Origin of the sequence: Herbaspirillum sp. C7C2 (assembly GCF_022627865.1) — a bacterium.
GTDB lineage: Bacteria > Pseudomonadota > Gammaproteobacteria > Burkholderiales > Burkholderiaceae_D > Herbaspirillum > Herbaspirillum frisingense.
Genome location: NZ_JABXGI010000003.1, coordinates 1 through 56,001, shown reverse-complemented (window position 1 = coordinate 56,001; position 56,001 = coordinate 1). Strand labels below are relative to the sequence as shown.

The window sequence follows — 56,001 nt, the reverse complement described above, 5'->3', positions numbered from 1 at the left end:
TCGTGGACAGGCGAGTGCGGTCAATCGAAGGAGAGTCGTGTGAGTAGTGTCAGCAGTGTGAATATTGATGTGTATTCGGAGAAGGCCAGTTGCGAGCGCTTGTTGTCGGTTCATCGCTGGACCGACAAGTTGCTGAGCTTTCGCACCACGCGTCCGGCCGGTTACCGTTTCACGGCCGGCCAGTTTGCCCGTCTGGGGTTGGAGATCGATGGCCAGATCGTCTCGCGCGCCTATTCCATCACCTCGGCCGAGCAGGAGGACCAGCTGGAGTATTACGCCATCGTGGTCCCTGGCGGCCAGTTCACCACGCGCCTCGCAGCCTTGCAGCCAGGGGACCCGGTCTGGGTGGAAAAGCTCAGCTATGGCTTCATGACCGCCGACCGCTTCGTCGATGGCCGCCACTTGTGGATGCTGGCCACCGGCACCGGGCTGGGGCCGTATGTCTCCATCCTGCAGCAGCCCGATGTCTGGCAGCGCTTCGATGAACTGGTCATCGTGCATGGCGTTCGTCAGCGCGAGGAGCTGGCCTATGCCGACAAATTCGAACAGCTGCGTCAGCACGCCCGCCAGCTGGGCTGGCCGGCGCGATTGCAGCTACTGCGTTGCGTGACGCGTGATGATGCCCTGCCTGATGCCCCGGGCTGGCTGGCTGGTCGCATCACCACGCTGTTGAAGGAGGGGCAGCTGGAGCAGGCCGCCGGCCTGCCGCTGAGCGTGGAACAGACGCGCGTCATGGCCTGCGGCAATCCCGAGATGGTCACCGAGGTGCGCGAACTGCTGCGCGAGCGTGGCATGGGGCCATTGCGTCGCACTGGCGGTGGTCAGTTCGTGACCGAAGACTACTGGTGACTGTTGATTTCAGGCCGGCCGACGGCGCCACGCCGGTCGGCCATCATCGTCCCACCCTCTCAATTCTGCGCAATCTCGACATCCGTCGACGATAAGGGCCGATTGTTGTTGAAATCGCCATGGAAAGTGAAGTTGCCGCATTCTCCTGCTATTGACACCTCGTATAAATTCGATTTTCAGCCGCAATATCGCGATTTCCTTTCTATTTTCCCCAGAATTTGTCTATCTCCTACTGATGGAAGTTTTTCGATGCCGCCATGGTGTCGACAGACGAGGGGAGCCGACATCGATGAAAGGAAATCGAGGGCATCAAGCCACGGCACTTCATGGGAGAGCGATTTCGGGCGAAGGTCTGCGAAGTCGCCACCTGTCAGTTAATTGAACCATTTGGGGGTAGCATGAATTTGAAGAAGATCCTGCACGTAGCCATTGCCGACGACCATCCTATCGTGCTCGGCGCGCTCAGGAGCGAGCTGGCGCGCCTGCCGGAAATACGCATCGATCTGGAGGTGGATACGGGGGAGGCGCTGCTCGCGGCGCTCAAGCGCGCGCCATGCGAGATCGTCATCACCGATTTCGCCATGCCGGCCGACGACAGCGACGATTCCGACGGCTTTGCGCTGGTCAAGCGAATCAAGAACGAACATCCCTCGACCAAGCTGATCGTCTATACGGCGATGAACAATGGCGCCGTGATCCGGCGCCTGTACCGGATGGGCGTATTCGCCGTCATCAACAAGCGCGAAAAGACTGATGAACTGATCAACGCCTGCCTGGCCACGCAGAGCAGCAAGCAACTGTACTTCCCGGTGTCGCTGCGCGGCGAGCTGGAGATGAGCTGGGCCCAGGGGGAGGGCTTCGGACTGGTGCGCGAACTGACCCAGAGCGAGCTGGAGGTCGTCCGGCTGTTTGTGGAAGGTCAGTCGTTGGGCGAGATATGTGAACGTCTGTCACGCACGCCCAGTACCATCAGCACCCACAAGAACAATGCGATGCGCAAGCTGGGCCTGAGTACCGATGCCGACCTGATCAAGTATGCGTATTCGACCGGGATGATCAACTAGGCGGGCGCGGCCGGGTGTTCTTTCTCCCAAAACGGGTAGACGGACATCCGGCGGCAGACTTGAGGGTAGGAGGAATGCGGTGCGCCCGATGCAGGCGCGATGAAAAACAAAAAGCCCGGTCATCAGGACCGGGCTTTTTGCTTGAATACTTGGGGTGGCTGATGGGACTCGAACCCACGACGACAGGAATCACAATCCTGGACTCTACCAACTGAGCTACAGCCACCGTCGACTGTCAGACAGACTTGCGTCCGTCATCAAGTAAGCAAAAGATTATACAAACACTTGCGAGGAATGGCAACATAATTTCGATGCAAAAAGGAAAGTTCGCCGAACATTTCTTTTTTGCCCGCTTCAGGCGCCGTCTTGCGGTTGCAGGGCCTGTACCGGTGGCGCCAGCTGCAGCAGGCTGCGGAAGGCGTTTGCCAGCGTGGACTGGCTGGCCGTGGTGAAGCCGGCCAGCGAGCCGGTGGCGGCCTGCGCCAGCAATCCTTGTGTTTCCAGCAGGCGTGCCAGTTGCCGGGTGACGGCCTGCCCGGTATCGATGATGTCCGGCACTTCGCCCGCCAGACGCTTGCATACGCTCTCGATGGCCGGCCGCACGAAGGGGTAGTGGGTGCAGCCCAGTACCAGGGTATCGGCGCCCTGGTCCAACAAAGGCTGCAGGTAGCGCTCCAGTAATTGCACCGTGGCCGGCGAGTACAGTTCGCCTTTTTCGATCAGGTCCACCAGGCCGACGCAGGCCTGCGGCAGGAAGCGCACCCGGTACTGCTCCTCCATCTGCTGCTGCAGCAAGGCAAAGCGCTTGCTGGCCAGCGTGCTGCGGGTCGCCAATACGCCCACGGTGCCGCTGCGGGTCTCTTGGGCGGCCGGTTTCAGACCGGGTTCGATGCCGACCACCACCAGCCGCGGCCATTGCGCGCGAATGGCCTGGATGGCCGCGGCGGTGGCGGTATTGCAGGCCACCACCAGCGCCTTGACCTGCTGGCCGACAAAGAACGAGGCAATGGCCAGCGACCGTTCCACGATCTGGGCCTCGCTCTTGTCGCCGTAGGGGGCGTAGCCGGAGTCGGCGAAGTAGAGCAGCTTTTCGCGGGGCAGGGCGGCCTGGATGTGACGCAGCACCGACAAGCCGCCGACGCCCGAATCGAAAATGCCGACCGCGGCATCGGCTGCGGTCGGCATCGGGGTCGGGCTGGCAGATTGTCCTGCAGAAGGCGCGGCGGCTTGCTTGACTGCTTCATTCATGGTGCTGCGCGCGCTCCTGCGGATCGTCTGGCGTGGCTCAGGCGGTGGTGACGGGGATCTTGGACAGGGAGACGCTCTGGGCGATCTTTTCCTTCCACTCGGCCGGCCCGGTGTTGTGCACCGAGATACCGTTGGCGTCGACGGCCACGGTCACCGGCATGTCCTTGACGTCGAATTCGTAGATCGCTTCCATGCCCAGGTCGGCAAAGCCCAGCACCTTGGCCGACTTGATCGCCTTGGACACGAGGTAGGCCGAACCACCCACGGCCATCAGGTAGGCCGACTTGTGCTTCTTGATCGCCTCGATGGCGGCCGGGCCGCGCTCGGACTTGCCGATCATGGAGATCAGGCCGGTCTGTTCCAGCATCATGTCGGTGAACTTGTCCATGCGGGTGGCGGTGGTCGGACCCGCCGGGCCCACCACTTCGTCGCGCACCGGGTCGACCGGGCCGACGTAGTAGATCACGCGGTTGGTGAAGTCCACCGGCAGCTTCTCGCCCTTGGCCAGCATGTCCTGGATGCGCTTGTGGGCAGCATCGCGGCCGGTCAGCATCTTGCCGTTCAACAGCAGGGTCTGGCCCGGCTTCCAGGAGGCGACTTCTTCCTTGGTCAGGGTATCCAGGTTGACGCGCTTGGACTTTTCGGTGTCGGCCACCCAGTGCACTTCGGGCCAGTCCGACAGCGACGGCGGTTCCATGTAGGCCGGGCCGGAGCCGTCCAGCACGAAGTGGCCGTGACGGGTGGCGGCACAGTTGGGGATCATCGCCACCGGCTTGGAAGCCGCGTGGGTCGGGTGCATCATGATCTTCACATCCAGTACCGTGGTCAGGCCGCCCAGGCCCTGTGCGCCGATGCCCAGTGCGTTGACCTTCTCATAGAGCTCGATACGCAGCTCTTCGGTCTTGTTCTGCGGGCCGCGCTTCAAGAGCTCGTACATGTCGATGTCTTCCATCAACACTTCCTTGGCCATCAGCATGGCCTTCTCGGCGGTACCGCCGATGCCGATGCCCAGCATGCCCGGCGGGCACCAGCCGGCGCCCATGGTCGGCACGGTCTTCAGGACCCAGTCCACCAGGTTGTCGGAAGGGTTCAGCATGACGAACTTGGTCTTGTTTTCGGAGCCACCGCCCTTGGCGGCGATCTGGACGTCCACGGTGTTGCCCGGTACCAGTTCCATGTGGATCACGGCGGGGGTGTTGTCCTTGGTGTTCTTGCGCTCGAACTGCGGGTCGGCCACGATCGAGGCGCGCAGTACGTTGTCCGGGTGCGAGTAGCCGCGACGTACGCCTTCGTTGACGGCGTCGGCGATCGAGCCCGAGAAGCCCTCGAAGCGTACGCCCATGCCGATCTTCAGGAACACGTTGACGATGCCGGTGTCCTGGCAGATCGGACGCTTGCCCTCGGCGCACATGCGCGAGTTGGTCAGGATCTGCGCGATCGCATCCTTGGCTGCCGGGCTCTGCTCGGACTCATAGGCGCGGGCCAGGTGGGCGATGTAGTCGGCCGGATGGTAGTAGCTGATGTACTGCAGCGCGGCGGCTACGGATTCGATGAGATCGTCTTGCTTGATGATGGTCATGGCTGGTTCTCTCAGGTTTGGGTGATACGGGTTCAGTGCTTCTGGGATGGATCATCGCCATGTGCGCCGGGATGCACCATCAGGCGGTCGCAATAGGCAATGGCCATGGCCGAGAGCAGGAAGGCGATATGGATGCCGGTCTGCGCGATGAGCGTCTTGGCGTCATACAGGTTGGCGTTGATGAAGGTCTTCAACAGGTGGATCGAGGAAATACCGATGATGGCCGTGGCCAGCTTGACCTTGAGCACCGAGGCATTGACGTGCGACAGCCATTCCGGCTGGTCGGGATGGCCTTCCAGGTTCATGCGCGAGACGAAGGTCTCGTAGCCGCCCACGATCACCATGATCAGCAGGTTGGAAATCATCACCACGTCAATCAGGGCCAGTACCACCAGCATGATGGTCTGCTCGTTGAGCTTGTCGGGGCGGGTGGCGCCGGGGATGGCCACCGCATCCAGGATATGGTCCAGCGAGCTGGCACTGCCCATGGCCGCGCCGATCAGGTCCGACAGTTCGACCCAGAAGTGATAGACGTAGACGCATTGCGCCAGGATCAGGCCCAGGTACAGCGGCAGCTGCAGCCAGCGGCTCATGAAAATCAGGTTGGGCAGGATGCCGATCTTGCGGGGTGTCTTGGGCGACGGGCTGGTCATGGTGTCAGGAGTACGCTGGATGAATTCTGGCGATTGAGTGCGGTATCCGATTATGTCGCCGGGCGAACGCTACCCGCTCGGTCTCGGATTTGGGGCCGTATTCTACACGCCCTTGGGCAGAATCCGTCGCGACAGCTTCATCCCGGCCTGGATCAAATGTGAGCAGACAGGTGCCTGCGGGAAACACCGGCCTGTGCCAAAATGCACAAATGTTGTTCTGAACATAAGGGCAATATGAAGGTCTTCGTCATTGGAGGCCAGGACCGACATGCCTCGCCGGCACGCGCCGTTACCTGGCCAAGTGCCCGCGCAAGCGCCTGCGCGGCCCGCAAGACGTTGATGCAGGCGGGTTTGCGCGCCATGACGGCGCAGCATGTGTAAGGACTGAGTAAGTGAAACGGCCTATGTTTTGCGGAAAGCAAAAACAAACCTAGTGGAGACTACCGTGGCAGACATCGAAACTTTCAAGCAAGAAAACCGCGTATTCGCACCGCCGGCCGAGCTGGTCAAGCACGCCGCCATTTCCGGCATGGAGGCCTACCAGGCCCTGAACGCCGAATTCGCCAAGGATTACGAAGGCACCTGGGCCAGGCTGGCCAAGGACAACCTCAAGTGGCACAAGCCCTTCACCCAGACCCTGGATGAATCGAACGCACCGTTCTACAAATGGTTCGCCGATGGCCAGGTCAACGTCTCGTACAACTGCCTGGACGTGAACCTGGAGAACGGCAACGCCGACAAGACCGCCGTCATCTTCGAGTCCGACGATGGCAAGGTTACCCGCGTGTCCTACCGCGAGCTGCACCAGAAGGTCTGCCAGTTCGCCAATGGCCTGAAATCGCTGGGCATCAAGAAGGGTGACCGCGTGGTCATCTACATGCCGATGTCGGTGGAAGGCGTGGCCGCCATGCAGGCCTGCGCCCGCATCGGTGCCACCCACTCGGTGGTGTTCGGCGGCTTCTCCGCCAAGTCCCTGCACGAACGCGTGATCGATGCCGGCGCCGTGGCCGTGCTGACTGCCGACTACCAGGTCCGCGGCGGCAAGCAGCTGGCCCTCAAGTCCATCGTCGATGAAGCCCTGGCCATGGGTGGCTGCGATACGCTCAAGCACGTGGTCGTCTACAAGCGTGCCGGTGCCGAGATCAACTGGGTCGAAGGCCGTGACCTCTGGCTCTCCGACGTGCTGGCCAACCAGTCCGATGTCTGCGAGCCGGAATGGGTGGATGCCGAGCACCCCCTGTTCATCCTCTACACCTCCGGTTCCACCGGCAAGCCCAAGGGCGTGCAGCATGCTTCGGCTGGCTACCTGCTGTGGGCCGTGCTGACCATGAAGTGGACCTTCGACATCAAGCCCGACGATGTCTACTGGTGTACCGCCGACATCGGCTGGATCACCGGCCACACCTATATCGCCTATGGCCCGCTGGCCGTGGGCGCGACCCAGATCGTCTTCGAGGGTGTGCCGACCTATCCCAACGCCGGACGCTTCTGGGACATGGTGGCGCGCCACAAGGCCACCATCTTCTACACCGCACCCACCGCCATCCGCTCGCTGATCAAGGCCGCCGATGCCGACGAGAAGGTCCATCCCAGGCAGTATGACCTGTCGTCCCTGCGCATCCTGGGCTCGGTGGGCGAGCCCATCAACCCCGAAGCCTGGATGTGGTACTACAAGAACGTCGGCCAGGAGAAATGCCCCATCGTCGATACCTTCTGGCAGACCGAGACCGGTGGTCACATGATCTCGCCCCTGCCGGGCGCCACGCCGCAGGTACCGGGTTCGTGCACACTGCCGCTGCCGGGTATCACGGCAGCCATCGTCGACGAGACCGGCAATGACATCCCCAATGGCAATGGCGGCATCCTGGTCGTCAAGCGCCCATGGCCCTCGATGATCCGCACCATCTGGAACGACCCCGAGCGCTTCAAGAAGAGCTATTTCCCCGAGGAGCTGGGTGGCAACATCTACCTCGCCGGCGACGGCGCGGTGCGCAACAAGGAGACCGGCTACTTCACCATCACCGGCCGCATCGACGACGTGCTGAACGTCTCCGGTCACCGCATGGGCACCATGGAAATCGAATCGGCGCTGGTGGCCAACAGCATCGTGGCCGAGGCCGCCGTGGTGGGCAAGCCGGACGAAACCACCGGCGAATCGATCTGCGCCTTCGTGGTCCTGAAACGTCCGCGTCCCACCGGTGAGGAAGCCAAGCAGATCGCCAAGGAGCTGCGTGACTGGGTCGCCAAGGAAATCGGTCCGATCGCCAAGCCCAAGGAAATCCGTTTCGGCGACAACCTCCCCAAGACCCGCTCCGGCAAGATCATGCGCCGTCTGCTGCGCGTGCTGGCCAAGGGCGAAGCGATCACGCAGGACGTCTCCACGCTGGAAAACCCGGCCATCCTGGATCAGTTGAAGGAAGCGCAGTAAGCGACAACGGCACGGAAGGGCGGTCGCAAACGGCCGCCTGCAAGCCGGCAGGGCAGGGCGAGATGGATTCGGGCCCATGCCTGCCGGCTTTTTTATGGTCTTTTTGGAAAAATGTTTAGAAAAGACTTGGCTTCTTTCGGAAGCTTGCTATAATGCATGGCTTCGCTGAACGCGAACACAAATCCAGGAGAGGTGGATGAGTGGTTTAAGTCGCACGCCTGGAAAGCGTGTATAGGTTCATAGCCTATCGGGGGTTCGAATCCCCCCCTCTCCGCCAGGAATCAAGCAAAACGGGCCTTCGCGGCCCGTTTTTGCTTTTGATCCCACATACAAACGCTCACATACGAATTGGACGTTCCTTCGTTGAACGGGCTGCGCGGTTCCTCTGCGACATTTTTTGCTCGCAAATTTTATTTCCCCTCGCTCTGCTGCTCATATCGTCCGTTTCAACAGCTTGGCTCAGTTGCCGAAAACCTGCTGCAGGTATACCTCCCCCAATCCAGAGCGCTTAATTGCATTTGGCTGCTCCCGGACGGCGCAAACATTGAACCCCGAGCTTCGAATGGAGGCTGGGGGCTTTTTTCGCGGCTACGCTCTAGCGTTTTGATTCCCAGCATTTCAAATGAAATACAGGCAGCGGGATTTGAAACGAGTTGGAAGGCTTCTCTCGGCATGATGTCTACATGCCCAGCCGCAATACCGCGGTGGCACCCAACAGAAGAACACCATGATGAACCAGGTGATTAACAATATGCTCAGCGATATGGCTCATCCTTTCATCCATCTCGCCGGTAGTGCACACGGTATGCTCGAATATTTCGGACGCAGCGTCGGGGTCCTCTAAAGCTTATCCCATCAGGCTAAAGCTGCGTGTACCGAAAGCGATCCGAGGTCGGGTCTGGCCATTATGCAGAGGGCAGTGGCCTTACTCTGACTGCGGCAGCGACGCGGAACGCAGTCGCTTGGCCTCTCCAATAGCCTCTGCGAAGATCTCATGAATGTTTCGCGCCGTGAACGCCGGGAGCATGGATTCCGGCGCTGCAAAACCTCCCTGGCCCCCTAGACCCGGGACAAAATCGGAATATCTGATTTCAACATTTCCCTTTTCCTTCACGGCTTGAGCTATCTCCTTGAGTCGGTCCTGCGGATTAAGCGGCGCGTCACTCAGCCCAGGAATAGAGTTCTGTATCGACCCATAACCGCCCGCATCATTCACTTCTGCAAATAATTTGCCATTCACCAGGACCTGTCCCACGGTCTGGTATTGATGTGCGTTGGCATACTGCGAGTTAATCGCGTTGCGGGTAGCCTCCTCGCTAGCCCGGACCTTCATTTCGTTTATCAGGGCTTCCGGCATCTGGTAAGCGACAGGGGCTATGGAGCTTAATAGGGTAGCAGGGCCAGTCAGCCGATATGCACTTTCAACTTCATTACTCTGGGCTTCACTCTCGGCGGCTTTCTGCACAGCCTCGGAAGAAATGGCAACCTTGGCTGACTCTTCTACTGGGTTGTTGTCCGGCTTTGATGGGGTTTGAGGCGCAAAGGAATTTGGTTTGGATGCTACAAGTGCCGAGGCCTGGGCAGCCGTAATCATCATTGCAGTGACTCCTTGATAGGTTGGGTCAGTTCGCGGTGCAGTGCGTTACATGTACCACCGGCAGTATGAAAAGAAATCGTGTGCTTGAACTTGTAAATAAAAACGCATTTCACTCGCAATTCGGTAAATTCTCGCAAATTGAGAATTTTTGGGTGGGTTTTCGCCTCATTGGGCCTCGCATTCCCACGTCCCATGTCCCTTCGTTGCGTGTAGTCCTTTTGAGAGGATCGCCTCGGATGGCTTTGCGTGATGCCTGTAAGCTTGGTCATCGACGCGAGATCGCTTGTTACAATACCGCTGCAATCCTGAGACTCATCAAAATCGGTTTGCAAATCAGGATTTGATCCAACCAGTGGTAACCGTGCATCCTCGGGGATCTTCCGCGGGATAGCTCACTCAGCACCGATAATCAACAAGCATGGAATCAAATACAAGCCTCGAAGCAGTGGAGGATAGCCCGCCGTTTATCGAGCAAGTCTTCGATGTGCTTCTCTTCGACATTGCTTTCTGCAAGCTTGAGCCGGGCGAGAGAATTCGTCAGTCGGTATTGGCAAGCCAGCTCAAGGTTTCTCGCCAACCCATCAGTCATGCCTTGCAGCTACTCAAACATGAAGGCTTGCTGCAGGACTCTGGTCGTCAAGGGCTTCAGGTCACACCGATTGAACCGGAGTACATGCGCCTGCTATTTCAGGCGCGCAGACCGCTGGAGGCAAGCGCAGCGGCGCTCGCGGCCCAACGTGTTGCAGATCATCGTGCGGGTGACGAGGAGTGCGAATTCCTGCGGCGGATGCTTGTCGCCGGCCAGGATAAGGTGAGAGCACATGCGCCGGCGCCGGAGATTGCCATGGCGGAGTTCCAGTTTCATGTCGCGCTTTACAGGCTGTCCGGAAATACGGTGATCGAGCAGATGATGAATGGTCGTTGGGCTCACATCATGCGGGCCTTGATCACCATCCATGCCAGGGCGGATATCCTGGTTGCGTGGGAAGAGCATGCTGCCATCGCAGATTGTGTTTTGCGTGGTTCCGTTCTGGAGGCTTCGGAACTGGTATCGAGGCACGTGCAGCGGGGTGGCATTGCGCTGTGCAAGCACCTTGAAGAGGTTCTTGCACAGCCCTCTCATCTCTGAAAGTCTTGGTATTGGTCGCCTCAGGATGATTGTCCTGATCCCTGAAGATCGCGGAACCACGAACACAAATCTCGCCGCTTCCTGATGGATTGGGACGCTATTGGCTGTCCTCTGGATCCGCGATCTTCATCCGCGCCTGGTCGAGTTAGCCGAGCTTGCCGGAATAGGTCTCCAGGACCGCCCATGCTTCCGCGCCGAACTTCTTCTTCCACTCGGTGTAAAAGCCAGCCTCCGCGAGTTTTTTCCTGAAAGGTGCTGGATCGGGTTTATTGAATTTGAGTCCCTTTTGTTCGAGCTCTTTCATGAGCGTGATGGCCAGCTTCTCGCTGTCGGCACGCTGTGCGATTGCAGCAGCATTCATGTTCTTCGCGACGACTTCGCGCAGATCTTGCGGAAGCCCCTGCCAGGCGCGACCGTTTGCCAGTAACCAATAGCCATCCCAGACATGGGAAGTCTGCGAGCAGAATTTTTGCACCTCATATAGCTTGGCTGTCGCAACGATAGGGAGGGGGTTCTCCTGGGCTTCCACGATTCTGGTTTGAAGTGCGGAATACAACTCGCTGAAGTTGATCGGCGTAGGCGCGGCTCCCAGCGACTTGAAGAGTGATACCAGCAGCGGGCTGACCGGCACGCGAATGCGTGCTTTCTGCAGATCGGTGGGGCTGCTGATCGGGAATTGTGAGGTGATCTCGCGGAAACCGTTGTCCCAGACCTTGTCCATGACCACCAGTCCGGTCGCCTTGATTTTGTCCCGGATCAGATCGCCGACACCGCCATCCATGGCCTTCCAGACAGAGGGATAATCGGAGAACGCAAAGCCTACGCTGTTCAGCGATGCCATTGGAACCATCGTCGCCAGGATCACGCCGGGCAACGTAAGGAAATCCATTCCGCCACTGCGCACCTGGCTGAGCATTTCGGTATCACCGCCGAGCTGGCCATTGGGGAAAATGCGCATTTCCACCTTCCCGCCGGTGTCCGATTTCACCCGCTCGGCGGCCTCCATCAGGCGTAGGTAGATTGGATGGCTGACCGGTACGTTTGTCCCGACCTTGAAAGAGTAGGTGGGGCCGGCGGCATATAGAGGTGCAGCGGCGATGCCGGAAAGCCCGAACGCGGCGCCGGCGGCGATGATGGTGCGACGTTTTTGATCCATGATTGTCTCCGTATTATTTTAGCTGGTTGCCATTTTTTTAAGCGCAGCGTGCTGTCAGTCCGCCGTCGACCACGAGACTCGTTCCCGTGATGTATTTGGATTCATCAGAGGCGAGGAATAGTGCTGCATAAGCCGTATCCCATCCATCGCCCATCTTTCCCATTGGGACTTGCTTATCTCTTTTGTCGATCATCTCGTCGACATTGCCGCCGTAGGTTTCTTTAAGCGGTTCCTGGATCAGTGGCGTATTCATGAATCCCGGCAGGATGCAATTTGCCCGTATCCCTTGTGGGGCGTACTGCACGGCCATGTTCTGGGTCATCGCAATCATTGCTGCCTTGGCGGCGCTGTATGCCAGGTAGGGAAAGCCGATCCAGCGAATTGCAGCAATTGAGGCAATGTTCACAATCGAACCGCCGCCTGCCTCAAGCAAGTGCGGGATGACGTGCTTGCAGGTTAGAAAGACACTCGACTGGTTGATTGCGATCACCCGATTCCAGGACTCCTCTTCAGTCTCGATCGGACCACCGACTTCGACGATGCCCACGTTGTTATGCAAGACATCGACGCGGCCGAATTGCCTGGCGCATCGCTCTGCCATTTCCTTGACGTCTTCGGAACTGGCGACGTTGGCCCGGGCGGCGACGCACTTCCCCCCTTCGGCAGAAATCAGCTCGGCCGTCTCCTGTGCGGCTTCCATTCGATTGTCTACGGCGAGCACCGACGCCCCGTGCCGGGCGTACAGCACAGCAGCGGCTTTTCCATTTCCCCAGCCTGGCCCGGACGAGCCGGCTCCAGTGACAATGACCACCTTGCCCTTCATTCTTGACGACATACAAATCCTTTGGCTCTTGCGGTTTCGTAAGACGGCGAGGCGACCTCCTGCATGCCGCTTCGCCGATATCTCGGGGCTCTCTCTGCCAGCCCAATCGGGTCTTCCGGCCTCAGGCCGTCACTTCCCTGGCGAGAAACTCCTCGAAGTCCTTGGGAGATGTTTTTTGGACAGGCGTGAAATCGCGGTGAGCAATGAAGTCCGGGCGAGTCGGCTTGACGATCGCGTTGGAGAGTGCAGACAGGGTCAGATAGGCGATGCGGCGAGGGTAGGGCGTGATATTTCCAGCGGAGCCATGCACAATGTTGGCGTGGAACATCAGCACTCCGCCCTTCTTGCCGGTCGGGGTCACGATGCCGTTTCGTTCAACCAGATCGGTAACCGTCTTGTTGTCCAGGGTCCAGAGCGGATAGGACGTGGTCTTGACGTCGTGAGACGACTCCAGTGCTCCCGCCTTGTGGCTTCGTGGAACGACCATCAGGGGACCATTGATCGGCATGACATCATCCAGAAACACGGCGATGTTCATCGCGCGAGGTTCCGGCATTCCATCATCCTTGTGCCATGTGGGGAAATCCTGGTGCCATTGCCATACGTCGCCCGTGAATGCGGCTTTCGCATTGATCTTGAATTGATGGAGATAGCAGCGCTCGCCGAACAATTGCTCGACGGGGGTGACCAGGCGCTCGTCTGATGCAAGCAGCTTGCACGCTTCGCTGTATTGCTGGCAGGCGAAGGCCATCCGGGGTGCGCCGTCCTTTTCGCGCCAGACTTCGGCGCGATGCTGAGCAAAGACATCGCTGGCCGCCGCGCGAAGCGCTTCCACTTGCTCCACGGGGAAGCACTCCGGTAAAAAGATGTAGCCCAGTTCGTCAAACTCGGCGAGTTGTTGTTTGGTCAGTTGCATGTCGTGTCTCCATTTTTTAAGAAAAAGCGACCCCGTGACCCGGTGTAATCGAGCCAATCAGTCGTTGCTGTGAATACCGAAACTAGGGCCTGCTCACATTTAATCTACGAGTGCGAGAGGTCGCCAAGCGTTGTCTGCCTAGGCGCAGCGACGCGCCGTAGTGGTGCTACGGCAAGGAGCTGCAACAACGGCAGGCGACGCTTGGCGGCCTCTCCCGGAGGGTTGGCCCCAGAAGGCGCGCTGGCGGCGTTGCACGTCAGGGCTGGTGGCACCACCACCAGCCCTGACGCGCGCCTTGCCACCACGCCTTCTGGGGCCAACGCATCTCGCAGATTAAATGTGAGCAGGCCCTAATCGGCGGATTCCGTGAACTTCGTAAGTCGTCGGTACATGTCGTTACTCGCCCTCTGCATGTGACGCGCGGCCAAATCGCTTCCTTCGAGGACGTTTCCCGACAGGAGGTATTCGGTCAGTTCCTCATGCTCTTCCCACGCTCTGCCCGGGGTTTCCGGCTCGTCCAATACGATGAGCATGGATCGCATCAGGTGCGCCCAGCGCGTATTCATCATTTGCTCGATGACGTGATTTCCGGAGAGTCGATAGATGGCGCGATGGAATTCCAGATCTGCTCTCACCAGGTTCGCCAGTGGCTCGCCGCTTGCATAAGCTCTTTTCCCTTCCATGAGCGCAGCCTTGAGCGCCATGACCTGTTCGGGCGTGGCGATCCTGTCGGCCACGCGTTGTGCGGCAAGCCCGGCAACAGTGACTTCCAGCGCCTTCCTGGCCTGATACATCTGTTTCATGTAATCCGGATCGATAGGGGACACGACCAGTCCTTGCCGTCCCGAATCCTGCACCAGGCCTTCGTGTTTAAGGAGCTGTAGTGCGTGACTTATCGGTTGCCGGGACACGCTCAGTTCCGCCGCCAACTCGGCTTGCCGAATTCGTTGCCCGGGCTTCAGCGTTCCAAGGGCGATCGAGGTCAGCAACTGCTCGAATACCTGATCAATGAACGGGGAGGTGTCTTCGATAGTCATGATTATTGAATTCCGTATTCCGAACTCGAATAATAGGCAGCGGTTTTTGGACTGTCAACGATTGTTGGCGCGAAAAACGCCGTAATTACGGGGTAAATGGCGGATTGGTCTTGAATTTTATTGCACGGCTCTGATGCAAAAACTTCAACGGGTGCTAGTTATATTGTTGTTTTAATAAATATTTCTTGGCCATTTCGAGATAAATATCTCAATTAACGTAATTTGGTCACTAAATTGGAATTCTGAATTTGGGGGCGCTCGGCGCAGCGCCTGTATTCGGCTGGAGCTTGACACGGAAACAGCGCTGATTCAGAGGCTGATTGATGATGCCCTGCGGGCAAGGTGATGGATGTCGCCCCCCTCAGAGTGCGACCACCAGCTGTTCCCAGGTGCGATGTACGTGGCGGCCCAGGCGCAACGCGCCTTCAGGGCTGGAGAAGTGCTCCAGAGCACGCTGTATTCGGCATGGCAGGCACTGGACTGAACAAGGTGGCAAGCAGCGTAGGCCGCTTCGGCGGTGTGGGCTGCTTGCCCTTGGCAGCAGCAGTTTTTTTGACAGACCCCGCTGGTCTAGGCTGCCGGCTTGCCGATATCCGGATTTCCACTCGCATCAAGCTGTACCTGGCGTACCGTGTGAATGATTTCCTCCAGCGGGCTGGGCTTCCACAGGAACGCTGAAAACAACTTCAGCGTAGCCCGGGAGTCCGTCAGCGGCGTGGCACTCAGCAAGACGATAGGGATGTGCCGATAACGGCCATCCGCCCTGAGCGCTGTGGCGAACGTCAGCCCATCCATGACCGGCATGCGCAGGTCCGTCAGGATGACGTCGACCCGCTGGCCCTCCATGACCGCCAATGCTTCAGCGCCTTGTCCGGCCTGGAGCACGCTATAGCCCTCCATCTCGAACACATCGGCGAGCAGGGACCTGACATACACATTGTCTTCGATCACCAGGATGGTAGCGGCAGCCGACTTCGGGTTCATGACAAGCCTACGAGCGAAATTGAATAAGACATATCTGCGCGGACCGAGGCATGGTTTGCCCATGCCCTTCCCGCACGATGGCGCGAATCAATGGAAAGTCGTCGCTCTGTGCGCATTGAAGCCGGCGCGTCCCGCCAGCTCATCATGCTCCTCGATGAAGAGCAGGAATTCCATGTGATTTCTGGCATTGACCCAGGTATCCATTGCCCGCGCATTCGGAATTGCCGATGAGCTGATGTGCTCGCCGATCAGGCCGCCGACCCAGCGCCGGATTTCGGCGCACTCCGCTCCCGCAGCATGCATCGCGACGAGGCAATTCCTTGTCGCCGCCCGGACCAGATCTCCTACGATCAGGTTGGCGCCAGCCATCTCCGCCAGTCTGGTCACGATCAACATGTACCGGCTGGCGATGTCTTGCGCATGACTATTTAGCATTTTTTCTTCCATGGGCGTCGTTATACGCCCCTGGAGAATTCATGCCATCAGGATAATCCTTAGCGCCTGCACAACATCGATCCTGCCCCTTCGCCCCCTCTGGGTGTTGCAGCTCAGGTAATTTCTGATACGTGATCCTTAACGGACAGTAAATAATGTTCCCATTGGACGTCACCGTGGAAGGGGGGTAGTTATGGACGTTTGTGCTATCAAGGTGGCGTCGAGATCGGCCAAGCGGTTCGTCATTGTCGTGTGTCTCATCATCGTCGGTCTGGAAGGCTGGTCCAGCTGGCACGAGCGCCGAACGGTGATCGAGGACTCGTTCCGGTCGACGGCCAACATGGCCGTGGCGCTTTCGCAGCATGCGGACCAGGCGCTGGACGAAGTCGATATCGTGCTCAAGGCCGCGCTGGAGCAGTCGATCAGTACCGGCAAATCAGCTGCCGACAGGACCCGGCTGCACAACTTCCTGGTCCAGAACGTCAGTGATGTCCCGCAACTGGCGGGGCTGTTCATCTATGACGAGAAGGGGGCCTGGGTCGCAACGTCGCAACCGATCCTCGAAACCCGGTTCAATAACAGCGACCGCGACTATTTCATCCACCACAAGGAGCAGCGCTTGAATACCGCCTTCATCGGCAAGCCCGTGCGCAGCAAGTCGACCGGCCATTGGGTGCTGACGATGAGCAGGCGCATCGACAAGCCCGATGGAAGCTTTGGGGGTGTTGTACTGGCGACGCTGGACATCAACTTCTTCGAGCGTTTTTATCACCAGTTCGATATCGGGAAGAAGGGGGCCATCCTGTTCGGCACCAATGCGGCCACCGTCCTCTATCGGCGTCCCCTGCTGGCCGATTCGATGGGCAAGGTATTGACCAACTCGCCCTTGTTCCAGCAGCACGTCAAGCTGGCCGATTCCGGTGCGGTCGAGATTCGCTCGACCCAGGATGGCGTGGTGCGGATCAACAGTTTCAAGCACCTGACCAATTACCCGCTTTTCATGATCGTGGCGGTGTCGAAGGACGAAGTGCTCCATAACTGGACGCGTCATGCCATCGAAAAGGCCGTCGGTATCAGCTTCCTGCTCCTGGCCGTCTGCTATGGCGGCAGCAAGATGGTGACCCAGGTTGCCCTGCGTGAGCGCGCACAGGCCGAGGCCGTGACCGCCCAGGAGAATCTGGAAAAGATGTTCCAGCTGCTGCAGGTGCAGTCGCGCCGGGATGGACTGACCGGCGCCATCAACCGGCGCTATTTCGACGAGTTGCTGGAGCTGGAAGTGGCGCGCTTCGGCCGTTCAGGTGGAGCGCTCTCGTTGCTCATGATCGATGTCGATCACTTCAAGAAATACAACGACAACTACGGACATGTTGCGGGGGACCAGTGTCTGCAGAAAGTGGCCACTGCCATCGCCGAGGCGGCCAGGCGCGAAGTCGATGTGGTGGCCCGCTACGGTGGCGAAGAATTCGCCGTCCTGCTGCCGGCATGCGGCCGGGCGGGCGCAACCGTTGTCGCCGAAAGAATCTGCGCCGCCGTCAGGGCACTGGCCATTACCCACCCCTCCAGTGAAGACGGCGTGGTTGGCGTCAGCGTCGGCATCAGCTCGATCGAGTCGGACAAGGGCTTCACATTCCAGCCCCGGGAAATCGTGGAGGTCGCAGACAAGGCGCTCTATGTCGCCAAGGAAAACGGGCGTGGAAGAGCGGTCTACCGGGAGTTCACCTACCGCCCGCCAGTGCTGGTCTGGTCGGCCTAGAGATGGCCCGATCCCGCGTGTTTCACCTGTAACTTTTCTGCGGCCCGATGCAACCGTGCCGTAACCAGCGCAGGCCAAGATGACTAGAACTCATTTCATAAATAGGCGCGAGTGCGAGCGAGTCCCGTTTGGGATGAAGTGCAAGGCGCGAATTTGGGTCAAGACTGGGCGTCTTGACCCAAATTCGTAACGCAGCAATTCGCCCAAACGGGGCCGCTCCCTCCGGGTTCTGTCCAGAAAGGGCGCTGGCCGCGTTGCGCTCCTTGCGTGTGGCACCGCCACACGACGCGTCGCGCGCCTTGCCAGCGCCCTTTCTGGGCAGAACGCATCTCACGACTATTTATGAAATGAGTTCTACCTATCGAAACCCCAGTCATCGGAGAACACCATGCGCTTCTACCTCTTCTACTTCGTCGCCGTCGTCAGCCTGATGGCCAGCACCGTGGCCGAAGCGGCGACTGCCGGCCAATATCACAGCCCGGATGAATGGTGGTTCTTCCAGGTCATGGGCGCCCTCGGCGGTTTCTCGTTCTAACTGATCAGACAAGGAGAACATCATGGCCGCAGCACTGCTCCACATCGCCAGCGAGATCTACACCCGGTTCGCACCCGCCCTCCAGGAGATGGTCGCGCATACGTTTTGAACGGGATTCGATGCAAGTGGGGAGGGGGCAGCCTTCCCTCCCGGGGCGACCGGATGCGCGTATCAGATGTCCAGCTGGAACTGCACCGGTTGCGCCTGTTCGGCCGCACCCGGCTTGAGCAGGCCGCTTGCCTTGACTCCCAGCAGGCGGATGGATTGGTCGAAAACGATGCGCTTGAGGCAATTGCCGGCGACCTTCCTGATCTCCCGTGCATCGGCCGTCGCCACCGTCAGCGTGGCATCGCGGGTCACGGTCGAGAAATCCTTGAAGCGCAGCTTGATCCCGACCTTGCGGCAGAGGTAGCCTTTGCGGTCCAGATCGGCCGCCACCTGCTCGCACAAGCGCGTGAAGATCGCGCCCAGTTCATTGCGGTCGCGGACGGCATCGAGATCACGTTCGAAGGTGGTCTCGCGGCTCATGGACACCGGTTCGGACTCGGTGACCACCGGTCGATCATCGATGCCATGGGAGACGCGATACAGCCAGGCGCCATAGCTGCGGCCGAAATTCTCCACCAGCCAGTCTTCCCGGCAGGCGGCCAGTTCGCCGATGGTACGGATAGCCAGCGTATCGAGCTTCCTGGCCGACTTGGGGCCGATGCCGTTGATCTTGCTCACCGGCATGGGCCAGATGCGATCCGGGATGTCCTCCATCGTCAAGATGGTGAAGCCGTCCGGCTTCTGGATATCGGAGCACAGTTTGGCCAGCAGCTTGTTGGGGGCAATGCCGACCGAACAGGTCAGTTGGGTGGCCTCGAAGACCGAGCGCTTGAACATCGCGACGATGTCTTCCGATGTTGCCTCCAGCGAGGAGATGTCGGTATAGATTTCATCGATGCCGACATCCTGGATGATGGGGCTGATGGCCCTGATGGCGTCCTTGAAACGGCGGGAATACTGGCGATACAGCTCGAAATTGACCGGCAACAGGATGGCCTCCGGCGCCAGACGCGCCGCACGCATGGTGGGCATGCCGGAATGTACGCCCAGCGCACGGGCCTCGTAGGTCGCCGTGGTCAGCACCCCCCGGCCGACATAATCCTTGAGCCTGGCGAATTCCAGCGTGCCATCCTCCAGCGCCTTGGGCGCGTGCGTCTGTCGCCCGCCGACGACCATGGGCAGGCCGCGCAGTTGTGGATAACGCGAAAGTTCGCAAGACGCAAAGAATGCATCCATGTCGATATGAGCTATGCGCCGCGCAGGGGACATGTTCTTCAGGGACCGAACTGCCAGGGTTCGTGATGGGGAAAGCCAGAAAAGCGGTGATTGTATCCAGAATCCGCTATTTCCTGCGAAAGCCGGCGTATCCCGTCCCACTCGTGCGGATGATCGTGTCCGGGCAGGAGGGGGGCGAAGAATACAGCGCGCCCCTTGCAGCAGAAAGCAGGCAGCTCATGGTAATTTGGCGGTTCAACCCGGCTTGTCGGCTCAGTTCGAATGCCCGCCGTCCGGGATCAATCAATCTGCCGTGAGGGATAACAAGATGGAGCGCTGGGTCGCTTATGCATTCATTTCGATGGCCTTCGCCGGTTTTACTTCAGTCATTGCAAAGCTTGGATTGACCGGCATCTCGGGCGACCTGGGGTTGGCGATACGGACCTGCTTCGTGTTCCTGTTCGTACTGCTGTTCGCAGGCGTCGTCGTACCGGCTTCGCAGCTGGAAGCGCTGACATGGAAGAATTTCTTCTGGCTCGGTCTCTCCGGGGTGACGACCGCCGGCTCCTGGATTTTCTACTACAAGGCGATCAAGATGGGCGACGTCTCGACGGTCGCGCTGATCGACAAGGGCAGCGTGATCGTGGCCGTCCTGCTGGCGTGGTGGATCCTGCACGAGGCGATCACCCCGGCCAAGCTGGCAGGGGCGGGTTTGATCGCGCTGGGCTTGGTAGTGATATCGCGGGGGTAATACGTGAAGGGGGAAATACTCGAAGAAGCCGGATCGTGGGCGGAGAGCGCGGCTGCCCATCCACTCCGAATGCTTCGCCCGTCCTGGCGTCAAGGCTTGGGCGTTTCAGGCTTGCCTGTCAGGGCGCCTTCCTCGACCAGAACGCCACCCCGACCGCTACGCTGGATCCCGGCCGGGGCATGCAGGGGCGGTTGCCCGCCCAGCGTACCTTCATGGCCTTTTTCTTCCTTCTCGAACTGCGTTACCGTCGGCGCCTCACCGGGGCGCACTGGTTGGTCTGTGCCCGCCTTGGCGGGATCACGTTGATTTTCTGGCCGATTTTCAAGCTGATTCATCGCTGCTCTCCTCAAGATAGTCCAGAGCGTTCACGATAGCGCCAGCGACCCACCGCGTGCATCAGGCAGGCTCGCAATCCCGCGTCAGCCAAGGCCTGACAAGGCTCATCATTGGGCAGCGTCCTGTTCCATGGCCCTTGTGCGTATCGTTTGCATGGCACGCAGGAGGAGCTCGCGCTCACTGGCGCTCAGCGCCTGCAGCAGATAGGCCTCGCGTTCTTCGACCATCGGCACGATCTTGCGGTAGAGCCTGCGCGCCTGCGCGGTCGGCTTGACGATGCGTGCACGCGCATCCTCCGGGCTGGGTTCGCGCAGGATCAGGCCTGCCGTTTTCATCCGGCCCAAGGCACGGCTGACCTGCATCTTGTCCAGTGAGGTATGGGGTACCAGATCACTGGCCTGCATCTGGCCCTGTTCGGCCAATGCGGCCAGGATGCGCCACTCGTCGCGGCTCAGGCCGAAGCGGTCGGCGTAGACCGAGGCGACCGAGCGACTGACGGCCTCGGCCAGTTGCGCCAGCTGGTAGGGAAAGAATGCTTGCAGTTTCATTCCGGCATGGTAACAGACGTTACCAAACCACCAAAGCCGGGCAGAGCTTGATGCAGATCAATTCCCGCTGCGAAGCTTGTCCATCGGTAGCGCCTGCGCGTTGACCGCACTCCTCATGCATCCATATAGTAACAATCGTTACTAATAAGGGCTGTGCCCGTCCGAGGAGATCCACCATGCATATCGATCGTATCCACCACGTCGCCTACCGCTGCAAGGACGCCAGGCAGACCGTGGAGTGGTATGGAAAATACCTGAACATGAATTTCATCCTGGCCATTGCCGAAGACCAGGTGCCCTCGACCAAGGCGCCCGATCCCTACATGCATGTGTTCCTGGATGCCGGTCAGGGCAATGTGCTGGCCTTCTTCGAGATTCCCGCCTCGCCGCCCATGGGGCGCGATGTCAATACACCCGCCTGGGTCCAGCACATCGCCTTCAAGGTCGACAGCGAAGTCACGCTGCGTGAGGTCATGCAGCGGCTGCAGGCCGATGGCATCGAGGTGGTCGGTATCACCGATCACACCATCTTCAAGTCCATCTATTTCTTCGATCCCAATGGTCATCGGGTCGAACTGGCCGCCGACTGTGCCACGCCGGAACAGTTGCAGCGGCTGGACGCGGTGAAATGGGACATGCTGGAAGAGTGGTCGCGCACCCGTCGCGCGCCCCGCCATGCCGCATGGATGCATGCGGATGAATTCAGTGAGCAGGCCCGCTGAAGCAAGCGGTCGTGACAACAATATTCCAAGGAGACTTCTGTGCAGAGCACCTATGCCTACCCACGCTTTACCTATCGGCAATCCGACGAGCAACGCGACGGCAAGTCGCAGCTTCATCCCGTGGTCATCATCGGCGCCGGGCCGATCGGCCTGACCGCCGCTCTGGAATGCGCCGCGCGCGGCCTGCCGGTGGTGGTGCTGGATGACAACGACACCGTCAGCATCGGTTCACGCGCGGTCTGCTATGCGCAGCGCCCGCTGGAGATATGGGACCGGCTGGGCGTGGCCAGGCGCATGGTGGACAAGGGCGTGAGCTGGCAGGTGGGCAAGGTGTTCTTCGAGGACCGCCAGGTCTATCGCTTCGACCTGCAGCCCGAGGCGGGGCACAAGATGCCCGCCATGATCAATCTCCAGCAATACTATCTGGAGCAATACATGGTCGAAGCCTGCCAGGCCCATCCCCTGATCGAGCTGCGCTGGAAGCACAAGGTACTCAACCTGAAGCAGGACGATCACTGCGCCACGCTGTCGCTGGAGACACCGGACGGCTTCTACCACACCCAGGCGGAATGGATCATCGCCTGCGACGGTGCCAATAGCGATACCCGCAGGATGGTCGGCGCAGCGTTCAGCGGGCAATTCTTCCAGGACCGCTTCCTGATTGCCGACGTCATCATGAAGGCCGGCTTCCCCGCCGAACGCTGGTTCTGGTTCGACCCGCCTTTCCATCGCGGCCAGAGCGTGCTCTTGCACAAGCAGTGCGACAACGTCTGGCGCATCGATTTCCAGTTGGGCTGGGATGCTGATCCGGAGGAAGAGAAGAAGCCCGAGAAGGTGATTGCGCGCATCCAGGCCATGCTGGGCAAGGACGCGGAGTTTGAACTGGAATGGGTCTCCGTGTACCAGTTCGCCTGCCGTCGCATCGACAACATGCGCTACCAGCGCGTGCTCTTTGCCGGTGACGCCGCGCATCAGGTCTCGCCCTTCGGCGCCCGTGGCGCCAATACCGGAGTACAGGATATCGACAACCTGGTCTGGAAACTCAAGCTGGTCATCGATGGCCATGCCCCGGTCAGCTTCATCGACAGCTACCACGAGGAGCGCGCCTGGGCGGCCGATGACAACCTGCGGCAATCGACCCGCTCGACTGACTTCATCACCCCCAAGAGCCCGGTGAGCAAGCTTCTGCGTGACGCCGTCCTGAGTCTGGCCGAGACCGAGGCGTTTGCGCGCACCCTGGTCAACAGCGGCCGCCTGTCCACGCCCACCCCCTACCGCGACTCGTCCCTCAACACCCCTGACAGCGCTTTCTTCAGCGCACACATGGCCCCCGGCACTCCCTGCGCCGACGCCCCCATCCTGCGCGATGGTCGCCCCGGGTGGCTGCTGGAAGAACTGGGAGAGGGCTTTACCATCCTGGTGTTCGCGGCCGAGGCGCCGGATCTGGTCATTGACGTTCCCGGTGTCGAGGTCAGGATCAAGACCATTGCCGCATCCGGCTCAGGCGCCGACCTGATCGACCTCGAAGGCATGGCCGCCCGTCGGTATGCAGCCCGTGCCGGCAGCACCTACCTGATCCGTCCGGACCAGCACGTGGCGGCCCGCTGGCACCAGGCCGATGCTGCCGCGATCACGGCGGCCGTGGCGCGCTGCGTCTGTCATTGTGTGGCGTAGATGACGGCGCTCTGGCGCTGGCGCTTGAGGTGGTACATGCCCTGGTCGGCGCGCGCCAGCAGTGCGTCGATGCTGCTGCCATCATCCGGGTAGCGGGCGTGGCCCAGGCTGGCGCTGATGCACAGCGCATCGGCGCCGATCTGGAAGGGCTGCGACAGCGCCTGATGCAGCTTGTCACGGATGATGCCGATGTCGCCGGCGGATACGATCTCAGTGAGCACCACGAATTCATCGCCGCCGATACGCGCAATGGTATCGGCGTGGCGCAGACTGTCTGACAGGCGGCTGGCGATCTGCATCAACAGCAGGTCGCCCGCCGCATGACCGTAGCGGTCATTGACCGTCTTGAACCCGTCCAGGTCCAGGAACAGCAGGGCGAACGCACCCTGTTCGCGCTCGGCGCGGGTGAGGGCGGAGCTGATCCGCTCTTCCAGCAGCAGACGGTTGGGCAGGCCGGTGAGGCCATCGTAGAGCGCTTGCCGGCGCAGGCTTTCATTGAGCGCGCAGGCCTGTCCCAACTGTTCGCTGAGATGCCGGCAGCGACGACGCGCATGCCGCAGCAGGCCACCGAAGATGCCCATGGCACCCAGGCAGGCGCCGCTGACGGCCAGTTGCCCGATCAGGGCCAGTTCGCTGTTATCCATCCCAAACATAGAAGACCGCACCTTCCTTCATTGCGACGCACATGAATCCCCGGCCATAGATGTTCCTGATCTCGAACCGGGTGTGGACGAGTTGCGCCAGCTTCTTCCGGATGCGATAGATGATGGTATCGATGCGATGAGGATCGAAAATCTCCGCCGTGATGTTGAGCGCATGCAGCAACTGTTCCGAACTGACCGGAAAGTGCGGACTGAGAAACAGTGTGGTCAGGATCGCGCATTCCTTGTCGCTCAGCGCCAGCCGTTCGTTATGCGGGCTGACCAGGGTCCCCTGGCGGCGGTACAGGCTCCAGGCTTCGGGAGGGCCACTGGTGGGCGCATGCCGGATATGCAGGCGTCGCATGAAAGAACGTATCGTCGCCAGCAATACGGAATCCCTGACCGGCTTGTGCAGGAAGTAGTCGGCGCCGTCATGCAATGCGTTTTCATGCGCCGCTTCACTGCCGTTGTCGGCAATGACGACGATGCCCAGCAGCGGGAATTTCTGGCGCAGGTCCGCCACCAGTGGACGCAAGCCGCTGGTGATCCGGTGCGTCTCGAGAATGAGGATGGCCGGTTTTTTTTTTGAACCTCGCCCTCCAGCTGCGACAGTGCCGCTACCGCCCTGACCGGAAGTCCACTTGCTTCAAGGACCTTCAGCACGCTCCCCGGTCCCGTGTCTGGATGCTCTACGATTAACACTGCCACGTCGACTCACATCCCCAAAATGAAACAGCCCTGATCTGTTATAGCGCTCTCAACGGATGAGTCTGATTATTGGTTACGTTATACCCGCTTTTGTAAGCGGGGAGATTCACAGAAAATCTCTTGAAAATTGCTATTTTGCAATAAATTGTCTTCCGTGTTCATGCCCGATGCGATGGCGTACAGGCCTGACGAAGCTCAAGACGGCGTGTGGGTGGGAGGGGGAGGGGGATGGGGATGCGCCCGTGAGCCGGATGCCCGGGGCATGACGTCATGCCCGCAGGAGAGCGGGCATGCGCGCAACGAAGAGGGGAGAGCGGGTGCGGGTGGTGCAGCGCGGTGGCCTTGCGGAGCACCGGCTGCGGTCATGCATTCATTCGATGTCCCGACCGAAATACTGGGCCACGTCACCCTCGGTCCAATCCTTGATGACGTCGCGCTCCAGCAGCACGCGATACTCGGAACGGACCTCGCCGGCTCCCAGCTGGATGGTGCGGTTTTCCAGCGTGTAGACGGTCTGGTGGATGCGGGTGGTCATCGAGACATGCCGGATGACGGCGCCGATTTCCGGCTCCTGCCGGTCGTCGTTGGCGGGAATGTCCATGGCGCGTCCTATTTCATCTGCGCGCGCCGGGACAGGATCTTCTCGATCTTCTCCTTCAGCGTGGCGGCGTTGAATGGTTTGACGATGTAGCCGTCGGCCCCTTCCTGGGCAGCCATGACGATGTTCTCCTTCTTGGCCTCGGCGGTGATCATCAGCACCGGCAGGTGAGCCAGCGCGGGTGAGGAGCGAATCTTCTTGAGTAGCGTCAGACCGTCCATGACAGGCATGTTCCAGTCGGTGAGCACGAAGGTGATATTGGAGGCGCCAGACTCCAGGATCTTCAGCGCCGTGGAGCCATCGTCGGCTTCCACGATCTTGGTGTATTCCAGTTCCTTGAGCAGACCGCTGACAATGCGGCGCATGGTCGAAAAATCGTCGACGACGAGAAAATGCTGGTCTGTATCTGCCATGTGACTTGTGCCTTGAGCGGTGAGGTATCTCCCCTCAGGTCAGCAAGATGCATGCCGGCAGGTGCAGCCGGCCAGACACCCGCGTCATCTCGACGATTCGGATGGGCGGTCACGGTCGTGCCAGCAAGTGCAGCCGTCGCCATGGCCGGTGGGCCAGAGGGGGGAGGGACGACGAAGCCTTTGTTATATCAGAAGTCAATTGGCCACCAAACCTGTGCGTAAGCGGGAAAGTGCCCGCTTTTTCCCCTTTACCAATCCGCTCGCATCGGCGTGCAATGCAAACCGTCGCTCCATGCACTGGGAGGTGTCTATCATGAAAGACGGTGTGTAATGCAAGCCGGCAGTCGAATCCGGCAGTTGTGCAAACGTGAATCCCTCCGGCTCAGTGCTTGCCCTGCATCGATGGGGTCGACCGAGCGCCAGGCCCATGAGCCGATAAGGCCGGACTCTACCCCTCTGTTCGGGATAGGGGGCGGTCGGCGTCCGACGTATCATCGCCTGCGCGCCGACGTGACCCCACTGGCCCCATTCCAATCCACACCAAGACTCACATGAATCCTCTCCGTCGTCTCCGCCTGGGTACGCGCCTGGGTGCCGGCTTTGCCGTTCTTCTCGCGTTGCTCGTCATCATCACCCTGGTCGGTGTCGTCCGCATGTCATCGCTGGACAACACCGCCAGCGAATTGAGCAGTCGCATCTATCCCAAGGTCAATGCTGCCCAGAAGATGCAGTACCTGATGATGAACATCGCCCGTTCGGCGCGCAACATCATCATCCTGAACGACCAGGCCCAGATGGCGAGCAACAAGCAATCCATCGACAAGGATCTGGTGGAATTCCAGAAGGCGCTGGACTATCTGCGCAGCAATGTGGCCACCGAAGAAGGCAAGCGTCTGATCAACGCGGTCGACGAAGCCAGCAAGAACTACTTTGCCTTCACCAGTGATGTCGTGGCGCTGGGCCTGAAGAACCAGGGAGAAGAAGGGCAACGTCTGCTGTTCGGTCCGCGCTACAAGACCCAGGGTGAGTTGCTGGAAGCCTTGCGCCAGCTGGTGACGCGGTACGAAGATCAGATGCGCGAGGCGACCACCGCCGCGCACGCCACCTATGTGAATTCGGCGGCCATCCTGATCATCTCGGCGGTCATTGCGATCCTGATCGGCCTGATCGCCGCCTTCATGATCAGTCGTTCCATCACCGTGCCGATGGCCGATGCCCTGGACGCTGCGCGCAAGGTGGCCAACGGCGACCTGACCAAGCACATCGACGATCGTGCTCCCGATGAAACCGGTGAACTGCTCGGCGCCTTGCGCGAGATGAATCATTCATTGGTCGATATCGTCGCCAGCGTGCGCACCGGTGCCGACACCATCGCCACCGCTTCACAGGAGATCGCGGCGGGCAACCAGGATCTTTCCTCGCGTACCGAACACCAGGCCAGTTCGCTGGAAGAGACCGCCTCGTCCATGGAGGAACTGACCTCCACCGTGCAGCAGAACAGCGCCAATGCCCGCCAGGCCGCCGAGATGGCGCAGGCCGCGTCAAACATCGCCGGCCAGGGCGGCGAGATCGTCGGGCAAGTGGTGGCGACGATGGACGACATCGACGCCTCCGCGCGCAAGATCGTCGACATCATCGGCGTGATCGATGGCATCGCTTTCCAGACCAATATCCTGGCCTTGAATGCGGCAGTAGAAGCTGCTCGCGCTGGCGAGCAGGGGCGCGGCTTTGCCGTGGTGGCTACCGAGGTGCGCAGCCTGGCACAGCGATCGGCTGCGGCTGCCAAGGAGATCAAGGTACTCATCGGCAATTCGGTGGAGAAGGTCGATTCTGGCGCGCAGCTGGTCAAGCAGGCTGGACAGACCATGCAGGAAATCGTGCAGAGCGTGGCCCAGGTCAATACCATCATCGGACAGATCAGCGCCGCGGGAGAAGAACAGCGCGCCGGTATCGAGCAGGTCCATCAAGCGGTGACGGCCATGGACGAAGTCACGCAACAGAATGCGGCGCTGGTCGAACAGGCCGCCGCTGCTTCGCGCGCCATGCAGGGGCAGGCCGGTGAGCTGGCCGAGCAGGTCAGCATCTTCCGACTGCCGGTACAGGGCGCTGCGCCGATGCGTTGATGCGTTGATTGGTCTTGGTCGATGTCTCCCGTGTTGATCGCGGGAGGGATCTGGACCAATAAAAAACGGCTGCCTGAATGAAGACGGGCAGCCGTTTTTTTTGCGCGCTCGTGAGGAATGACGAGAATGTCGCCATGCACCCGGGGTGGGGCGCTTGGAGGGGCGCAGAGGGATGTGAAGACTGGCGCGACCGGAACCGGTCGCGACCAGGTCGGGGCGTCTCCGCCCGGCCTTACTCTTCGCCGCGTGCGGCCAGATCGATGGCGCGCACGATGGCCACGGCTTTTTCGATCACTTCTGCCTGGCTGCTCACGCGCATGCTTTTCTTGAGATGGTGGATGTCATCCCGGGTCTTGCGGCTCACCGGAACGTTGAGGAAGCCGTCGGGCTCGACCAGAAAGCGAGGCGGCGTCGCGGTAACGGTTTCAGGTGTCTTGGAACGTCTGGGCATGGATCTCTCCCTTTTGATTGGTCTGGATGACGGCAGCGGAGTGCCTGCGGCAATATAACTGCGAACTGAAAAATATTAGAACTTATTTTTTCGATTTTACGTTTTTTCCTCGTCTTCTCCTAATTGGCGAGAATGCGAAGCTGATCTATAGCGCCACCGCAACATCGCAGGAAACAGAAAAGACCAGGCTTGCTGCAACTGCGTCATGAAGATGATTTTCATTACCGTGGCAGCGGTCCGGCCAGTTTGAAACTTTAGTTTTCGTATGATCAGCTGCCCGCCCGTGTTGGACTATTCCTAGTTGGAATCGGCTGTACCGGGCAGCTTTTGTCAGGAAAGGATGGGCGCTTGCTGAAATTGCGGAAACCTAATATTTTTTCCTGACCTGCAGCTGTTTTTTGCCTGGCCCGGACTTCACGAGAAGGGTGGGGCGAATCCGGATCGCAGGCAAGAGCGGGCATGGTAATTGCATCAGTACGGAGGCGTCCTGTGCGCTGCCCGATAGGGGTGGATGCGCATCGCAGGGGACGGGACATCGGGGTATTTTCTAAGTTAGACATCGCCTGCATCGCCACGAGTGATACCAAAACAGGCGCCCCCTGTTTGCCCGTCAGCATGGATCATCAATTCAACGACAACAAGGGAACCACCATGAAGTTCGTCAAGACCGCAATCGCTGCATCCCTGGGCCTGATGGCCGGTTTGGCCGGATCGGCCCATGCCGACAACCTGGCCGACATCCAGAAGGCCGGGGTGGTGAAGATCGGCGTGCCACAGGACTTCGCGCCCTATGGCTCGGTCAATTCCGACTTGCAGCTGCAGGGGCTGGACATTGAAGTGGCCAAGCTGGTGGCCAAGGGCATGGGTGTCAAGGCCGAGCTGGTGCCGGTCCCCATCTCCAGCCGCATGGCCTTCCTGCAGACGCACAAGATCGACCTGATCATCTCGACCCTGGGCAAGAATGCCGAGCGCGAAAAGGTGATCGATTTCTCGCAGGGCTATGCGCCCTACAACAACAGCGTCTTTGGCGTGGCCGCCATCAAGGTGGCCGGTCCGGCTGACCTGGCCAACCAGACCGTGGGCGTGGCGCGCTCCACCTTCGAAGACCTGATGCTCACCGACAGCGTCCCCAAGAGCACCGTCATCAAGCGCTATGAAGACAACAACGGCCTGATCTCGGCCTACGTCTCGGGCCAGGTCCAGATCGTCGGCACCGGCGACTTCGTGGCCTATGCGCTGGCCGAGAAGACACCCAACAACAAGCCGCTGCTCAAGTACATCATCAATGTCTCGACCTGTTATGTCGGCATGAACAAGGGCGAGCCCGCACTCATGGCCAAGGTCAACGAGGCCCTGACCGCCTCCAAGAAGAGTGGCGAGCTCAATGGCATCGTCAAGAAGTGGCTCAACGTGCCGCTGCCGGAAAAGATCGCCACCACCTACCAGTAAGAAGCATGATCCGGTCCGCATCGCGGGCCGGTACTGGTCCTCTGCACTGCGCGCCGCGTCCTGCGGCGCTGCGCTCCCCACTCCCCACTCCCCACTCCCCACTCCCCGCTCTCCACGTTCCTGCCTTCCGCCCCGCCCAGGCTGCGTTCCCGGCCACTGCTGTCGCAGGCAGGTACGTTTCTTGCTGGAAAAATGACAAGCGGCAACCTCGGGGGCGGCCGCATGCACCATTACTGGGGAATCATCATGAAGGTCTTTGGGAACCTGCGTATCGGCAGCCGTCTGGCTGGCGGTTTCGCGCTGGTATTGGCGTTGTCCATCCTGATCATGGGCATTGGCGTCTGGCGCCTGCAGGTGGTCAGCAATGTCACGCAGGACATGGTCAGCCAGTCGGTGCGCAAGGAGCGCCTGATCTCGGGCTGGTATGGCAACCTGCGCGCAGCCATCCTGCGCACCATCGCCATGTCGCGCAGCACCGACCTCACGCTCAACAATTATTTCCTCAACGAGGAACTGGCTTCGGTCAAGGAGAGTGCCGATTTGCAGAAGGAACTGGTGCCGATGTTCGACACCGCCAATGAAAAGGCACTCTACGCCGAGATCGAGGGCATGCAGAAAGATTACAAGGCGATCACCCTGAAGATGATGGACCTCAAGTCCACCGGCGAACAGGACGCTGCCAACAGCGTGCTGATCCAGGAGTTCATGCCGCTGTCCAAGAAATACCAGGTCGCCATGCGCAAGCTGCAGCAGGCCGAGCAGGCCGAGATCGATGACGCGGCCACCAACATCGTCGCGCTGGCCGCGCGCAGTCGCATCCTCTTGATGGTGCTGGAGGCGGCTGCGCTGGTCTTTGGCGTGCTGTGCGCCTGGCTGCTCACGCGCAGCATCGTGCGCCCGCTCAAGCAGGCCGTGGGCCTCTCGCAGCGGGTGGCCGCAGGTGACCTGACGGCACAGATCAGCGTCACCTCACGCGATGAGGTCGGCCAGTTGCTGGCCTCGCTGCAGGACATGAACACGCGCCTGCGCGACCTGGTCGCGCGGGTGCGGCATGGCACCGACGCCATTGCCACGGCATCAGGTGAAATCGCCGAGGGCAACCAGGACCTGTCGGCCCGCACCGAGCAGCAGGCCGGCGCGCTGGAGCAGACCGCCTCGGCCATGGAAGAACTGATTTCCACCGTCCGCACCAATGCCGACAATGCCCAGCAGGCCAGCCGCCTGGCGGCCTCGGCTGCCGGCATTGCCGGCGAGGGCGGGGTGGTGGTGGGGCGTGTGGTCGATACGATGGACGCGATCAACGGCGCGTCGCGCAAGATCGTGGACATCATCAGCGTGATCGACAGCATTGCCTTCCAGACCAATATCCTGGCCTTGAATGCTGCCGTGGAAGCGGCGCGCGCCGGCGAGCAGGGGCGTGGCTTTGCCGTGGTCGCCTCAGAAGTGCGCAGCCTGGCGCAACGTTCGGCGGCAGCGGCCAAGGAGATCAAGTCACTCATCGACGATTCGGTGGACAAGGTCAGTGCCGGCAGCACGCTGGTGGAACAGGCCGGTGCCACCATGTCGCGCGTGGTCCAGAGCGTGGAGCAGGTCAATGCCATCGTCAACGAGATCAGCGTGGCCAGTACCGAGCAGAGCGAAGGTATCCAGCTGGTCAATGACGCCGTCGCGCAACTGGACGACATGACCCAGCAGAACGCCGCACTGGTGGAACAGGCAGCAGCTGCCGCGGCTTCCATGCGGGGTCAGGCAGGGGAATTGACGGAACTGGTCAGCGTGTTCCGGGTAGAGGGGCAGGCGGTGATCACGCCAGCGGGTGGGGCTGATGAGTCCGACGAGCCTGGCGCTTCTGCCGGAGGTCGCCGGCTTGCCTTGTTCTCCCGTCGTCGGCCGCTGCTGACGGCGTGAGAGATGCTAGCGAGGGTAATGTCGATGATGCAAGGGAGGTAGAACATCGCAGGGCCTGACGGGACGCCCTCATGGTCGTCCCGTCGCCTGCCGTGGCGGCTTGCTCTTACTGGAAGGTCGTTGCCATCTTGGTCGGCAGCGGCACATTGAGCCACTTCTGCACGATGCCATTGAGTTCGCCGCTCTTCTTGGCGGCGGTCAGCACGTCATTGACCTTGGCCAGCAGGGCGGCTTCGCCCTTGTTGAGGCCCACGCTGCAGCTGGACTCGTTGATGATGTACTTGAGCACGGGCTTGTTGTCCGGCGCTTTCTCGGCCAGTGCATAGGCCACGAAGTCACCGGTTCCCACCAGTTGCACCTGGCCCGAGACATAGGCCGAGATCATGGCGTTGTTGTCTTCGTAGCGCTTGATGGTGGCGCTCTTGGGGGCGGTGTCGGTCAGCTGCAGATCCTGGAAGGTGCCACGGGCCACGCCCACGGTCTTGCCGGCCAGGTCGGCCGGGCCGCTGACCTTCACTGCGGCCACGCCGAAGACGCTGTTGTTGTACGGCGCATAGGCTTGCGAGAAATCGATGACCTTTTCACGCTCGGCATTCTTGCCCAGCGTCGAGATGACCAGATCGGCCTTGTGCGTCTGCAGGTAGGCGATGCGATTGGCGCTGGCCACCGGAACCAGCTGCACCTTCACGCCCATTTTCTGCGCGATCAGTTTGGCCACGTCGATGTCCAGCCCTTGCAATTGCAGGTCGGCGTTGACCGAGCCGAAGGGAGCGAAATCCTGCGGCACGGCGATGCGCACGGTGCCCGACTTCTGGATATCGGCCAGTGCGTCGGCGTGGGCGGTATTGACGGCCAGTGACAGCAGGGCCAGGGAAACGGCCAGGGCCGGTTTTGCAAACTTCATGGAAACCCCTTGAAAAATAGATGCGTCTGGAGCTTTCCCAATTGCAATGAGCGTGCCAGACGCTATGGACAGGTAATCGGCCGGAATTGAATCGGTAATCGACCCGGAAGCGGCTGATCGGGGATGATACGCCAGGATGCCCTTCCTGGGCGGGTGTTCATGGGGCATGGAAGGGACGAACTTGGGGCGGGGGTTCACCAAGTTCGGGCTTGTCTCATTGATTGATAATCGACAGATAAGCGACCGCCCAGGGGCGGAAATCCAAAAAATTCCGAATGCCGGATGAAAATGCCCCGCTTTTGCCAGCTGCCTTGCCTGTTCGACTAGGATGGCGCCTGTTCTTTCGCGAAGTTTCTGTTTAACGGAAACTGTTTGGCGGTATAAAATCATCCCAAAAATGATCCTTTCATTTTCTTGCGCAGATACTGAATCTCTGTTCCATAGCTTGCCGGTCAAGCGATTCAGGAATATCGAACGCGTGGCGCGCCGCAAACTTCTGATGATTCACGCTGCTTCTGCATTGTCGGTGCTACAGGTGCCTCCAGGTAATCATCTTGAATCATTGCGCGGAAACCGGAAGGGGCAATACAGCATTCGCATCAGCGGCCAGTGGCGAATTTGTTTTCGTTGGACCGCTGAAGGCGTACACGACGTTGAAATCGTCGATTACCACTAGGAGTGCACGATGACGAAGAAACTGGACGAAATTCATCCAGGTGAAATCCTGCTGGAAGAATTCATCAAGCCCATGGGGATGACGGCGGCGCGCGTGGCGGCCGATATCGACGTGCCGGTGTCGCGTATCAGTGAAATCGTACGTGGCAAGCGGCCTGTCACTGTTGATACGGCGGTACGCCTGGGCGTCTACTTCAGGATGGATCCCAAATTCTGGCTCAACCTGCAGGCCGAATACGATTTGCGGATCGCTCAACGTGAACTGCTGCCGATCATCAAGACTCGTATCCGTCCCATGATGGTGTCCGGTGCGTGAGCCGAACACATCGCTGCCCGCTGCGAGCGGATTTGTTTGATATGCCGCAAGGTTGACGGGCGGGGCGGCTCCTACCATAGATTCATTTGAAATGAACCTTATGGAGGAGGCGCATGAAATCAGTCCACAGGCTCTGGCGTTGGCTGGGGCTTATCTTTGTCCTGTCGTTCGGGATACTGGGTTTTCTCGGCTACCAGATCCATCTGCAGGCGCCGCCCATTCCCAAGACCGTGATGTCGTCCGAGGGCGAGCTGCTCTACACGGGCGAGCAAATCCAGGCCGGGCAACAGGCCTGGCTGTCGGCCGGTGGCCAGCAGATCGGTACCGTCTGGGGCCATGGTGCCTACGTCGCGCCGGACTGGTCGGCTGACTGGCTGCATCGTGAAGCGCTGGCGCTGCGGGAAATATTGCTTGAGCAGCGCGGCGCAGGGCTTGTCGGCACGCAGGCAGCTTCTACATCATCTCCGACGTCTTCATCCACAGCTGCCCTTGATGCAGCAGTGCGCGATGAAATGCGCCATAACGGCTACGATGCGGCCACCCAGGTACTGACCGTCTCCCGCCAGCGGGCACAGGCCATCCAGGCCACGGCGGCGCATTACGAGGGCCTGTTCGGCAGCGACCCGGCGCTGCAGCCGCTGCGCGAACAATACGCCATGGTGGCTGGCAGTCTGCCCGAGGCCAACGATCGCCGGGCGCTGGGCGCGTTCTTTTTCTTGTCTTCCTGGGCTGCTGCGACCGACCGGCCTGGTCAAACCGGTCTTTCCTATACCAGCAACTGGCCGCATGAACCGCTGGTGGGCAACAAGATGAGTGTGTCCGCCGCCATGTGGTCCATGGCCAGCATCGTACTGCTCATTGCCGGGATTGCTGCCATGGTGTGGTTCCATGGTGGCCAGAAGCACGCAGAGCAGAGCGTGTTGCCCAAGGTCGATCCCTTCCTCGATGTGGTGGCCACGCCGTCCATGAAGGCCACGCGCAAATATTTCTTTGCCGTCATCGGCCTGCTCCTGCTGCAGATCGGCATGGGCGCCATCACGGCCCACTATGCGGTGGAAGGCGAAGCCTTCTTCGGCATCCCGCTGGCGCAACTGCTGCCTTATGTTGTCAGTCGCACGGTCCACACACAGGTCGGCATCTTCTGGATCGCCACGGCCTGGCTGGCCACGGGCCTGTATATCGCGCCCTTGCTGTCGGGGCGGGAGCCGCGATTCCAGAAACTTGGTGTCGATGTGCTGTTCTGGGCGCTGATCGCCATCGTGGTCGGCTCGACCGCTACCGGCTGGATCGGCAGCCTGCAGCACGCCGGGGTCGACTTCAGCTTCTGGATCGGCAACCAGGGCCTGGAGTACACCAGCATGGGCCGGGTCTGGCAGATCCTGTTGTTCGTCGGTCTGCTGTTCTGGCTCCTGCTGCTGGGACGCGCGCTGTGGCCGGCCTTGAAGACGCCCTCCGAAAGCCGCGGCCTGATCGCCATGGTGTTCCTGTCGGCTACCTGCATCGGCGGTTTCTACGCCAGTTCCCTGATGTGGGGCCAGCATACCCATTACTCGATGATCGAATACTGGCGCTGGTGGCTGGTCCACCTCTGGGTGGAGGGTTTCTTCGAGGTATTCGCTACCGCGGTGGTCGCCCTGATCTTCACCCGTCTGGGCCTGGTGCAGACCGCCAGCGCCAACCGCGCCATCGTTGCCGAGACCATTGTCTTCCTGTTCGGCGGCATCCTGGGGACCCTGCATCACCTGTACTTCACCGGTACGCCGACCTCGGTGATCGCCGTGGGCGCGGTGTTTTCCGCACTTGAGGTCGTGCCGCTGGCCATGATTGGCCTGGAGGCGGTACAGACCTATCGGCGCGCCCAGGGGGCCGCCTGGATGCGCGCCTACAAGTGGCCCATCCTGTGTTTCGTGGCGGTCGGTTTCTGGAATACCGTAGGCGCCGGCGTGCTCGGTTTCGCCATCAATCCGCCAGCCTCGCTGTACTACGTGCAAGGCCTGAACATGACCCCGGCACATGGCCACGCCGCCCTGTTCGGTGTCTACGGCATGCTGGGCATCGGGCTCATGCTGTTCTGCCTGCGTGGCCTGTATGCACGGGAGCGGCATGCCGATGGGTGGCTCAAGCCCGCCTATCTGTGCCTGAACATCGGCCTGGCAATGATGGTCTTCATGTCCTTGCTGCCGGCCGGCATCTACCAGGCCTGGGCCAGCATCGACCGCGGCATGTGGTTTGCACGCTCACCCGAGGTGCTGCATTCCAGAGTCATGGAAACACTGGTCTGGCTGCGTGTGCCAGGTGACATCGTCTTTGCCGCAGGTGGGCTGATGCTGGCATGCTACGCCATCGGCCTGCTGCGTCGGCCCGGCCGTCATGCTGCCAGGAGCGCTGCGGCGGTCCCCTTGAAAAAAGCTTGAGACATCATCAGGAGCATTGCCCATGAAACTGACCCAGTTCACCGACTACAGCCTGCGCGTGCTGATGTACCTGGCCACGCAACCGGAGCGGCGCGCCACCATCGCCGAGATTGCCACCACCTTCGCCATTTCCGAAAGCCATTTGACCAAGGTCGTGCATTTCCTCGCGCAGCAGGGCTGGCTGGCCACCATCAGGGGCAAGGGCGGTGGAATGAGCCTGGCGGTGCCGCCGGCCGGGATCGTGATCGGCCAGGTCGTACGTGCCACCGAAGGGCCGGCCGTTCCGGCAGAGTGCTTCGGTCCGCATCCGGATCATTGCGTGATCGTCGATGCCTGCCGGCTCAAGGCGGCGCTGCAGAAGGCGGCCCAGGCCTTCTATGCCGTGCTGGATGAATACACCCTGGCCGACATCACACGCAACCGCAACGTATTGCTCCAGCTCCTTCAACTCCCGCCGGTGCGTGCGGCCTGAGGGCCGCTGTCCGGCGTCACCTTTTTCGCTTGCCATGGCTGCCATCACCGATGTTTCCGCTCCATTCCCTTACGACGGTCCGCACGCACTGCAAGGCCCGATACAGCAGGCCCTGACACGCGTGATAGACCCCGAGCTGGCGCTGTCCATCGTCGATGTCGGACTGATCTACAGTGTGCGCGTGGCCGATGGTGTGGCGCATGTCGAGCTGACGATGACCAGCCCGGCCTGTCCTTTGTCGGAGGTCGTGCTCGATGATGCCCGCACAGAGATGCGCAAGGTACTCCCCGCCGGCCATGGGCTGGATATCCAGCTGGTCTGGGAGCCGCCCTGGGAGCCGGCCCGGATGAGCGCCAAGGCACGTCATCTCATGGGGTGGTGAGATGCCCTCCGCGGTCGTGATTGCGCGCTTCAGCGTTGCCATCGCCCTGGTCGGCATGCTGGTGTGCGCGGTATTGGGCGGGCTGTTGCGGGCCGGTTCGCTGCCCCCTTTGCCTTACGGCAGTCAGCTGATCGGGCAAAGCGCCGGCTTGCATGCCGTACTGATGCTGCCGGTCTTTCTGGGGAGCGTCATCGCCATCGAGCGTGCGGTGGCGGTACGTCTTCGGTGGGCATATCTCGCTCCGTTGTGTTGCGTGGCGCAGGGCCTGCTGCTCCTGGCGACCGAGGGCCAGCAGGCCTTCCCCTGGATAACTGCTCTGGGCGGCGCGGCGTCGCTGTGCTTCGTGGCGGTCAGCGCGCTGTTGCTGGCGCGCCAGCCGGCCACGCATACGATGCTGATGTTGATGGCTGCCCTGGCATGGCTTGGCGGGAACGTGGTGCAGGCATCGCAACGCGACGTCAACGTCGCACTGCTTTGGTGGTTCGCCTTCGTGGTGCTGACCATCACGGCGGAACGTCTGGAGATGTCGCGCCTTTTGCCCAGGCACCCGGTATCGCGCCCGCTCTTGCTGTCGGCCCTGCTGTACCTGCTGGCGGCGCTGGTCACGGCACTGGTCGATCTGCGTATCGGACTGCTGCTTTTCGGCATCGCGCTGCTGACGTTGGCAGGGTGGCTCTGCTGCTTCGATGTCGCCCGACGGACTGTGCGGTCGCGGGGCCTGAGTCGTTACATGGCCGTGTGTCTGTTGAGCGGCTATGGCTGGCTGATGGTGTCGGGTCTTGGGTGGATCGGCCTCGGGCTGGAGTGGGGTGTGCATCCCGACGCGGGCCTGCCGCTACGCGATGTCGCGTTGCATGCACTCGGACTGGGTTTCATCTGGAGCATGGTGATGGCGCATGCACCGGTCATCCTGCCGGCGGTTGCCCGCGTGAAGGTGTTGTATGGCCCGTGGTTCTATGGGCCGCTGATGGTCATGCATGCCTCCTTGCTGTTGCGTTGTGGCGGCGGATGGTGGCACGCCGATCTGCTTGCCTCGGGCGCTTCGCTCAACGCAATTGCCATTACCTCGTTTGCACTGACGATGCTGGCCTCAGCATGGGCCTGGCGCTACCGGCACCATGGGGTCACTGCTGATACCGTTTGACCTGCCTCAATCCAATCTCGGTTGCGCGTTCTTAACATAAAGATTCATTCCTAATGAATGTTTATAGGCGCCGACCCTCGACGCCTCACCAAGGAGAACGTCGTGAGATTGAATATCAGGAAAGCGCTCATCCCCGCATTATTGGTACTGGGCCTCGCCGTCACGCTGCCGGCTACGACCGCGACCCCAGCGACCCCAGCGACTCCGGTTGCGGCCAAGCCGGTCCAGGTCGGCAAGTCTGGCAAGACCGGCGACTTCGGGCCGCCGCAGGGTGCACCCATCCGTGCTGTGCTCACCAGCCCACCGGAAGTGCCGCCACCCACCAACCGTAATTACCCGGCCAAGGTGATCGTCGATCTGGAAGTGGTGGAGAAGGAAATGCAGATTTCCGAAGGCGTCTCCTATACCTTCTGGACCTTCGGCGGCACCGTGCCCGGCAGCTTCATCCGCGTGCGCCAGGGCGATACGGTGGAGTTCCATCTCAAGAACCATCCCGACAGCAAGATGCCGCACAACATCGACCTGCACGGCGTGACCGGACCCGGTGGGGGTGCCGCCTCCAGCTTCACCGCGCCGGGTCACGCGTCGCAGTTCAGTTTCAAGGCCCTCAACGAAGGCCTCTATGTCTATCACTGCGCCACCGCGCCGGTGGGCATGCACGTAGCCAATGGCATGTACGGTCTGATCCTGGTCGAGCCTCCGCAGGGCTTGAGCAAGGTCGACCGCGAGTATTACGTCATGCAGGGCGACTTTTACACTACCGGCAAGTATCGCGAGAAGGGCGTGCAGCCGTTCGACATGGAAAAGGCGATCGACGAACGTCCGACCTACGTGCTCTTCAACGGTGCCGAAGGTGCGCTCACCGGCGACAAGGCCATCACCGCCAAGGTCAATGAAACCGTGCGTCTGTTCGTCGGCAACGGTGGTCCCAACCTGGTATCCAGTTTCCACGTGATCGGTGCCATCTTCGACAAGGTGCAGTTCGAAGGCGGCTCGCTGGCGCAGAAGAATGTGCAGACCACGCTGATTCCGGCCGGCGGCGCCGCCATCGTCGAGTTCCGTACCAAGGTGCCGGGCAGCTACGTGCTGGTCGATCACTCCATCTTCCGGGCCTTCAACAAGGGCGCCTTGGCCATCCTCAAGGTCAATGGCGCGGAGAACAAGGCCATCTATTCCGGCAAGGAACTGGACTCGGTCTACCTGGGCGACCGTGCCCAGCCCAATCTGGCCGCCGTGACCACGGCCACCGCCAACGCCGCAAGCGGCAAGCTGACGCTGCAGGATCAGGTGCAGGCCGGCAAAGCCCTGTTCGCAGGTACCTGCTCGGTGTGCCACCAGAGCAATGGTGCAGGCTTGCCGGGCGTGTTCCCACCGCTGGCCAAGTCCGACTATCTCACCGGCGGCTATGATCGCGCCATCAAGGCCGTGCTGCACGGGCTCAGCGGCAAGGTGGTGGTCAATGGCACTGCGTACGATTCGGTCATGCCGCCGATGAACCAGCTCAATGACGACGAGATTGCCAACATCCTGACCTACGTGGCCAATGAATGGGGTAATCCCGGTGGGCGCGTTTCCACCGAGGAGGTCAGGAAGCTGCGTGCCAGCAAGCCCGCCGAGGCTGCCAAGGCCGACCATTGAGCCATTCCGTGATCAGTGCGAGGGGGCGCGAGATGATCCGCGTCATCGTAGCGGCCGCCCTGCTGGCTCAGTTCGGCATGCCGGGGCAGGCCCATGCTCAGGGGGACGATTATGTGCGGGTGTCGGCCGGCACGCTGGTCAGCGTACTGGCCGGTGACGCCGACCGCGGGCCGGTCCCGGTGACCGCCTTCGACATGCGCATCCTGCCGGTAAGCCAAGACGCGTTTCGCGCCTTCGTGATCGCGCACCCGCAGTGGCAGCGTGGACAGGCGGTCCGAGCGTTTGTCGACGGTGGCTACCTGAAGGACTGGGCCACGCCGGAGCACCCGATGGAGGGCGCTGCCAGCGCGCGGCCGGTCGTCAACGTCAGCTGGTTCGCGGCGCAGGCCTATTGCGAAGCCGAGGGCGCGCGCCTGCCGACCTGGCAGGAATGGGAATACGTGGCCGCCGCCGATGCCAGTCGCCACGATGCCCGCGCCGATCCGGCGTGGCGCGCCCGCATCCTCAACTGGTATGCCCGCCCGGTCGGCGGCGGGCCTGGCGACGTGGGAGGCGAGGCCAATTTCTATGGTGTACGCGACATGCATGGTCTGATCTGGGAATGGGTGGACGACTTCAACGCCTTGCTGGTCAGCCCTGATAGCCGCTCGGCTGATGACCCCGACAAGCTCCAGTTTTGCGGCGCCGGCGCCATCAACCTGCAGCAACGCGACAACTATGCCGTGCTGATGCGTATCGCACTGCTGTCGTCCCTGGGCGCCGCCGACAGCACCAGTAGCCTGGGCTTTCGCTGTGTACGCCCGATTGCATCCAAGGAGAAGTCATGAAAATCCCAGCATTGCCAGCACTACTGGCGACCATGGCATTCATTGTTGGTGCGCTCACCGGCGGCACAGTGATGGCCGCAGCCCCGGAGGATCATTCCGCGCCAGCCTCTTCACGTCCGCCGGGGACAGTCGCAGCGGCCTTGCCCGGTGATTCGGTGTACCAGCTCGATGCCCGCTTTACCGATCAGGATGGCAGACCGTTCAGCCTGGCGCAAAGGCGCGGCCAGCCGATGCTGGTCGGCATGTTCTACACCTCGTGTGAATTCGTTTGCCCATTGCTGGTGGAGGCGCTGCGTAATACGGAGGCAGGACTCACGGCGCCGGAGCGTGCCAGGCTCAGCGTGCTGCTGATCACCATCGATCCCGTGCGCGACACGGTGGCTGTCCTCAAGCGTACCGCCGGCCAGCGCGAGATTGATTCGCCCCGCTGGACCCTGGCCCGCAGCGACGTCGCCACCACGCGCAAACTGGCGGCGATATTGGGATTGCAGTACCGGGCCCTGCCCAATGGGGATTTCAATCACAGCACTGACCTCATCCTGCTGGATGCAGAGGGGCGTGTGGCGGCCCGCACCAAACAGCTCAGCGGCATCGACCCGGAATTCTTGAGGAAGGTGAAGCTAAGCGCACAGTAGTGTCAGTGGTGGCAGATCGACCGGACGATCAACGCATGATGAGTCGATCCCGCAGCCACAGCGTATCCAGGCAGGGCCGCCCTTCATCACCATCGCCGCCGATGAGGACCAGGCCGTCGCCGACTTCGATGCTGATGCCGTTGGCACGGGGGCAGGGCAGGCTGTCCAGATAATTCCACTGCCGGTCCTGGAGGACGAAGATGTTGGCCAGCCATTTCCTGCGCAGTCCTTCATGGGCGAAATAGTCGCCGCGGGCGTAGCGTTCCCAGGCGCCGGCAAAGTGCGTTCCGCCGGCGACCACGGTCATGTTCCCGATGCGACCGCCGAAGCAGCCACCGAAGCCGTCGTTGACCGGCACCGCGTGCGACGCTTGCCACTGCACGCCGGCAGGGCCCAGCCGGCCATGCTTGATCGTGCTGGCATTCAGGCCGGGTTTGACTTCACCGCCCAGCAGATAGAAATTGGCGCCATCGCGGACCACAGCTGCCTTGCAGTGACCGTGGTGGGGCTGGGTTCCCATGCTGTGCCAGGTCATGGTGAGCAGGTTCAGGGCCCAGGTCTCGGCGTTCCAGTTGAATCTGGCGATGGGCCGGCTCATATAGCGCACGGTGATGCCCTCGCGGTCCCTTTCTTCGGCCGTTTCCAGGTCGCGGTGGAAAGCATCGAACTGCTCCCGATGGTAGCCACCGAAGAACAGCAGGGTGCTTGCATTGACTGCGATAGCAGCGGCGCCACTCAAGCCCACCGGCAAGACCGTGTTCAATTGCTCCCAGCGGTCGCTGGCGTGCAGGTAGCGGTAGGCCGTGTCGAATTGCGTAGTGACGGCAGCCGGTGATGCCTTGCCGAAGCCGCCGAACACGTAGACTGCATCGCCAGCGGCAATGACGACTGCGCAGCGCGGTGGCGGCCCGGGGAAATCGGCGCAGCGTTCCCAGTGATGGCCGGGAAGGGACAGGTCCAGGCAATACCAGCGATGACCCGCGCTGCCCAGGCCGGCATAGATGGTCTGGCCCACCCGCGCACCGCCGCCGTCCACGCACTCGCCCGGCAGGGCCGGCAGGTGCGTGGTGATGATCTGGTGGAGACGAGGAGGGGGCTGGGTGGGCATGGATTCTGTTTCTTGGACATGTCATCGGAATGCCGGATGCAAGGTAAAAGTGCTCACCTCCCCGGTCAATGAGAAAAGTCCTAAAAATCGAATCCGTGTGCGTGCTTGTGAAAATGGAAACGCCCCCGTCGTTGGCCGTCTGGGCGCGATGGCGTTGATCGTGAGTGATCCGTATGGAGCGCGAAAGCTCAGGCCGGGAGCGATCTCAGGCCTGGAGCGATACGCGAGAGGCAGGTCGGGGAAGAGGGAGGCAAGCGCGCCAGTGCCACGTCAGGCCGGGCCGCGTCAGGCCGGCAGCGCCGCGGCAAGCTCGCAGGCCAGCACCTGCCGCACGGCGGCGACCACGTAATCGATCTCCGCTTCGGTGGTGCCGCGTCCCAGTGAGAAGCGCACCGCATTGCGTGCCACTTCCGGCGAACGGCCGATGGCCAGCAACACGAAAGAAGGTGCGGAGGCAGCCGAGTTGCAGGCCGAACCGGCCGATACCGCGATGCCCAGCAACTGGCTGGCCAGCGTGCCATAGCGGGTGGGCGGGAAGCTCACGTTCAGGTTGTGGGGTACGCGCTGCTCGGCGCTGCCATTGAGCTGCACGCCGGGCAGATCCGCCAGCCCGGCCCACAGCCGATTGCGCAGGGCGCGAATGCGACGGCCTTCTTCCTGCAGCAACTGGCCGGCCAGGGCGAAGGCTTCGCCCATGCCGACGATCTGGTGCGTGGCCAGGGTGCCCGAACGCATGCCGTTTTCATGACCACCGCCATCGATCTGGGCTTCCAGCTTCAGGTCCGGATTGGTGCGCACGTAGAGCGCGCCTATGCCCTTGGGGCCATACACCTTGTGCGCGGAGAAGGACATCAGGTCCACCGGCAGCTGCGCCAGGTCGATGGCGATCTTGCCGGCGGCCTGCACCGCATCGACGTGGAATACCACGCCGCGTTCGGCGCAGAGGCGACCCAGTTCGGCGATGGGCTGGATCACGCCGATCTCGTTGTTGACGTACATGACCGAGGCCAGCAGCGTATCGTCGCGCAGGGCGGCGCGGAACTGCTCCGGGGTGATCAGGCCATCGGCGCCAGGCTGCAGATAGCTGACCTCGAAGCCGGCCTTCTCCAGGGTGTGCATGGTATCGAGCACGGCCTTGTGCTCGGTCGCCACGGTGATCAGGTGCTTGCCGCGTCCACGTGCGCGCAGGGTATGGGCGCACCCCTTCAGGGCCAGGTTGTTGGATTCGGTGGCACCGGAGGTCCAGATGATTTCATTGGCCTGCGCACCCACCAGAGCAGCCACTTGCGCCCGCGCATGATCCACGGCGCGCCGCGCCTCCCAGCCGAAGGGATGGGAGCTGCTGGCGGCATTGCCGAACTTTTCGGTGAGGAAATCGCACATCACCCGCGCCACCTGCGGATCGACCGGCGTGGTCGCGCCATAGTCAAGGTAGATGGGGAATTGCAGATCGGCCGGCGGGCGACAGGGGGCAGGGGCGTTCATGTGGGCGTGGTCGGACTAATCGGAATAATCGGAAGCTCGGGGTTGATCCAGCCGTGCGGCCGGCACATCGTATCCATACGTCATGGGTCATACGTTAGCGCGCCTGGCCACGCCGGGAAAAGGACTTTGAAGGTATTTGTATATACGCTTTACGGTTTTTCCTGGCGGCAATGCCGTGGCAGCAAGCGCAATGGCGCCAGCGGCGGCCCTGATTCCCTCGAATTCCAGGTCAAGCAACGCCGGCATGCATTTGCTTATACAAAATTATTATACTGAAATAGAATACAGACAAACCTATAATTCGAAAATCATATGCAAGCACTTTGATCAAGGAAAGCGATTTCGATGGACCTGAACCAGCTGGAGGCATTTGCGGCGGTAATGACCCTGGGTAGTGTGACCGGCGCCGGTCGCAGCCTGGGGCGTTCGCAGCCGGCCGTCAGCAAGGCCGTCGGTGATCTGGAGGCCGAGCTGGGCTATGCCCTGTTCGACCGCAACGGTCCGCGGGTAACACCTACCGCCAAGGCTTTCCTGCTCTATGAAGAAGTGGAGCGCTCGCTGGTGGGCCTGCGTAGCATCCGCGAACGTGCCCAGGAAATCGCCCGGGAAGAAGTCCATCCCCTGCACCTGGTAGCGACTCCCGCGCTGGCCTCGACCATTGCTCCGGCCGCCCTGCAGTTGCTGGCCAGCGACAAGGGGCGTGCCTTTCCCGAACACGTCCATCTGCGCAGCGCATCGGCCGAGCAGGTGGTGCATGCCGTCCTGCACCGTACCGTGAGCCTGGGGCTGACGTCCTTGCCGGTGGCTCATCGCGGGCTGGACCTGCACTGGATCGGCGAGGCGCCCTGCGTGGCGGTGGTGCGCGCCGACCATCCCCTGGCCGGGCGCGACAAGCTGACCCGCGCCGCCCTGCGCGGGCAGCGCGTCATCACCATGTCCAATCGCTACCGCCTGCGCCAACGCGTGGAGAGCGCCCTGGGCGAAGACAGCCAGCTGGACGTGGCCATCGATACCAACACCTCCTTCAACGCCATCATGGCCGCCCGCGCCGGGCTGGGGGTGGCGCTGGTGGAGCCGGCCACGGCCTATGGCATGCCCATCGAGGGGATGGTGGTCAAGCGGCTGGCGGTGGACATCCCTTTTTACTTTGGTGTGGTCACGCCCTATGGCAAGCCGGTCGAGGGCATGACCCAGAGCCTGATCGATGCGGTGGAGCAGGCCGCACGCCACACCCTGCAGGGCTTCGTCAAGCGTGACGCCAGCCTGCACGATGAATTGCTGTAAATGATTTTGTAGTGTGTAGCAGCGAAGTAAGTAACAAGTAACAAAGAGGCTGGGGCAGATATTGTGTGCCGCCACTCACCGTTCGACCTGAGTAGCGGCATGGCCGCGTCTCGAAGGCGCCACGCAGGTACGCCTTCGATACGGCCTTGAAAGGGCCTACTCAGGTCGAACGGTAGGTGGCTGAAGTCGGCACAGCCTCCCAACAGCGGCGTCAACCGGGAAGGGTGCCGCATCACAAGAACCCGAAACGAGACGATCGACGGCAAACTACCGTGCCGGCGACGTCTTTTCATGCTTTTGACGAGGCGATATGGACAATACCCAAGCGACAACATCGAGCGCCCCCAGCCCGGCCGGACTGGCCGCCCTGGAGGCGCGTCTGCGCCAGGACCTGGAATGGCTGGCGCTGCCCGGCAAGTCGTGGACCCCGACCCTGCAGCGCGATGGTCAGCCCGTGATCGACGTGGCCATCATCGGCGGTGGCCAAGCCGGCATGGCCGCCTCGGTGGCGTTGTCGCACCTGGGTATCGCCAATGTCATCTACGATCAGTCCCCCAAGGACTTCGAAGGCCCCTGGGCCACCACGGCGCGCATGGAAACCCTGCGCTCGCCCAAGACCCTGACCGGTCCGGCGCTGGGCTTTCCGGCGCTGACCTTCCGTGCTTGGTTCGAGGCCCAGTTCGGTCTGGCCGCCTGGGACGCGCTGGACAAGATTCCGCGCCTGCAGTGGATGGATTACCTGCGCTGGTTCCGCCGCGTGATGCAACTGGATATCCGCAACGAGCACCGCGTGCTGGCCGTGCAGCCGCGTGCCGATGGCATCGTGGCATTGAAGCTGCAGTCGCCTGCGGGCGAGTCCACCGTGCTGGCGCGCCGCGTGGTGGTGGCCACCGGCCGCGATGGTCTGGGCGGTGCCTACCTGCCGCCGCTGGTGCAGCAATTGCCGCGCGACCGCTGGGCGCATTCGTCCGACCTGTTGGACTACGCCAGCCTCAAGGGCAAGCGCGTGGGTGTCATCGGTGGCGGTGCCTCGGCCATGGACAGCGCGGCCACCGCCCTGGAAGAGGGCGCGGCGCGAGTCGATCTGCTGATCCGCCGCAAGGACCTGCCGCGCATCAACAAGGGCAAGGGGTCGGGCAGTCCCGGCCTGGTCAACGGCCACCTGCATCTGCCGGATGCCTGGAAGTGGCGCATCCGCCATTACGTCAATGCCCAGCAGGTGCCACCCCCTTCGGGCAGCACCCGTCGCGTTTCACGCTTTGCCAATGCCCGTTTCCTGCTGGGGACGGCCATCGAGGCGGTCGAGGTCAAGCAGGATGGCACGCTGCTGCTGCAGACCAATCGCGGGCCGCTGGAGCTGGATTTCCTGTTCTTCTCCACCGGTTTCAAGATCGACTGGAGCCTGCGCACCGAATTCAGGGACATCGCCCCGCACATCCTCAACTGGAGCGACCGCTATACCCCGCCGGCCGGTGAAGAAGACCAGGAACTGGCTGATTCCCCCTACCTGGGTCCGGTCTTCGAGTTCCAGCAGAAGACCCCGGGCAGCCTGCCGGGGCTGGAGCGCATCCACTGCTTCTGCTACCCGGCCGCCGCCAGCCATGGCACCGTGTCCGGCGACATCCCGGCCATCAGCGACGGTGCCTATCGCCTGGCACAAGGCATCGCCGCGCTGATGTACAGCGAAGATGTCGAGTACCACTACCGCAATATCCAGTCCTATGAAGAGCCGGAACTGGAAGGCGACGAGTGGACCGAATCCCCCTGGGAGCTGCCCGCATGACGGTCGCCATTGCAAAGAGCGTGCTGCAGGCGCTGATGGTGGTGCTGTTGATGACGGTGATCGTCTTCTTCGGCCTGCACATGATCGGCAATCCGGTCGATATCCTGATCGGCCAGGACGTCGACCAGGTGGACCGCCTGCGCATCATCCAGGAGCTGGGGCTGGACCAGCCGGTCTGGCGCCAGTACCTGGCCTTCCTCAATGGCGCCCTGCACGGCAACCTGGGCAACAGTTTCGTCTACAACACCCCGGCCATCCTGCTGATCTTCCAGCGCTTGCCGGCCACGCTGGAACTGGCTTTCGCGGCGCTGTTCCTGGCGCTGCTGGTGGGGGTGCCGCTGGGTCTGTTCGCAGGCATGAAGCCCGACCATCCACTCTCGCGCCTGGTGATGACCACCAGTATTCTCGGTTTTTCGCTGCCCACCTTCTGGATTGGCCTGATGCTCATCATGGCCTTTTCGGTCACGCTGGGCTGGCTGCCTTCGGGCGGGCGCGGCCAGACCGCCGAACTCTTCGGGGTGCAATGGTCGTGGCTGACGGCGGACGGCTGGCGCCACATGATCCTGCCGGCCATCAACCTGTCGCTGTTCAAGATTTCGCTGGTGATCCGCCTGACCCGCGCCAACGTGCGCGAGGTGCTGCCGATGGACTTCGTCAAGTTCGCCCGTGCCAAGGGGCTGTCCCCGGCGCGGGTGGTGCTGATGTATGTGCTGCGTAATACCCTGATCCCGCTGGTGACCGTGGTCGGCCTGGAATTTGGCTCCACCATCGCCTTCGCAGTGGTGACCGAGAGCATCTTCGCCTGGCCCGGTGCGGGCAAGCTGATCCTCGACAGCATCAATGCCCTGGACCGGCCCGTGATCGTGGCCTACCTGATGGTGATCGTCTGCATGTTCGTCACCATCAACCTGGTGGTCGACGTGCTCTACAAGATACTGGACCCGCGCGTGCGGGTGGAGGCCAAGGCATGAGCGTGCCGCCAACCGAAATGACCCCGATGACCCAGGAGCAGGTGCGCGCCCGCGTGGCCGAGCTGTCGGCCTTCCAGGCCCCGCGCCGCGAGTCGCCCTGGCGCCGCGTGCTGCGCCACTTCGTGGCCTCGCGCTCGGCCGTGCTGGGCCTGGTGATCGTGCTGCTCTTGATCGTGGGTGCCATCGCCGCGCCCTGGATCACGCCGCAGAACCCCTATGACCTGATGCAGCTGGACGTGCTCGATGCGCGCCTGCATCCCGGCACCATCAACGGCCTGGGGACCTATACCTACTGGCTGGGAACCGATGGCCAGGGCCGTGACCTGGTCTCGGCCATCCTCTACGGCCTGCGCATCAGCGTGGGCATCGGTGTGGGCTCGGCGCTGATCGCCGGCGTGATCGGCACGCTCGTCGGCCTGCTGGCCGCCTACGCCGGGGGCAAGGTGGACACGGTGCTGATGCGTTTTGCCGACCTGGTGCTGTCGTTCCCGTCGATTCTGGTGGCGATGCTGATCCTGGCTTACGTTGGCAAGGGCATCTTCAACGTCATGGCCACGCTGGTGGTGCTGGAGTGGGCCTACTATGCCCGCACCGCCCGGGGCCAGGCGCTGGTGGAACGGCGCAAGGAATACGTGGAGGCGGCACGCGGACTGAACCTGTCCTCCTGGCGCATCATGGTGCGCCACATCCTGCCCAACTGCCTGCCGCCGCTGATCGTCATCGGCACCCTGCAGGTGGCCCGTGCCATCACGCTGGAAGCCACGCTGTCCTTCCTCGGCCTGGGCGTACCCATTACCGAGCCCTCGCTGGGCCTGCTCATCTCCAACGGTTACCAATACATGCTCTCGGGCGAATACTGGATCAGCTTCTATCCCGGCATCACGCTGTTGGTCGTGATCGTCGCCATCAACCTGGTGGGCGACCGCCTGCGCGACATCCTCAATCCAAGGTGGCAGAAATGAGCGCCCTCACGCTGGAAGTGCGCCATCTGCGCACCCATTTCTTCACGCCCGATGGTGTGCTGCCGGCGGTCGATGATGTCTCGCTGTCGGTCGGTCGTGGCCGCATCCTCGGGCTGGTGGGTGAATCGGGCTCGGGCAAGAGCGTGACCGGTTTTTCCATCCTCGGCATGGTCGATGCCCCGGGCCGCATTGTCGGCGGCGAGATACTGTTCCAGGGACGCGACCTGGTGCGCATGGACAAGACCTCCCTGCGCGAGCTGCAGGGCAACCGCATCGCCATGATCTTCCAGGATCCGATGATGACCCTGAACCCGGTGCTCAAGGTCGAGGCGCAGATGGTCGATGCCGTGCTCGCGCACAGCAAGGTGAGCCGCCAGCAGGCCCGTGAACTGGCCCGCGACACCCTGGGCATGATGGGTATCGCCAGCCCCGAGGAACGGCTGCAGGCCTATCCGCACCAGCTCTCGGGTGGCATGCGCCAGCGCGTGGCCATTGCCATTGCCATGCTGCACAAGCCCGACCTGATCATTGCCGATGAGCCGACCACCGCGCTGGATGTGACCATCCAGGCGCAGATACTGTCCGAAGTACAGAAACTGGCGCGCCAGCATGGCACGGCGCTGATCTGGATCACCCACGACCTGTCGGTGGTGGCGGGCCTGGCCGATGAAGTGGCGGTGATGTATGCCGGACGTATTGTCGAGCAGGGCAGTGTGGATGCGGTGCTCGATGCGCCGCTGCACCCCTATACCCAGGGCCTGATCGGCAGCCTGCCCAGCAACAACCGGCGCGGTGCGCGCTTGCGCCAGATTCCCGGTATGACGCCCAATCTGCTGCACCTGCCCCCCACCTGTGCCTTCGCGGCGCGCTGCGAGCGCGTCAGCCAGCACTGCCTGGAAGCCCCCGGGATCAGCGAACCGCTGCCGGGCCACCGCGTACGTTGCTATCACCCCACTACCAGCCCACAGGGCAATGCGCAACATGGATAAGGCCGTCATCCCCCTGATCGAAACCCGCGCCGTCAGCCGTCGCTTCGGCGAGCGTCGCCAGGGCTGGCTGGAGCGCCAGTTGCAGGCACGCGGCTGGAGTCGTCCACCGGCCGTCACGCATGCCCTCGATCAGGTCGATCTGAAAGTCTTGCCCGGCGAAGTGGTCGGGCTGGTCGGCGAATCCGGTTGCGGCAAGTCCACGCTGGGCCGCGTGGCCTGTGGCCTGCTCGATCCTTCGGACGGACAGGTGCTGATCAACGGCCGCGAGCGTTCCACGCTCACCAGCAAGGAAGAAGCCGAAGCCCGCCTGCAGGTGCAGATGATCTTCCAGAACCCCTACGCCAGCCTGAACCCGCGCCTGCGCATCGACCAGATCGTGGGCGAGGCCGCGCAAGTCAACGGCAAGGTCGAGGGTGACCTGGATGAGTACGTCTGCCGCCAGCTGCTGCGTGCCGGCCTCGATCCGGCCCTGCGCGACCGCTACCCGCACCAGTTCTCCGGCGGCCAGCGCCAGCGCATCGGCATCGCCCGCGCCCTGGCAGTGCAGCCGCAGATGCTGGTCTGTGACGAGGCCGTGGCGGCGCTGGACGTGTCGATCCAGGCACAGATCCTGAACCTGTTCATGGACCTGCGCGAAGAACTAGGCCTGACCTATCTCTTCATCAGCCATGACCTGGGCGTGGTGGAGCATGTCTCCGACCGCGTGGTCATCATGTACCTGGGCCGCGTGGTGGAGAGTGCGCCGGTGGGCGAGCTGTTCGGCCAGCCCAACCATCCCTACACGCAGGCCCTGCTGGCCGAGGTGCCGCGCATGGCAGCACGCAAGAAGGAGTTCACCGCCATCAAGGGCGAGATTCCCAGTCCGCTCAATCCACCCACGGGCTGCCATTTCAATCCGCGCTGCCCGCATGCGATGGCGCGCTGCCGTGAAGAACAACCGCTCCTGCGCGAGATCGCACCGGGGCATATGAGTGCCTGCCATCTCAACGATGGCCGCTGAAAGAGATACAAAAAATCTAGTACCGAGCAGTCAAGAACTTGGAAATTCCGTAGTGCCTCCACCATGACCACACAGAGGAACCCGACCATGAAGAAGACCCTCCTGACCCGCCTGCTGGCCGTTGCCCTGACCGGCGTGGCCCTGGCCACCGCTGCCGATGCCGCGCGTGCGCAGAACCTCAACATCGCCTTTGCCGACCCGCTGTCGTCGCTGGACCCGCAGTTGAACAACCACGCCGGCGACCGCTCGGTGGACCTGCATTTCTGGGACCTGCTGGTCCAGAACGACTACAACAAGCTGGTCCCCGGCCTGGCCGTGAGCTGGAAGAACATCGACCCCAAGACCTGGGAATTCAAGCTGCGCCCCAACGTCAAGTGGCAGGACGGCAAGCCCTTCACCGCTGACGATGTGATCTTCTCCTACCAGCGCGCCCGCGCCGTACCGGGCAGCGTGGCGACCTTCGCCGGCTACCTGCGCACGGTGGAATCGGTCACCGCCAAGGACCCGCTGACCCTGGTCATCAAGACCAACATCCCCAACCCCGACCTGCCGCTGAACCTGGCCTCGGTGCACATCGTCAGCAAGCACGTGGGCGAGAAGTCCACCACCGAGAACTACAACAGTGGCGCGGCCGTGGTGGGGACCGGTCCCTACAAGTTCGTCTCCTACACGCCGGGCGATCGCGTGGTCATGCAGCGCAATGACGACTACTGGAACGGCAAGGCCCTGTGGGAAAAGGTCAACTACCGCTACATCAACAACGGCGCGGCCCGCACCGCGGCGCTGCTGTCCGGTGACGTGGACGTGATCGACAAGGTCTCGGTGTCCGACCTGGCCAAGCTGAAGCAGTCGCCCAACGTCAAGGTCTATCCCTACAACGGCCTGCGCGTGCTGCTGATCCAGCCGAGCTTCCACGAAGGCCCCAGCCCCTTCATCACCGACAACAACGGCAAGCAGCTGGACAAGAACCCGCTGCTGGACGTACGCGTGCGCCGCGCCATGTCGCTGGCGATCAACCGCAAGGCCGTGATCGACCGCATCCTGCAGGGCGCCGCCACCGAGGCCAACCAGTGGATGCCGGCCGACACCTTCGGCTACAACCCGGAGATCAAGAACATCCCCTTCGACGCCGCCGAGGCCAAGAAGCTGCTGGCCGAGGCCGGTTTCCCGGACGGTTTCAAGCTGACCATCCACGTCCCCAACGACCGTTATCCGCAAGCGCCGGAAACCATGCAGGCGGTGGCCCAGTTCTGGACCCGCATCGGCATCAAGACCCAGGTCGAGGTGTTGCCATGGGCGTCGTATTCCTCGCGTGCCAACAAGAACGAGTTCGCGGTCTCGGTCCTGGCCTGGGGTAACGGCACCGGCGAAGCCAGCTATGCCCTGGTCAACGTGCTGGGTTCGGTCGATCCCAAGAAGGGCATCGGCGCCTCCAACTGGAACCACTACAGCAGCCCGGCCGTGGACAAGGCCCTGGCCGATTCCACCGCGGAATTCGATCCTGCCAAGCGTGAAGCCATCCTGCGTGGCGCCGCCAAGACGGTGTCGGAAGAAGTGGGCGTGATCCCGCTGTACCACTACCAGAACATCTGGGCCGCCAAGAAGGGCCTGAAGGTCACCCCCATCAGCAGCGACCGCACCACCGCCATGATGGTGACCCAGGACAAGAAGTAAGCCCATGCCCAACTTCTCCATCGAGGTCAGCCCGGCCGACGACCTGATCGACGTGCCACGCCGCATCATCGTGCGTGGCGCGCATCCGGGCGAGCCGGTGCGGATTTCATCGGTAACCCTGCGCAATGGCGCCCAGTGGCAGAGCAGCGCCTGCTATATCGCCGATGCGTATGGCAACGTGGATGTGAGCATGAACCCGGCCATCGATGGCGACTACTACGGCATCGATCCGATGGGCCTGCTGTGGTCGCAGCAACCGGTGCAGGCCGGGCGCCGCGACAACTTCCATTCCGATGTGATGGCGCCGCTGGTGACGACGCTGACCGTGTCGTCGCTGGACCAGCCTGGCCTGGCCCGCTGCACTCCGGCCAGCACGGAGATGGTGCAGCGCCTGGCAGCCGAGGGCGTGATCCGGCGCGAGATACGCGAAGAGGGGCTGGTCGGCAGCTTGTTCCTGCCGGCCACGCCCGGGCCACACCCGGCGGTGATGATCGTCAACGGTTCCGGTGGCGGCATCAATGAACCGCGCGCGGCGCTGTATGCCTCGCGCGGCTATGCGGCCTTCGCGTTGGCTTACTTCAAGGCGCCGGGTCTGTCCAACTACATCTCCAACACGCCGCTGGAATATTTTGAACGTGGCCTGGACTGGCTGCGTGCCGAGGTACAGCCGCTGCACGACTTCGTGGCCATCAGCGGCCAGTCGCGGGGTGGCGAACTGGTGCTGTTGCTGGGCGCGACCTTCCCGCAGAAGGTATCGGCCGTGCTGGCCTACGTGCCCAGCGCGCTGGTGCACAGCGGCCAGAATGCGGCCGACCCGGCCGTGGGCCGCGAAGGCCCGACCTGGCTGCTGCGTGGCGAGCCGCTGCCACACCAGTGGCAGGACAACCGCAGCGCCAGCTGGGCGCCCTTCGACGAAGGCCCGGTACCGCATCGCCATGAACTGGCGATGCTGACCGCCTTGCAGGACGAGGAGGCGGTGGCCCGCGCCCGCATCCCGGTGGAGAAGATCGCCGGGCCTGTGCTGCTGCTATCGGCCACCGACGATGGCTCCTGGCCCTCCAGCCTCTACTGCGGCATGGTGCGCGACAAGCTGGCCGAGGTGGCGCATCCCTGGCCGGTGGTCTGGCGCAATTACGCCAATGCCGGCCATTCCATCCTGTTCCCGTTCGTACCGACCACGCAGACCACCTATGCCCATCCGGTGTCCGGTCGCATCAGCACCGGTGGTGGCGAGCCGTCCGCGAATGCCCGCGCCGATCTCGACTCCTGGCAGCAGGCGCAGCACTTCCTGCGCGACGCGCTGACCAGGCATTCATCCAACAAGGAGACTTCATGAGTACCCCCGCCTACGACATCAGCAAGGATGTCATCGACCAACTGTCCGGCCTCGACGCCGGCAGCCCGCTGCACAGCCTGCGCCACCAGCGCGAGAAGGTGGCGGTGGCTTCGCAGGGCAGCTACGACACGCTGTTCGATCCTGCGCTGGCAGGCATCGGCCTGGACGAGCGCCTGCTGGTGGCGCTGTACGCCTGCCGCCTGGCCGGTGCCACCGACCTGGCTGCGCACTATCGCAGCCGCGCCCAGGCAGTACCGGCCGAGGCCGCGCAACTGGCCGTGGCCGACAGTGGTGAGCCTGAGCAGCTGCCCCCGGGGCGCCTGCGCGCCATGCTGGAATTCACCCGTGCGCTGACGCAGCGCCCGGTCGACGGCGACAAGGCCGCCATCGAGAAGCTGCCAGCGGCCGGCATCAGCACCCCTGCGGTGGTGGCGCTGTCGCAGCTGATCGCCTTCGTGTCCTATCAATTGCGCGTGGTCGCGGGCCTGAAGGCCATGCGTGCTGCGGCGGCTCAGTAAGGAGAATCGACATGAGCGACATCATCAAGGCCAACGGCTTTACCAATGAAACCCTGGAGTGGGATGCGTGGCTGGATGTGATCCAGCTGGACCAGGCCAGTGAAGACCAGGTGAAGGTGCTGGAGGAGAGCCATCCCAAGGCCAAGACGTCGGACTATTACCTGTTCCTGGCGCACCAGCCGGACATCCTGCGCCAGCGGTCGGCAGCCTTCAACGCGATCATGTACGCGCCGGGCGGCTTGTCGCGCGCGGAGCGTGAGCTGGGCTCGCTGGTGGTTTCGCGCATCAATGGTTGCGTCTATTGCGCGTCGGTGCATGCGCAGCGGTTCGAGCAGTTGGCCAAGCGTAACGATACGGTGAAGCAGGTGTTCGATTCGCCGTATGGCGCGGGCGTGGATGCGCGTGAGCAGGCGGTGGCGAAGTTTTCTGCGGAGTTGACGGAGACGCCGGGTGAGATCGGTGCGGCGCAGATCAAGGCGTTGTATGACGTGGGTCTGTCGGAGCTGGAGGTGTTGGATCTGATCCATTCGGTGGCGATCTTTGCCTGGGCCAATCGGCTGATGCTCAATCTGGGTGAGCCGGTGTTTGCGGATGGTTCCAGGGCTGAGGCTTGAGGTTCGTCTTTATTTTTAGGAGGCTGTGATGCTGATTCCCGATCATCTTGTCTATGCCCAGACCCATGAGTGGGTGCGGGTGGAGGAGGACGGTTCGCTGACCATCGGTATTACCGATTTTGGGCAGGAGCAGTTGGGGCCGCTGGTCTATGTGGAGATGCCGGCTGTTGGGCGTTCTTTGGTGCGGGGGGAGGAGTCGGGGATTGTTGAGTCCAACAAGACGGCTTCTGATCTGCATGCGCCGGTTGATGGGGTTGTGCTGGCGGTCAATGAGGCGCTTGTCGAGACGCCTGATGCTGTCAATGATGCGCCCTATGAACAGTGGATCTTCAAGCTGCAGCCGGCTGTGGCGTTTTCTTCTGAGGGGTTTTTGGATGCTCAGGGGTATTTGAAGCTGGTTTCCTGATTTGGTTTTTGTTTGTTGGTTGGTTGTTGCTGGGGCTTGGGTAGTCTGCACGGAATTTCTTCCTTCGCCCTGGCTTAATTTCTATCTCTCTCCGGTCGGAGGGGAGCGCCGGGGGCGGCCCGGCAGCCGCTCACTTTCTTTGGCCCGCCAAAGAAAGTAAGCAAAGAAAACGGCCCCCAAGAGCCAGCCCTCCTGCGGAGGGTTCCCGCCGGAGTGAAGCGGCAAGTGGGAAAAATAGAGTCGCTTCGCTCCCACTATTTTTCTGATCCACTTGCCGCTCCACTCCGGCGGCTGGCTCCCAAGGGGGAAAGCGTGTCCGGCTCGCCTTCGGCCTCGCGGGGGCTCGCCTTCGGCTTCGTGGGGGGCTTGGCACATCTTGGTGGGGCGCTGCTGATACTTTTTCTCTCTTGATTTTTTTCGTCTGTTCGACTGAGCAGGGTCGTATCGGGATACTCCGCCAGCATTAAGTTTTGATTAATGCATCTACCAAGATCATTAAATCCGTGGCATTCCGAAGCCGGAGGCGAGCCCTCTGCGAGGCCGAAGGCGAGCCGGATCGGCTGTCCGCTTCTGCCCCGCCGCGTTGGTCCCCATGAGAACGGATCAGGAAAATAGTGGGAGCGAAGCGACTCTATTTTTCCCGTTCTCATGGGGACCAACGTGGGGACCCTCCGAAGGAGGGCGGGGCAGTAG

At 61.8% G+C, this 56,001-nt stretch carries 54 protein-coding genes and 2 tRNA genes; 34 read left to right on the top strand and 22 right to left on the bottom strand.

The genetic code is table 11. The features are described 5' to 3' along the window. The first annotated feature begins 39 nt into the window (after nt 1–39). Nucleotides 40–849, top strand: coding sequence for a ferredoxin--NADP reductase (locus HWE04_RS06265; protein ID WP_241811884.1), 810 nt, complete (start codon nt 40–42; stop codon nt 847–849). A gap of 398 nt (nt 850–1,247) precedes the next feature. Then, a complete protein-coding gene (locus HWE04_RS06260; protein WP_006462446.1) occupies nt 1,248–1,913 on the top strand; it encodes a response regulator transcription factor in 666 nt (221 codons plus the stop codon). A gap of 150 nt (nt 1,914–2,063) precedes the next feature. On the opposite strand, the gene HWE04_RS06255 is transcribed toward HWE04_RS06260, so the two are convergent. The 4 genes from HWE04_RS06255 to HWE04_RS06240 form a co-directional block, all read right to left on the bottom strand. Next, a tRNA-His gene (locus tag HWE04_RS06255) sits at nt 2,064–2,139 on the bottom strand. A 128-nt stretch (nt 2,140–2,267) separates the two neighbouring features. Continuing rightward, complete coding sequence (gene murI, locus HWE04_RS06250; protein WP_241811883.1) at nt 2,268–3,161, bottom strand: glutamate racemase; 894 nt, start codon at nt 3,159–3,161, stop codon at nt 2,268–2,270. A 37-nt stretch (nt 3,162–3,198) separates the two neighbouring features. Continuing rightward, entirely contained in the window at nt 3,199–4,740 is a 1,542-nt protein-coding gene (locus HWE04_RS06245) for a fumarate hydratase (RefSeq protein WP_077237926.1), read from the bottom strand. Nucleotides 4,741–4,772: 32 nt separating this feature from the next. Then, complete coding sequence (locus HWE04_RS06240; RefSeq protein WP_006462449.1) at nt 4,773–5,393, bottom strand: YqhA family protein; 621 nt, start codon at nt 5,391–5,393, stop codon at nt 4,773–4,775. Between the two features lie 445 nt (nt 5,394–5,838). On the opposite strand from HWE04_RS06240, the gene acs reads away from it, so the two are divergent. After that, complete coding sequence (acs, locus tag HWE04_RS06235) at nt 5,839–7,821, top strand: acetate--CoA ligase (RefSeq protein ID WP_182994387.1); 1,983 nt, start codon at nt 5,839–5,841, stop codon at nt 7,819–7,821. 186 nt (nt 7,822–8,007) lie between these two features. Further along, a tRNA-Ser gene (locus HWE04_RS06230) sits at nt 8,008–8,098 on the top strand. A gap of 648 nt (nt 8,099–8,746) precedes the next feature. Here the strand turns inward: HWE04_RS06230 and HWE04_RS06225 are convergent. Then, complete coding sequence (locus HWE04_RS06225; RefSeq protein WP_241811882.1) at nt 8,747–9,418, bottom strand: hypothetical protein; 672 nt, start codon at nt 9,416–9,418, stop codon at nt 8,747–8,749. Between the two features lie 418 nt (nt 9,419–9,836). Between HWE04_RS06225 and HWE04_RS06220 the strand changes: the two genes are divergently transcribed. Then, nucleotides 9,837–10,547: a GntR family transcriptional regulator gene (locus HWE04_RS06220; RefSeq protein ID WP_241811881.1), complete on the top strand. Its 711-nt coding sequence runs from the start codon at nt 9,837–9,839 to the stop codon at nt 10,545–10,547. Nucleotides 10,548–10,692: 145 nt separating this feature from the next. Here the strand turns inward: HWE04_RS06220 and HWE04_RS06215 are convergent, their stop codons facing one another. The 4 genes from HWE04_RS06215 to HWE04_RS06200 form a co-directional block, all read right to left on the bottom strand. Continuing rightward, entirely contained in the window at nt 10,693–11,703 is a 1,011-nt protein-coding gene (locus HWE04_RS06215; RefSeq protein ID WP_241811880.1) for a TRAP transporter substrate-binding protein, read from the bottom strand. A 37-nt stretch (nt 11,704–11,740) separates the two neighbouring features. Next, on the bottom strand, nt 11,741–12,538 hold the full coding sequence (locus HWE04_RS06210; protein ID WP_241811879.1) for an SDR family NAD(P)-dependent oxidoreductase: 798 nt from the start codon (nt 12,536–12,538) through the stop codon (nt 11,741–11,743). A 109-nt stretch (nt 12,539–12,647) separates the two neighbouring features. Then, complete coding sequence (locus HWE04_RS06205) at nt 12,648–13,442, bottom strand: phytanoyl-CoA dioxygenase family protein (RefSeq protein ID WP_077235004.1); 795 nt, start codon at nt 13,440–13,442, stop codon at nt 12,648–12,650. Nucleotides 13,443–13,792: 350 nt separating this feature from the next. Beyond that, the gene (locus HWE04_RS06200) at nt 13,793–14,479 is read right to left on the bottom strand and encodes a GntR family transcriptional regulator (RefSeq protein WP_006462456.1); all 687 of its coding nucleotides are present in this window, start codon (nt 14,477–14,479) and stop codon (nt 13,793–13,795) included. A gap of 349 nt (nt 14,480–14,828) precedes the next feature. On the opposite strand from HWE04_RS06200, the gene HWE04_RS24440 reads away from it, so the two are divergent. Next, nucleotides 14,829–14,963, top strand: coding sequence for a hypothetical protein (locus HWE04_RS24440; protein WP_255411858.1), 135 nt, complete (start codon nt 14,829–14,831; stop codon nt 14,961–14,963). Between the two features lie 86 nt (nt 14,964–15,049). Here the strand turns inward: HWE04_RS24440 and HWE04_RS06195 are convergent, their stop codons facing one another. After that, complete coding sequence (locus HWE04_RS06195) at nt 15,050–15,463, bottom strand: response regulator (protein WP_241811878.1); 414 nt, start codon at nt 15,461–15,463, stop codon at nt 15,050–15,052. An 87-nt stretch (nt 15,464–15,550) separates the two neighbouring features. Continuing rightward, nucleotides 15,551–15,910: a hypothetical protein gene (locus tag HWE04_RS06190; protein ID WP_241811877.1), complete on the bottom strand. Its 360-nt coding sequence runs from the start codon at nt 15,908–15,910 to the stop codon at nt 15,551–15,553. A 181-nt stretch (nt 15,911–16,091) separates the two neighbouring features. Between HWE04_RS06190 and HWE04_RS06185 the strand changes: the two genes are divergently transcribed. Continuing rightward, nucleotides 16,092–17,651 carry a sensor domain-containing diguanylate cyclase gene (locus HWE04_RS06185; protein ID WP_241811876.1) on the top strand — a complete coding sequence of 520 codons (1,560 nt, stop codon included), beginning with the start codon at nt 16,092–16,094 and terminating at the stop codon, nt 17,649–17,651. A gap of 388 nt (nt 17,652–18,039) precedes the next feature. After that, a complete protein-coding gene (locus HWE04_RS06180; RefSeq protein WP_158243267.1) occupies nt 18,040–18,186 on the top strand; it encodes a hypothetical protein in 147 nt (48 codons plus the stop codon). A 171-nt stretch (nt 18,187–18,357) separates the two neighbouring features. Here HWE04_RS06180 and dinB read toward each other — a convergent pair whose 3' ends face one another. Beyond that, nucleotides 18,358–19,503, bottom strand: a complete 1,146-nt coding sequence (dinB, locus tag HWE04_RS06175; protein ID WP_274620062.1) for a DNA polymerase IV — start codon at nt 19,501–19,503, stop codon at nt 18,358–18,360. 274 nt (nt 19,504–19,777) lie between these two features. Here dinB and HWE04_RS06170 point away from each other — a divergent pair, with 274 nt between their 5' ends. Then, nucleotides 19,778–20,200, top strand: coding sequence for an EamA family transporter (locus HWE04_RS06170; RefSeq protein WP_182994414.1), 423 nt, complete (start codon nt 19,778–19,780; stop codon nt 20,198–20,200). Between the two features lie 89 nt (nt 20,201–20,289). Here the strand turns inward: HWE04_RS06170 and HWE04_RS06165 are convergent, their stop codons facing one another. Beyond that, nucleotides 20,290–20,535, bottom strand: coding sequence for a hypothetical protein (locus tag HWE04_RS06165; RefSeq protein WP_241811874.1), 246 nt, complete (start codon nt 20,533–20,535; stop codon nt 20,290–20,292). A gap of 108 nt (nt 20,536–20,643) precedes the next feature. Then, nucleotides 20,644–21,084, bottom strand: a complete 441-nt coding sequence (locus tag HWE04_RS06160) for a MarR family winged helix-turn-helix transcriptional regulator (RefSeq protein ID WP_241811873.1) — start codon at nt 21,082–21,084, stop codon at nt 20,644–20,646. Between the two features lie 176 nt (nt 21,085–21,260). Between HWE04_RS06160 and HWE04_RS06155 the strand changes: the two genes are divergently transcribed. Beyond that, nucleotides 21,261–21,806, top strand: a complete 546-nt coding sequence (locus HWE04_RS06155; protein ID WP_006462464.1) for a VOC family protein — start codon at nt 21,261–21,263, stop codon at nt 21,804–21,806. A gap of 39 nt (nt 21,807–21,845) precedes the next feature. After that, nucleotides 21,846–23,480: an FAD-dependent oxidoreductase gene (locus tag HWE04_RS06150; protein ID WP_241811872.1), complete on the top strand. Its 1,635-nt coding sequence runs from the start codon at nt 21,846–21,848 to the stop codon at nt 23,478–23,480. Here HWE04_RS06150 and HWE04_RS06145 read toward each other — a convergent pair. From HWE04_RS06145 to HWE04_RS06130, 4 genes are all read right to left on the bottom strand, one after another. After that, nucleotides 23,465–24,133: a GGDEF domain-containing protein gene (locus HWE04_RS06145; RefSeq protein ID WP_241811871.1), complete on the bottom strand. Its 669-nt coding sequence runs from the start codon at nt 24,131–24,133 to the stop codon at nt 23,465–23,467. The two genes, HWE04_RS06150 and HWE04_RS06145, sit on opposite strands and share 16 nt — an antisense overlap. Then, complete coding sequence (locus HWE04_RS06140; protein ID WP_006462467.1) at nt 24,117–24,656, bottom strand: response regulator transcription factor; 540 nt, start codon at nt 24,654–24,656, stop codon at nt 24,117–24,119. The genes HWE04_RS06145 and HWE04_RS06140 overlap by 17 nt, the downstream gene beginning before the upstream one ends. A 543-nt stretch (nt 24,657–25,199) precedes the next feature. Continuing rightward, nucleotides 25,200–25,430: a hypothetical protein gene (locus HWE04_RS06135; protein WP_077235017.1), complete on the bottom strand. Its 231-nt coding sequence runs from the start codon at nt 25,428–25,430 to the stop codon at nt 25,200–25,202. Between the two features lie 8 nt (nt 25,431–25,438). After that, a complete protein-coding gene (locus HWE04_RS06130) occupies nt 25,439–25,840 on the bottom strand; it encodes a response regulator (protein WP_006462469.1) in 402 nt (133 codons plus the stop codon). Nucleotides 25,841–26,391: 551 nt separating this feature from the next. On the opposite strand from HWE04_RS06130, the gene HWE04_RS06125 reads away from it, so the two are divergent. After that, nucleotides 26,392–27,963 carry a methyl-accepting chemotaxis protein gene (locus tag HWE04_RS06125; protein ID WP_241811870.1) on the top strand — a complete coding sequence of 524 codons (1,572 nt, stop codon included), beginning with the start codon at nt 26,392–26,394 and terminating at the stop codon, nt 27,961–27,963. A gap of 232 nt (nt 27,964–28,195) precedes the next feature. On the opposite strand, the gene HWE04_RS06120 is transcribed toward HWE04_RS06125, so the two are convergent. Then, on the bottom strand, nt 28,196–28,414 hold the full coding sequence (locus HWE04_RS06120; protein ID WP_006462471.1) for a hypothetical protein: 219 nt from the start codon (nt 28,412–28,414) through the stop codon (nt 28,196–28,198). Between the two features lie 651 nt (nt 28,415–29,065). Between HWE04_RS06120 and HWE04_RS06115 the strand changes: the two genes are divergently transcribed. After that, nucleotides 29,066–29,863: a transporter substrate-binding domain-containing protein gene (locus HWE04_RS06115; RefSeq protein ID WP_241812066.1), complete on the top strand. Its 798-nt coding sequence runs from the start codon at nt 29,066–29,068 to the stop codon at nt 29,861–29,863. A 246-nt stretch (nt 29,864–30,109) separates the two neighbouring features. Then, nucleotides 30,110–31,771, top strand: coding sequence for a methyl-accepting chemotaxis protein (locus tag HWE04_RS06110; protein WP_241811869.1), 1,662 nt, complete (start codon nt 30,110–30,112; stop codon nt 31,769–31,771). A gap of 106 nt (nt 31,772–31,877) precedes the next feature. On the opposite strand, the gene HWE04_RS06105 is transcribed toward HWE04_RS06110, so the two are convergent. Beyond that, nucleotides 31,878–32,675: a transporter substrate-binding domain-containing protein gene (locus HWE04_RS06105; RefSeq protein WP_241811868.1), complete on the bottom strand. Its 798-nt coding sequence runs from the start codon at nt 32,673–32,675 to the stop codon at nt 31,878–31,880. Between the two features lie 397 nt (nt 32,676–33,072). On the opposite strand from HWE04_RS06105, the gene HWE04_RS06100 reads away from it, so the two are divergent. The 9 genes from HWE04_RS06100 to HWE04_RS06060 all read left to right on the top strand — a co-directional run bounded on the left by HWE04_RS06100 (nt 33,073) and on the right by HWE04_RS06060 (nt 41,178). Next, a complete protein-coding gene (locus tag HWE04_RS06100; RefSeq protein WP_152486647.1) occupies nt 33,073–33,351 on the top strand; it encodes a type II toxin-antitoxin system RelE/ParE family toxin in 279 nt (92 codons plus the stop codon). 9 nt (nt 33,352–33,360) lie between these two features. Continuing rightward, nucleotides 33,361–33,666, top strand: a complete 306-nt coding sequence (locus tag HWE04_RS06095; RefSeq protein ID WP_006462479.1) for a HigA family addiction module antitoxin — start codon at nt 33,361–33,363, stop codon at nt 33,664–33,666. Between the two features lie 113 nt (nt 33,667–33,779). After that, complete coding sequence (locus tag HWE04_RS06090; RefSeq protein ID WP_241811867.1) at nt 33,780–36,080, top strand: nitric-oxide reductase large subunit; 2,301 nt, start codon at nt 33,780–33,782, stop codon at nt 36,078–36,080. Between the two features lie 22 nt (nt 36,081–36,102). Continuing rightward, complete coding sequence (locus HWE04_RS06085) at nt 36,103–36,552, top strand: RrF2 family transcriptional regulator (protein WP_006462481.1); 450 nt, start codon at nt 36,103–36,105, stop codon at nt 36,550–36,552. A gap of 34 nt (nt 36,553–36,586) precedes the next feature. Further along, a complete protein-coding gene (locus HWE04_RS06080; RefSeq protein ID WP_006462482.1) occupies nt 36,587–36,934 on the top strand; it encodes a metal-sulfur cluster assembly factor in 348 nt (115 codons plus the stop codon). 1 nt (nt 36,935) lies between these two features. Next, a complete protein-coding gene (locus HWE04_RS06075) occupies nt 36,936–38,078 on the top strand; it encodes a hypothetical protein (protein ID WP_241811866.1) in 1,143 nt (380 codons plus the stop codon). 141 nt (nt 38,079–38,219) lie between these two features. Then, a complete protein-coding gene (nirK, locus tag HWE04_RS06070; RefSeq protein WP_446719215.1) occupies nt 38,220–39,716 on the top strand; it encodes a copper-containing nitrite reductase in 1,497 nt (498 codons plus the stop codon). 32 nt (nt 39,717–39,748) lie between these two features. Beyond that, a complete protein-coding gene (locus HWE04_RS06065) occupies nt 39,749–40,543 on the top strand; it encodes a formylglycine-generating enzyme family protein (RefSeq protein ID WP_241812065.1) in 795 nt (264 codons plus the stop codon). Next, complete coding sequence (locus HWE04_RS06060) at nt 40,540–41,178, top strand: SCO family protein (protein ID WP_241811863.1); 639 nt, start codon at nt 40,540–40,542, stop codon at nt 41,176–41,178. The genes HWE04_RS06065 and HWE04_RS06060 overlap by 4 nt, the downstream gene beginning before the upstream one ends. 28 nt (nt 41,179–41,206) lie before the next feature. On the opposite strand, the gene HWE04_RS06055 is transcribed toward HWE04_RS06060, so the two are convergent. Continuing rightward, the gene (locus tag HWE04_RS06055) at nt 41,207–42,286 is read right to left on the bottom strand and encodes a YjhT family mutarotase (protein ID WP_241811862.1); all 1,080 of its coding nucleotides are present in this window, start codon (nt 42,284–42,286) and stop codon (nt 41,207–41,209) included. Nucleotides 42,287–42,571: 285 nt separating this feature from the next. Then, nucleotides 42,572–43,771: an aminotransferase class V-fold PLP-dependent enzyme gene (locus tag HWE04_RS06050; RefSeq protein WP_241811861.1), complete on the bottom strand. Its 1,200-nt coding sequence runs from the start codon at nt 43,769–43,771 to the stop codon at nt 42,572–42,574. Nucleotides 43,772–44,116: 345 nt separating this feature from the next. On the opposite strand from HWE04_RS06050, the gene HWE04_RS06045 reads away from it, so the two are divergent. The 11 genes from HWE04_RS06045 (at nt 44,117) to gcvH (ending at nt 55,308) form a co-directional block, all read left to right on the top strand. Then, on the top strand, nt 44,117–45,055 hold the full coding sequence (locus HWE04_RS06045; RefSeq protein WP_077235030.1) for a LysR family transcriptional regulator: 939 nt from the start codon (nt 44,117–44,119) through the stop codon (nt 45,053–45,055). Nucleotides 45,056–45,365: 310 nt separating this feature from the next. Continuing rightward, nucleotides 45,366–46,838 (top strand): NAD(P)-binding domain-containing protein, encoded by a 1,473-nt coding sequence (locus HWE04_RS06040; RefSeq protein WP_241811860.1) that lies wholly within the window; start codon nt 45,366–45,368, stop codon nt 46,836–46,838. Further along, entirely contained in the window at nt 46,835–47,809 is a 975-nt protein-coding gene (locus HWE04_RS06035) for an ABC transporter permease (RefSeq protein WP_006462491.1), read from the top strand. Before HWE04_RS06040 ends, HWE04_RS06035 begins: the two co-directional genes overlap by 4 nt. A 17-nt stretch (nt 47,810–47,826) precedes the next feature. Continuing rightward, on the top strand, nt 47,827–48,771 hold the full coding sequence (locus tag HWE04_RS06030; RefSeq protein ID WP_411910015.1) for an ABC transporter permease: 945 nt from the start codon (nt 47,827–47,829) through the stop codon (nt 48,769–48,771). Next, on the top strand, nt 48,768–49,760 hold the full coding sequence (locus HWE04_RS06025; RefSeq protein ID WP_241811859.1) for an ABC transporter ATP-binding protein: 993 nt from the start codon (nt 48,768–48,770) through the stop codon (nt 49,758–49,760). The genes HWE04_RS06030 and HWE04_RS06025 overlap by 4 nt, the downstream gene beginning before the upstream one ends. Beyond that, nucleotides 49,753–50,760, top strand: a complete 1,008-nt coding sequence (locus tag HWE04_RS06020) for an ABC transporter ATP-binding protein (protein WP_241811858.1) — start codon at nt 49,753–49,755, stop codon at nt 50,758–50,760. The genes HWE04_RS06025 and HWE04_RS06020 overlap by 8 nt, the downstream gene beginning before the upstream one ends. Before the next feature lie 87 nt (nt 50,761–50,847). Then, entirely contained in the window at nt 50,848–52,434 is a 1,587-nt protein-coding gene (locus HWE04_RS06015) for an ABC transporter substrate-binding protein (RefSeq protein ID WP_241811857.1), read from the top strand. 4 nt (nt 52,435–52,438) lie between these two features. Continuing rightward, nucleotides 52,439–53,770 (top strand): acyl-CoA thioester hydrolase/BAAT C-terminal domain-containing protein, encoded by a 1,332-nt coding sequence (locus HWE04_RS06010; protein ID WP_241811855.1) that lies wholly within the window; start codon nt 52,439–52,441, stop codon nt 53,768–53,770. Then, on the top strand, nt 53,767–54,288 hold the full coding sequence (locus HWE04_RS06005) for a CMD domain protein (protein ID WP_241811854.1): 522 nt from the start codon (nt 53,767–53,769) through the stop codon (nt 54,286–54,288). The genes HWE04_RS06010 and HWE04_RS06005 overlap by 4 nt, the downstream gene beginning before the upstream one ends. An 11-nt stretch (nt 54,289–54,299) precedes the next feature. Further along, complete coding sequence (locus HWE04_RS06000) at nt 54,300–54,902, top strand: peroxidase-related enzyme (protein ID WP_241811853.1); 603 nt, start codon at nt 54,300–54,302, stop codon at nt 54,900–54,902. A 28-nt stretch (nt 54,903–54,930) separates the two neighbouring features. Next, nucleotides 54,931–55,308, top strand: coding sequence for a glycine cleavage system protein GcvH (gcvH, locus tag HWE04_RS05995; RefSeq protein ID WP_077235039.1), 378 nt, complete (start codon nt 54,931–54,933; stop codon nt 55,306–55,308). The last annotated feature ends 693 nt before the right edge of the window (nt 55,309–56,001 follow it).

What these genes read in the sequence shown, in the direction of transcription:
- HWE04_RS06245 (WP_077237926.1), bottom strand. Translation starts at nt 4,740, where the DNA reads ATGACCATCATCAAGCAAGACGATCTCATCGAATCCGTAGCCGCCGCG.
- HWE04_RS06210 (WP_241811879.1), bottom strand. Translation starts at nt 12,538, where the DNA reads ATGTCGTCAAGAATGAAGGGCAAGGTGGTCATTGTCACTGGAGCCGGC.
- HWE04_RS06165 (WP_241811874.1), bottom strand. Translation starts at nt 20,535, where the DNA reads ATGAATCAGCTTGAAAATCGGCCAGAAAATCAACGTGATCCCGCCAAG.
- HWE04_RS06240 (WP_006462449.1), bottom strand. Translation starts at nt 5,393, where the DNA reads ATGACCAGCCCGTCGCCCAAGACACCCCGCAAGATCGGCATCCTGCCC.
- HWE04_RS06065 (WP_241812065.1), top strand. Translation starts at nt 39,749, where the DNA reads ATGATCCGCGTCATCGTAGCGGCCGCCCTGCTGGCTCAGTTCGGCATG.
- HWE04_RS06030 (WP_411910015.1), top strand. Translation starts at nt 47,827, where the DNA reads ATGACCCCGATGACCCAGGAGCAGGTGCGCGCCCGCGTGGCCGAGCTG.
- HWE04_RS06220 (WP_241811881.1), top strand. Translation starts at nt 9,837, where the DNA reads ATGGAATCAAATACAAGCCTCGAAGCAGTGGAGGATAGCCCGCCGTTT.
- HWE04_RS06050 (WP_241811861.1), bottom strand. Translation starts at nt 43,771, where the DNA reads ATGAACGCCCCTGCCCCCTGTCGCCCGCCGGCCGATCTGCAATTCCCC.
- HWE04_RS06260 (WP_006462446.1), top strand. Translation starts at nt 1,248, where the DNA reads ATGAATTTGAAGAAGATCCTGCACGTAGCCATTGCCGACGACCATCCT.
- HWE04_RS06130 (WP_006462469.1), bottom strand. Translation starts at nt 25,840, where the DNA reads ATGGCAGATACAGACCAGCATTTTCTCGTCGTCGACGATTTTTCGACC.
- HWE04_RS06100 (WP_152486647.1), top strand. Translation starts at nt 33,073, where the DNA reads ATGATCCTTTCATTTTCTTGCGCAGATACTGAATCTCTGTTCCATAGC.
- HWE04_RS06135 (WP_077235017.1), bottom strand. Translation starts at nt 25,430, where the DNA reads ATGGACATTCCCGCCAACGACGACCGGCAGGAGCCGGAAATCGGCGCC.
- HWE04_RS06180 (WP_158243267.1), top strand. Translation starts at nt 18,040, where the DNA reads ATGCGCTTCTACCTCTTCTACTTCGTCGCCGTCGTCAGCCTGATGGCC.
- HWE04_RS06090 (WP_241811867.1), top strand. Translation starts at nt 33,780, where the DNA reads ATGAAATCAGTCCACAGGCTCTGGCGTTGGCTGGGGCTTATCTTTGTC.
- HWE04_RS06095 (WP_006462479.1), top strand. Translation starts at nt 33,361, where the DNA reads ATGACGAAGAAACTGGACGAAATTCATCCAGGTGAAATCCTGCTGGAA.
- HWE04_RS06160 (WP_241811873.1), bottom strand. Translation starts at nt 21,084, where the DNA reads ATGAAACTGCAAGCATTCTTTCCCTACCAGCTGGCGCAACTGGCCGAG.
- HWE04_RS06075 (WP_241811866.1), top strand. Translation starts at nt 36,936, where the DNA reads ATGCCCTCCGCGGTCGTGATTGCGCGCTTCAGCGTTGCCATCGCCCTG.
- HWE04_RS06040 (WP_241811860.1), top strand. Translation starts at nt 45,366, where the DNA reads ATGGACAATACCCAAGCGACAACATCGAGCGCCCCCAGCCCGGCCGGA.
- HWE04_RS06110 (WP_241811869.1), top strand. Translation starts at nt 30,110, where the DNA reads ATGAAGGTCTTTGGGAACCTGCGTATCGGCAGCCGTCTGGCTGGCGGT.
- HWE04_RS06055 (WP_241811862.1), bottom strand. Translation starts at nt 42,286, where the DNA reads ATGCCCACCCAGCCCCCTCCTCGTCTCCACCAGATCATCACCACGCAC.
- HWE04_RS06145 (WP_241811871.1), bottom strand. Translation starts at nt 24,133, where the DNA reads ATGTTTGGGATGGATAACAGCGAACTGGCCCTGATCGGGCAACTGGCC.
- HWE04_RS06200 (WP_006462456.1), bottom strand. Translation starts at nt 14,479, where the DNA reads ATGACTATCGAAGACACCTCCCCGTTCATTGATCAGGTATTCGAGCAG.
- HWE04_RS06010 (WP_241811855.1), top strand. Translation starts at nt 52,439, where the DNA reads ATGCCCAACTTCTCCATCGAGGTCAGCCCGGCCGACGACCTGATCGAC.
- murI (WP_241811883.1), bottom strand. Translation starts at nt 3,161, where the DNA reads ATGAATGAAGCAGTCAAGCAAGCCGCCGCGCCTTCTGCAGGACAATCT.
- HWE04_RS06125 (WP_241811870.1), top strand. Translation starts at nt 26,392, where the DNA reads ATGAATCCTCTCCGTCGTCTCCGCCTGGGTACGCGCCTGGGTGCCGGC.
- gcvH (WP_077235039.1), top strand. Translation starts at nt 54,931, where the DNA reads ATGCTGATTCCCGATCATCTTGTCTATGCCCAGACCCATGAGTGGGTG.
- HWE04_RS06190 (WP_241811877.1), bottom strand. Translation starts at nt 15,910, where the DNA reads ATGGAAGAAAAAATGCTAAATAGTCATGCGCAAGACATCGCCAGCCGG.
- HWE04_RS06215 (WP_241811880.1), bottom strand. Translation starts at nt 11,703, where the DNA reads ATGGATCAAAAACGTCGCACCATCATCGCCGCCGGCGCCGCGTTCGGG.
- HWE04_RS06045 (WP_077235030.1), top strand. Translation starts at nt 44,117, where the DNA reads ATGGACCTGAACCAGCTGGAGGCATTTGCGGCGGTAATGACCCTGGGT.
- HWE04_RS06005 (WP_241811854.1), top strand. Translation starts at nt 53,767, where the DNA reads ATGAGTACCCCCGCCTACGACATCAGCAAGGATGTCATCGACCAACTG.
- dinB (WP_274620062.1), bottom strand. Translation starts at nt 19,503, where the DNA reads ATGTCCCCTGCGCGGCGCATAGCTCATATCGACATGGATGCATTCTTT.
- HWE04_RS06185 (WP_241811876.1), top strand. Translation starts at nt 16,092, where the DNA reads ATGGACGTTTGTGCTATCAAGGTGGCGTCGAGATCGGCCAAGCGGTTC.
- HWE04_RS06170 (WP_182994414.1), top strand. Translation starts at nt 19,778, where the DNA reads ATGGAGCGCTGGGTCGCTTATGCATTCATTTCGATGGCCTTCGCCGGT.
- HWE04_RS06035 (WP_006462491.1), top strand. Translation starts at nt 46,835, where the DNA reads ATGACGGTCGCCATTGCAAAGAGCGTGCTGCAGGCGCTGATGGTGGTG.
- HWE04_RS06155 (WP_006462464.1), top strand. Translation starts at nt 21,261, where the DNA reads ATGCATATCGATCGTATCCACCACGTCGCCTACCGCTGCAAGGACGCC.
- HWE04_RS06225 (WP_241811882.1), bottom strand. Translation starts at nt 9,418, where the DNA reads ATGATGATTACGGCTGCCCAGGCCTCGGCACTTGTAGCATCCAAACCA.
- HWE04_RS06120 (WP_006462471.1), bottom strand. Translation starts at nt 28,414, where the DNA reads ATGCCCAGACGTTCCAAGACACCTGAAACCGTTACCGCGACGCCGCCT.
- HWE04_RS06015 (WP_241811857.1), top strand. Translation starts at nt 50,848, where the DNA reads ATGAAGAAGACCCTCCTGACCCGCCTGCTGGCCGTTGCCCTGACCGGC.
- HWE04_RS06025 (WP_241811859.1), top strand. Translation starts at nt 48,768, where the DNA reads ATGAGCGCCCTCACGCTGGAAGTGCGCCATCTGCGCACCCATTTCTTC.
- HWE04_RS06105 (WP_241811868.1), bottom strand. Translation starts at nt 32,675, where the DNA reads ATGAAGTTTGCAAAACCGGCCCTGGCCGTTTCCCTGGCCCTGCTGTCA.
- HWE04_RS24440 (WP_255411858.1), top strand. Translation starts at nt 14,829, where the DNA reads ATGTCGCCCCCCTCAGAGTGCGACCACCAGCTGTTCCCAGGTGCGATG.
- HWE04_RS06020 (WP_241811858.1), top strand. Translation starts at nt 49,753, where the DNA reads ATGGATAAGGCCGTCATCCCCCTGATCGAAACCCGCGCCGTCAGCCGT.
- HWE04_RS06060 (WP_241811863.1), top strand. Translation starts at nt 40,540, where the DNA reads ATGAAAATCCCAGCATTGCCAGCACTACTGGCGACCATGGCATTCATT.
- HWE04_RS06195 (WP_241811878.1), bottom strand. Translation starts at nt 15,463, where the DNA reads ATGAACCCGAAGTCGGCTGCCGCTACCATCCTGGTGATCGAAGACAAT.
- HWE04_RS06000 (WP_241811853.1), top strand. Translation starts at nt 54,300, where the DNA reads ATGAGCGACATCATCAAGGCCAACGGCTTTACCAATGAAACCCTGGAG.
- HWE04_RS06080 (WP_006462482.1), top strand. Translation starts at nt 36,587, where the DNA reads ATGGCTGCCATCACCGATGTTTCCGCTCCATTCCCTTACGACGGTCCG.
- HWE04_RS06085 (WP_006462481.1), top strand. Translation starts at nt 36,103, where the DNA reads ATGAAACTGACCCAGTTCACCGACTACAGCCTGCGCGTGCTGATGTAC.
- HWE04_RS06115 (WP_241812066.1), top strand. Translation starts at nt 29,066, where the DNA reads ATGAAGTTCGTCAAGACCGCAATCGCTGCATCCCTGGGCCTGATGGCC.
- HWE04_RS06205 (WP_077235004.1), bottom strand. Translation starts at nt 13,442, where the DNA reads ATGCAACTGACCAAACAACAACTCGCCGAGTTTGACGAACTGGGCTAC.